The organism is Planotetraspora sp. A-T 1434 (assembly GCF_025420585.1).
Classification (GTDB): Bacteria; Actinomycetota; Actinomycetes; order Streptosporangiales; family Streptosporangiaceae; genus JAOEGB01.
The window spans coordinates 691,480-748,113 of sequence record NZ_JAOEGB010000001.1 but is presented as its reverse complement, the minus strand read 5'-3'; the positions used below and the strand labels follow the sequence as shown (position 1 = coordinate 748,113).

Genomic DNA, 56,634 nt, shown 5'->3' with positions numbered 1-56,634 from the left:
ATGCGCTCCTTCATCACGGCGAAGCGCCGACGCGGGTCCACCCCGTGATCGCGGGTCTCCGGCTCGTTCCAGCCCGCGCCCACGCCGAGCTCGAACCGGCCACCCGTGAGCCTGTCGATGCTGGCCACGGTCTTCGCGAGGTTGATCGGATCGTGCTGGGGGACCAGGCAGACGCCGGTCCCGACGCGCAGCCGCGTCGTGGCGAGGCCGGCCGCTGTGCACGCCACGAAGGTGTCATAGGTATGCCAGTACCTGCGCGGCACCACACGGCCCCGATCGTCCTTCAGCACCTCGCCGCCCGGCGGGATCGGGATGTGGGTGTGCTCGGTGAAGAGGAGGGCCTCGTGCCCGCGCTGCTCCACCAGCCGGGCGAGGTCCCCAGGGCTGACGGCGTCGTGCGTCGAGAAGTAGCCAAAACCAGAGTCCATGGGGTCAAAGTAACGGCAGTGACGGCTGAGCCCGAGCCGACACCCGGCTCCCCGACCGTAAAGCGGCGGCCATGCCGTACGGGAATGAGGGAGGGGCGGAGAGGCGCCGGAAACGTCCCGGAAAGCCCTGAGGGTCGGGTACGGTAGGCCACCGGTAAAGGCCTGCCCAAGTGTTTCGGCGACCGGCCCCTGGGTAGGCGTCGTAGCTTTAGCGTCGGTCCTTCAGCCGGCCCGTTGGAGTGTCATGAATCACGCACCTATCGTCCTGCCCCGGCTCACCGCTTTGATCAAGCAGGCGGTGCCGCGGCTCCTCGAAGGTGTGGTGGCTCCCCTCGCCGTCTTCTACACGACATTCGTGGTGCTCGGACAGAGGGGCGCGCTGCTGGCCGCGATGGCGTGGGTCTATTTCGGGCTGCTGTGGCGGCTCGTCCGCCGCCGTCCGATCCCCGGCACGATGGTGATCGCCGCTCTGGCGATCACCGTGCGTACCCTCGTCGGGCTGTGGACCGGCAGCATGGTGTTCTACTTCATCCAGCCCGAGCTCGGCACGATCTGCATCAGCATGGTCTTCCTCGCGTCGGTGCGGATGCGGCGCCCGCTGGTCCAGAAGCTGACGCTCGACTACATCCACCTGCCGTCGTTCGTGCTGAGGCACGAGCGAGTCCGCAGGTTCTTCGCCCGGATCACGCTACTGTGGGCGTTCGTCCTCCTGGCGAACTCCACGGTCAGCATCTGGCTGCTGCTCCACCAGTCGATCGGGAGTTACCTGCTGATCCGGACGACGGCTGTGGCGGTCATCAGCAGCCTGGCCTTCGTCGGCTCGGCGTGGGCCTTCCGCCGGGTGCTCCAGCGGCTCCACTCCGAGACCCGTGTGACCCCCGCCCTCACCCGCTGACCGCGCTGCGCCCGGTCCCCGTCTATCCGCCGGTCACGCTCATTCGCCGGCGGGAAGCCTGTGCGCCCACACGGTGTCGTCGCCGCGGCTGTGCCAGGCGTCGAACGTCATGGTGGTCACCTTCCAGCCCTCGGCCTGCCGCGCGAGCCGGAACCGGTAGACGCCCCACACCTCCCACATGCCGCCGCCCAGATCGGCGTCGAGCAGCATGTAGGTGTATGCCTTGGCGGTCATCCCGGCCTCGGCGCCGTCGACGTTGACGGCGTAGTTGCCGACCATGTGGAAGGTCTGCTTCCTGGCGTGGAGCACCGTCTTCCAGCCGTCCATGAGCTGCGCGGCGGTCAGCCGGGTGGGCTCGCCGCCGTTCAGTCTGGGGAAGGCGACGTTCACCTCGTCGTCGAACAACTCCTGGCAGACGGGCCAGTTCTTCGCGTCGGCCGTGTCGAAGACGGCGTTGGCGACGTCCACGATCTCGGCCCGATCCACAAGTGCGGCGATCTCATCCATGCCGATCACTATGCACCACGGCGGGCGGCCTCCGCGCGAGGCAGGCCGCTTCCACGCCCCCGCGCCGCGTGACAGAAGGGTCGAGCCGCGCACGCGCACGCCGGATCGGGCGACAGCGGATCGAGCCGGACGTGGTAGGACGAGGGCCATGAGAACAGCACTGGTCACCGGCGCCTCACGCGGTCTGGGCGCCGTCATCGCGGAGCGGCTCGCCATGGACGGCTGGCATGTCGCGGTCAACTACGCCCACGACACCGCCGGCGCCTCTGCCGTCGTCGAACGCGTCCTGGCCCGCGGCCACTCCGCGGCCCTCGCCCGGTTCGACGTCACCGACGAGGAGTCCGTACGGCAGGGCGTCGATGCCCTCGGGCACGTTGACGTGGTGGTGAACAACGCCACCGGCCCCCATCCGCTGATGCCGGTCGAGAAGCAGACCTGGGAGGATCACCTTGGCCAGCTGCGGTTCTTCGTCAAGGCTCCCCTGCTGATCCTTCAGGCCGTGCTGCCCGGCATGCGGGACGCCGGATCGGGCCGGATCGTCAACGTGGGCAGCGAGGTCACCGACCTCGGCAACCCGGGCTTCGGCCATTACATCTCCGCCAAGGCCGCCATGCACGGGCTGACCCGGTCGTGGGCGCGCGAGCTGGGACCGTACGGCATAACCGTGAACACGGTCGAGCCGGGCTGGATCCCTGTGGAGCGTCACGCGGACACCCCGGCGGCGGAGTTCGACTCCTACCTGCGCGGCGTGGCGCTCGGGCATCTCGGCGTGCCGCTCGACATCGCCGAGGCCGTCGCGTTCCTCGCCTCCCCCGGCTCCCGCTTCATCACCGGCCAGCGGCTGGCCGTCAACGGCGGCAACACCATGACCTGAGCTCCCGAATCGACCCTCTTTCGATAAAAATCGGTTAATGTCCGAGCATGTCCGGCGCATATTTTCCCCGAATCCAGACTGTCACGGGAGCCGTTCCCGTCGCCGAGATCGGCGGGCCGGTGCTCCCCAATGAGCGTCTGCGCACCGACACCCGCTGGGGAATCGGCGTGGACTCCGACCCGTATCGCTGGCTCGACGAGGAGAGGTACGTCGTCGACGAGCTCAGGCGGCTCTCGGCCGACCACGGGCTGAGCCTGGTGGTCGAGCACAGCGGCATCGGCATGGCCCGTGACCCGGCCTCCCTCGCCCGCATCGCCATGGGCGGCCGGGTCGCCGTGGTCGCCGCCACGGGCTTCGCCGCCGAGCCGTTCTCCGGCGCGCGGATCCAGAACTACGGCGTCGAGGACCTCACCGCCGATCTCCTTCACGAGATCGGCGCCGGGCTCGACGGCACGGGCTCACGACCCGGACTGATCGTGGCCACCGCCTGGGACGAGGAGCCGACCGCGGCAGAGGAGCGCGCGCTCGTCGCTGCCGCCCGCGCCTCCCTGCGGACCGACCTCCCCGTGGCCACGGAGGGTCTCGGGCTGCTGGAGCTTCTGCTCTCCCAGGGCGTGCCCGCCCGGCGGCTGAGCGCGCGCACGTCCGACGTTCCGGCCCAGCGGAAGGTGGCGGAGACCGGCGCCTATGTGAGCGTGTCGGATGCCGAGCACGTCCTCGCGCTGCTCGACGCCGGCCACGCCGACCGGGTGCTGCTCAGCAGCGGCGTCTCCCGGCAGGGACACCTCGCCGAGTACGGCGGGCACGGGTACGGCAGGCTGTTCCGCGATCTCGTCCCCGCCCTCCACGAGGCCGGAGTCGACGAGGAGACCGTACGGTTGATCACCCACGACAACCCCCTCCGCTGGCTCGCCGGCTAACCCCCGCCGTGATCATGCAGGGTTTCCCAGAAAGCTCGGGGACCCGGACGATCCCCCGCCGTGATCATGCGTCGATTCCGCCGCACACGGTCTGATCAGGGCCGACACTGTTCGTGATCATGCAGTGTCTGCCCGTCGAGCGTGGCCTCGTCATGCATGATCACGCTGCACAAAGCGCCAGGCAGGACCGCTCGTGCAGGAACATGTGCATGATCACGCTCCACAGAGCGCCAGGCAGGACGGCTCGCGCGGGAACATGTGCATGATCACGCGGCAGGGGGGCTCAGGAGTCGAAGCCGAGGCCCAGGGCGTCGAGGGTGCGGAGCCAGGCGTTGCGGCGGCCCTGGTGGGCGTCGGCTCGCGAGAGCGACCAGCGGGTGAGCTGGATGACGCCCGATCTGACCGGCTCGGGCGGGAACGGCACCGGCTTGCGCCTGACCATGCGGAGACGGGTGCGCTCGGTTTCCTCACCGCCCAGGAGGTCGAGCATCACGTTGGCCCCGAAGCGGGTGGCTCCCACGCCGAGCCCGGTGTAACCGGCGGCGTAGGCGAGGCGGGAGCCGTAGGCCGTGCCGAAGAAGGCGCTGAACCGGCTGCACGTGTCGATGACCCCGCCCCACCGGTGGGTGAACCGCACGTCGCCGAGCTGGGGGAACGTCTCGTAGAAGTGCCGCGCGAGCGTCACGAACGTCTCGTCCCGCTGGTCGTACTCCGGCTTGACGAGGCCGCCGTTGTGGTAGACGGCGTCGTAGCCGCCCCACAGAATCCGGTTGTCGTCGGTCAGCCGGTAGTAGTGGAACTGGTTGGCCGAGTCGCCGATGCCCTGCCGGTTGCGCCAGCCGATCTCGGCCAGCCGGGCCTCCGGAAGGGGCTCGGTCATCAGCGCGTAGTCGTAGACCGGCACGAGGAAGTGCCGCAGCCTGCGCAGCAGCGGGGAGAAGGCGCCAGTGCCCAGGGCCACCCGCCGGGCTTTGACAGCGCCCTGCGGCGTGGCCAGTTCCAGGAGGCCGCCGACGTCCCTGAGCGACCGGGCGGGGGTGTGCTCGAAGATCCGCACCCCGAGCCGGAGGCAGGCGTCCCGAAGGCCCCACGCCAGCCGGGCGGGGTCGACCATGGCCGCGCCGTCGCGGTCCCACAGAGCGCCCAGGTAGGTCGGCGAGTCGACCTCGGCCCGCACCTGGTCGCGGTCCAGACGGTCCACGCGCAGGCCGAGCGAGGAGGCGGCGGCCGCCTCCTCGTCGAGCCCGCGAAGCTGCCACTCCCCCGTCGCGACATGCATCTCGCCGGTCCGCTCGAACGAGCAGTCCACGCCGTGCCGGGCGAGGGACGCCTCGATCTGGTCGAGGTTCTCCCGCCCGAGCCGCTCCAGCGCGGCCATCTCCTCCGGCCAGCGTTCCAGGCCGTTGCCCAGGCCGTGGGTGAGGCTGGCGGCGCAGAAGCCGCCGTTGCGTCCCGACGCCGCCCAGCCGATCTCGCGGCCCTCCAGCAGGACCACGTCGAGCGCGGGGTCGCGCTCCTTGGCCATCAGCGCCGTCCACAGGCCGGAGAAACCGCCCCCGACGACGGCCAGATCGGCGGTGACCTCGCCCGTCAGCCGCGGCAGCGGCTCGGGCGCGATCGCGCGATCCAGCCAGTACGGCTTGCGCTCCGCGTCAGCGAGTGCCCTCAGCGGATCCACACATTTCACTTCCCCACGAGCTGTACGAGCTAGACGGCTATACGAGCTAGGCGCGGCGGCGTGCCAGGAGGGCGTTGCCCACCGCGATCAGCACGCCGACCGCGAAAATCAGCGTTCCCATGACGTTGACCTGCGGCGGGATGCCCACCCGGGTGGCGCCCCAGATCCACAGGGGAAACGTCACCGTGCCGCCGGAGTTGAAGTTGGTGATCACGAAGTCGTCGATCGACAGCGCGAACGCCAGCATCGATCCGGCCAGCACACCCGGGAAGATCATCGGCAGGGTCACGAGGCGGAAGGTGTCCCAGGTGCCCGCGCCGAGGTCGCGCGCCGCCTCTTCCAGCGACGCGTCCAGCGTCATGACCCGCGCCCGCACCGTGACGGCGACGAACGAGATCGAGAACATGACGTGTGAAATCACGATCGTCCAGAACCCGAGCGGCACGGCGAGCGTGACGAACAGCGAGAGCAGCGAGGCGCCCATCACGATCTCGGCGCAGGAGATCGCCGCGAACATGATCAGGTTGGTGACGCCGGCCCCGCGGAAGCGGTACCGGCCGAGCGCGAGGCCGATGAGCGACCCAAGCACTCCCGCGATCACCATCGTGAGCACGGCGATGACGATCGAGTTGACGAGGGCACTGGTCAGGTCGCCGATCTCGAACAGCTTGCCGTACCACTTGAGCGTGAAGCCCTGCCACGTGGTGTTGAACCGGCCGTGGGTGTCGTTGAACCCGAACAGGATCATGACGGCGATCGGCAGGACGAGCCATGCGATCACGAGCCAGGTGTAGATCTGAAGCCCGCGCCCCTTGAACAATCCCCGGTTCATCGGGCGGCCACCTCCAGCACGTCCTCGGTCCCGAGCGCCTTGGCGTAGACGAAGATGCCGATGAGCAGGAGCGCCATCAGCGTGAACGACAGGGCCGACGCGACCGGGTAGTCCTGGTTGACCAGGAACTGGTTCTGGATGACGTTGCCGATCATCGTGTTGCTCGTGCCGCCCAGGACCGACGCGTTCACGTAGTCCGACGTGGCCGGGACGAACGTCATGAGGACCCCCGCGAACACACCCGGCAGCGACAGCGGCAGCACGACCCGCAGGAACGTCTGCGTCTTGCTGGCGTACAGGTCCTGGGCCGCTTCGAGGACCCGGGGGTCGATGCGCTCCAGCGCGACGTACATCGGCAGCACCATGAAGGGCAGGAAGTTGTACGCCAGGCCGCCGATCACCGCGACGCTGGTGGCCAGGATGTGGAAGTCCTGCGGCACCAGCCCGGCGCTCTTCAGCGGGCCGAGGAGCAGCCCGTTGTCGGACAGGAAGAACTGCCACGAGATCGTCCGCAGCACGAACGACACGAGGAACGGCAGCAGGAGCAGGAAGAGATAGAGCGACTTGCGGCTGCCGCCCTTGAACGCGATCCAGTACGCCACGGGGAACCCGATGACGATCTGGATGATCGTCGCGGCCGCGCCGTACACCAGCGACCGGATGATCTGGTCGTGGTAGTTGCTCAGCCCGTCGGCGTAGCTGTGCCAGTTCCAGGTGAAGGCGAAACCGTTCACCACGTCGCCGGACTGGAGGGACAGCGACAGCATGACCACGGTCGGGATGACGAAGAAGATCGCCAGCCAGAGCCCGCCCGGGAAGATCAGCGCGTACGGCGTGAGCGCCGTCCTCAATCGGCTCATGACTCCTCCTCGCCTAGCGGCTCGAAGTCGCATTCGCGAAGGGCACTGCGCCCACTGATTCGCTCGCTCCGCTCGCTCATGACTCCTCCTCGCCTAGCGGCTCGAAGTCGCATTCGCGAAGGGCACTGCGCCCACTGATTCGCTCGCTCCGCTCGCTCATGACGTGGTGATGGACTGGAAGAGGTTCTCGTACTGCTTCTGCTCCGCCGTGGTCTTGAAGGACCGGTAGGTGCGCAGCTTGGCGTAGTCGGCGTCCGTCGGGAAGACCAGGGGGCTGGCGGCGACCGACTCGAGGAGCTTCTTGTCGTCGCCGGTGGCCTTGCTCGCGTCGGCGAGGACGACGTCCTTCGCGCCGGGGACCGGCGTGACGTAGTTGATGTACTCGGCGAGGTGGGCGGCGACCTGCGTGTCGTAGAAGAAGTTCATCAGCGTGATCGCGTCCACGGGGTTGGCCGCGGTCTTCGGGATCATCATGTTGTCGGTCCAGATGGTGGCGCCCTCCTCGGGGATCACGAACTTGAGGTCCGTGCCGTCGGAGACGTTCTTCTGGAAGATGTCGCCGGACCACGCCTGGCAGATCCAGATGTCGCCCTTGCTCAGCGGGTCAACGTACGATTGATCATAATATTTCCGCACAATTCCGGCGTCGCGCTGCTCCTTGAGCTTCGCCGCCGCCTTCTCCCAGTCGGCCGGGGTCGACTTCTCCGGGTCGACGCCGAGCAGGAACATCGCGAAGTTGCCGATCTCCTGGGAGTCGGACATCATGCCGACCTTGCCCTTGTACTTCGGGTCCCACAGGGCGGAGTAGCTGGTCGGCGGGGTGTCGATGTACTTCGGGTTGTACGCGATGCCGGTCATGCCCGATGTCCACGGGATGCTGTAGACGTTCCCCGGGTCGTACGACTCGTTCTTGTAGCGGGCCCCGGCGTTCGCGGTGAAGTTGGGGAGCTTGGAGTGATCCAGCGGGACCAGGTAGCCGAGCTCGACGAGCTGGGTGAACTGGATGCCGTTGGTGACGACCATCAGGTCGTAGTCGATCGTCTGCCCGGCCGCGAGCTGCGGCTGGATCTTGGCGAACCAGCCCGCGTTGTCCTGGATGACCTCCTTGTAGGTCACCGTGATCCCCGTCTGCTGGGTGAACTGCTGGAGTTCGGGGTGCTTGGGGTCCATGTAGAGGGGCCAGTTGGCGAAGTCGACGTGGCCGTTCTTCACCTTGCCGGACCAGTACTTGTCCACCTCGGACTGGGCCTGCGCCGAGGAGCTTGGCTTGGCCACGCCCTTGCCCTGCACACCGCAGGCGGCGAGGGCCAGCCCGGCGACGGAGAGCCCGGCCAGGCGCATGGCGTCGCGACGGCCGACGCGGCCCTGGGTCAGGCCACGGAGAAAGGCGGGGTCCTGCCTGAAGGAGTCTGTCATGGGGTTCGTGCTCCAGGAAGTCGTGCTGTGCGGTTCGCACTGCGGGGGTGCCGCTACGGTTTCCGCTTCGGGATTCGCTCGGGAGGGTTCGCTCGGGAGGGTTCGCTCGGGAGGGTTCGCTCGGGGGGATTCGCTTGGGGCTCCGCGTCTCCGGGGCTTCGCGGGCGAGGGCTCGGAACGCCCGGTCCGCTCGGGAGGGTTCGCGTGGGATGTTCACGCGTGGGAGGTTCCCGTGGGCCTTCGCGCGGGGGGTCGCGTCTACCGCAGCAGGTAGGAGTGCCGCGGCTGCCAGGACAGCCAGACCGTGTCGCCGCGCTCGGCCGTTGTCGTGCTGTCGTGCGCGTTCTGCTGGAAGACGGTGATCTCGGCGCCGTCGGCGAGCACCACCGCGTAGCTGTTGTAGGTCCCGAGGTAGACGACCTCCGAGACCATGCCCCGCACGACGCTGAGGTCGCCCTGGGGCTCCTCGGTCGAGATCGTGATCTTCTCGGGACGTACGGTGAGGTCCAGCCTGTCCCCAGCGGAGGCCGTGCCGTCGACGGGAGCGAGGATCCGGTCGCTCGGCCCGAGGTCGAGCACGGCGGTCCCGCCGTTGACCTGATGCACGGTGCCGCTCAGCAGGTTCGACGTGCCGATGAACCCGGCGACGAACTTGGTCGCGGGCCGCTCGTAGATCTCGCGGGGCCCGGCGAGCTGCTCCACGAGGCCGTCGTTCATGACGGCGATGCGGTCACTCATCGTGAGCGCCTCGCTCTGGTCGTGGGTCACGTAGACGAACGTGATGCCGACCTCGCGTTGGATGCGCTTGAGCTCGATCTGCATGTGCTGGCGGAGCTTCAGGTCGAGCGCGCCGAGCGGCTCGTCGAGGAGGAGCGCGCGCGGCCGGTTGACCAGGGCGCGGGCGAGGGCGACGCGCTGCTGCTGGCCGCCGGACATCTCCCTCGGGCGGCGCTTCTCGCGGCCGACGAGGTCGACCACCTCGAGGATCTCGCCCACGCGGCGCTTGATCTCGGCGTCGGCGACCTTCTTGCGCCTGAGCCCGAACGCCACGTTCTCCCACACGTCCATGTGCGGGAAGAGGGCGTAGGACTGGAAGACCATGTTGATGTCGCGCTTGTTCGGGGGGACGGCCGTGACGTCCTCTCCTTGGAGCCTGACCACTCCCTGAGTGGGCTCCTCGAACCCGGCGATCATCCGCATGCTGGTGGTCTTGCCGCAACCGGACGGGCCCAGGAGGGAGAAGAACTCCCCTTCGGCGATGGTCAGGCTGACGCCCTTGACCGCCTGTACGACCTCGCCGTGCGAGGTGTACTCCTTGACGACGTGGTCGAGCTCGATGGCGGGCACATCTTGTGAATCGGGGGCAGCCGCGACGGCTGCCCCCGGACCCGCCTGGATCTCTGTCATTCCAGGCTTATCCCTCTTAATTCGATAGGTCGTACGGCTCCGCCGCGAAACCTATTCGCCGATGTAGTGCATTACGTGCTTGACCCGGGTGTAGTCGTGCAGCCCGAAAACCGACAGATCCTTTCCGTAGCCGGAGTGCTTGAAGCCGCCGTGCGGCATCTCCGACACGAAGGGGATGTGGGTGTTGACCCATACGACGCCGAAGTCGAGCCTCTTCGACATCCGCATGGCCCGGCCGTGGTCGGAGGTCCACACCGAGCCGGACAGGCCGTACCGCACGCCGTTGGCCTTGGCCAGAGCGTCGGCCTCGTCGGTGAACGTCTGGATCGTGATGACCGGGCCGAAGATCTCGTCCTGCACCATCTCGTCGTCCTGCCGGAGGCCGTCGACGACCGTCGGGGCGAAGAAGTACCCCGTGTCGCCGACCCGGTGGCCGCCGGTGAGGACGGTCGCGTGGCCGGGGACGCGCTGGAAGAACGACTCGACGCGGGCGAGCTGGTTCGCGTTGTTGAGCGGGCCGAAGTACGCGTCCTCGTCGTCGAGGCCGCCCAGCTTCGTGTTGGCGGCGGCCTGAGCGAGCGCGGCGGCGAACTCGTCGTGGATGCTCTCGTGCACCAGCACGCGGCAGGCGGCGGTGCAGTCCTGGCCGGCGTTGTAGAGGCCCGCGCCCGCGATCGCCTCGGCGACGGCGTTGATGTCCTTGATGTCCTCGAAGACGACGACCGGGGCCTTGCCGCCGAGCTCCAGGTGGACGCGCTTGAGGTCGTCGGCGGCGGACCTGGCGACCGACATGCCCGCGCCGACCGAGCCGGTGATGGCCACCATGCTCGCGCTCGGGTGGCTCACGACCAGGGAGCCGGTCTCGCGGTCGCCGGTGACGACGTTGAACACGCCGGCGGGGAGGACGTCACCGATGATCTCGGCGAGCTTGACGGTCGAGACCGGGGTGGTGTCCGACGGCTTGAGCACGATGGTGTTGCCCGCCGCGAGGGCCGGGGCGATCTTCCAGACGGCCATCATCATCGGGTAGTTCCAGGGGGTGACCTGACCGATGACCCCGATCGGCTCATGCCGGATCATAGAGGTGTGATCGGCGAGAAACTCCCCCGCGGTCGGCCCCTCCAGCGTGCGGGCCGCTCCCGCGAAGAACCGGAAGTGGTCCGCGGCGATCGGCGTCTCGTCCTCGGCCATCCGGGCGCGGGGCTTGCCGGTGTTGCGGCACTCGGCCTCGTTGATCTCGTCGGCACGGGCGTCGATCGCGTCGGCGATCTTCAGCAGCAGCGTCGCGCGCTCGGCGGGCGTCGTCTGCCCCCACGTCTCGAAGGCGGCCGTCGCGGCGGCGTAGGCGGCGTCGACGTCCTCCTGGCCGGACACCGGTGCCTGCGCGTAGAGCTCACCGGTCGTGGGATCGACCACGTCGGAGAAGCGACCGCTGACGGCGTCGACGAACTTCCCGTTCACGAAGTTCTGGAGACGGGTGGTCACCGTTGACCTCCTGTTGAGGTGGCTGAGTTGTCGCGACTCTGACAGACGAAAGAACCCACGACAAGGGATTTCGTGGCTAAGATACCAAATTGCTACGGAATCGCTTGACACGAGCGATGCGGCTGACAACATGTCAGACCTGGACGGCAACATGTTAAAAACCGTCCCGTAACACGAGGGCGCTACAGGGCACGCCCGCCAAGAGAGGACACCCCCCAAGGATGACGACTCCGCCAAAGGTACGCGCGGCCGCCAAGGGTGGACCCGTCGTGCTCGACGAGATCTCCAAGCAGATCGTCGAGCAGCTTCAGATGGACGGGCGAAAGCCGTACGCCGCGATCGGCAAGGCGGTGGGGCTGTCGGAGGCGGCGGTGCGCCAGCGGGTGCAGCGGCTCCTGGACCTCGGCGTCATGCAGATCGTCGCGGTCACCGACCCGCTCACGCTCGGCTTCCCCCGGCAGGCGATGATCGGCATCAAGTGCGAGGGCGATCTGGAGACCGTCGCCGACGAGCTGTCGTCGATCGACGAGATCGATTACGTCGTGCTGACGGCGGGCTCGCTCGACATCATGGTCGAGGTGGTCTGCGAGGGCGACAGCCACCTGCTGGAGATCCTCGGCAAGATCCGGGCGATCCCCAGCGTGCGGGCGACCGAGACGTTCGTCTACCTCAAGCTGCACAAGCAGACCTACTCATGGGGAACCCGCTGATCGGGCTCCCCGGCGGCGGCACACCGGCGGTCAGGCCGCGCGTCCGGCTCCGAGCTGGAGCGCGAGCAGACTGACCAGGTCGTAGGCCACGTGCGACGCGGCGACCGAGGTGATCTCGGCGTGGTCGTACGCCGGAGAGACCTCCACGACGTCCGCGCCGATCAGGTCGCTTCCCGCCAGCCCGCGCAGGATCTCCAGCAGTTCCCGGCTCGTGAGGCCGCCCGCCTCCGGAGTGCCCGTGCCCGGCGCATGCGCCGGGTCGAGCACGTCGATGTCGATCGAGACGTACAGCGGCCGCCCGCCGATCCGCCGGCGCAGCGCGTCCGCGATCTCGTCCACGCCCCGGCGCATCACGTCTGCGCTGGTCACGATGCCGAAGCCCATCCGGCGGTCGTCCTCCAGGTCCTTCCTGCCGTAGAGCGGGCCACGGGTGCCGACGTGGCTGAGCGCCTCCGTGTCGAGGATGCCCTCCTCGACGGCCCGGCGGAACGGCGTGCCGTGGGTGTACTCGGCCCCGAAATAGGTGTCCCAGGTGTCCAGGTGGGCGTCGAAGTGCAGCAGCGCCACGGGACCGTGGACCTTGGCGGCGGCGCGCAGCAGGGGCAGTGCGATCGTGTGGTCGCCGCCGATCGTGACGAGGCGGGCGCCGTCGCGCATCAGCGCCGACGCGGCGTCCTCGATCGTCTCAACGGCCTCGTTGATGTCGAACGGGTTGCACGCGATGTCTCCGGCGTCCGCGACCTGCACCGCGTCGAACGGCGAGACGTCCAGCCCCGGGTTGTACGGCCGGAGCAGCCGGCTGGCCTCGCGGACCGCCGAAGGGCCGAACCGGGCACCCGGCCGGTAGGACACGCCGCTGTCGAACGGCACGCCGACGACGGCCACATCGGCGCGGGGCACCTCGTCCAGTCGCGGCAGGCGCGCGAAGGTCGCCGGGCCCGCGAAGCGCGGAACGCGGGAGGAGTCGACGGGCCCCCGAGGCTCGGTCATTCTGCTCAATCCTTTCGTCCAAGAGCCGGCGGCTCTACGGCTGGAATGCATGGGCCGGGCGGTCACCGCACCCGGGCGACCGCCCGCACCGGGGCGCCGTCCGCCGCGGCCAGCCGGATCGGCAGGAGGGAGACCTCGATCTCCCGGCCCGCCGCCTGGGCGTCGAGGACGGGGTCCAGGTTGCGCAGGTTCTCCGCGATGACGGCGTGGGCCCCGCAGAGGATGCGGTGCGCCGGGAACTCCTCCGCCGGCGTCGGGTCCACGCTGAGCGCGTCGATCCCCACCGTCCGGATGTCCGACTCGACGATCAGCGCCGCCGCTTCCGGGGTCAGCCAGGGATGGGCGAAGTAGTCGTCGCTCCCCCACCGGGACGCCCATCCGGTGGCGATCAGGAGGATGACTCCGGGCCGGAGCCGGGGCGCCACGGTCTCTGGGCCGATCGGCGAGCGGGGCGGCAGGCCACGCGCGTCGACGACCGCCGCCGGGCCGACGAACCGGTCCAGCGGCAGGTCGTCGAGCGTGGGGAGGGCGTCGTCGATGTGGTACGGCGCGTCCACGTGGGTGCCGGACTGCGACCCGAGATGGAGGCCGAGGACGTTGACGCCCTCCGCCGCCACCGTGAGCGCGCGGGAGACCTCCACCTCGGGGTCTCCCGGATAGACCGGCATCCCGCCCACGATCGGCACCGACAGGTCGATGATCACATTGCCCCCTGGCCGTACACGCCTATGCCTCCGCGAGGAGCTTGCCGGCGTCCACGATAGGCGGCACCGGCGTCTCGGCCGCGCGGGCCAGGCGCGGGCCGGCCGGGCCGTACACGGCGCGTGGTTCGGGGAAGGCGAACAGCAGGCCGAGGTAGAGGACGGCGGCCAGGACGAGGCCGAGCGGAAGCGAGATGTCCACGCCTCCGGCGAGCTCGCCAAACGGCCCCACGTACTGCCCCGGGATGTTGGTGAAGAGGATGGCGACGACGGCGGAGATCAGCCAGGCCGACATGCCGCGCCAGTTCCACCCGTGGGAGAACCAGTAACGCCCGCCGCGCTGGCGCCGGTTGAAGACCTGCAACGCGTCGGGGTCGTACCAGCCGCGCCGGGTGACGTAGCCCAGGATCATGATCACCATCCAAGGCGCCGTGCAGGTGATGATCAGCGTGGCGAACGTCGAGATGCTCGCGGTCAGGTTCGCGGCGAACCGGCCGACGAAGATGAAGACGATCGACAGCGTGCCGATGAACACCGTGGCCTGCACCCGGCTGAACCTCGGGAAGACGCTGGAGAAGTCGAGGCCCGTGCCGTACAGCGAGGTGGTGCCCGTGGACATGCCGCCGATCAGGGCGATGAGGCACACCGGCAGGAAATACCAGGCCGGGGCCACGGCCAGGAGGCCGCCGACGTAGTTGGGCGCGGCCGGGTCGAGGTACGGCGCGGCCTTGGCGGCGATGATCGACGCGGTCGCGAGGCCGAAGAAGAACGGCAGCACGGTCGCGATCTGGCTCAGGAACGCCGCCGCCATGACGCGCTTGCGGGAAACCGACTCCGGGATGTATCGGGACCAGTCACCCAGGAAGGCCCCGAACGACACCGGGTTCGAAAGCACGATCAGCGCGGCACCGATGAACGACGGCCAGAAGAGCGGGTCGGCCGTGGACTTGAACGTGCCGGAGTAGGACGGGTCGAAGTCCCCGGCGAACGCGAACAGGCCCAGCACGAACAGCACCGAGGCGGCCGCCACCGCGATCTTGTTGACGAACAGCATGAAGCGGAAGCCGTACACGCAGACCGTGAGAACCAGAGCGGCGAACAGGCCGTAGGCGACGGCGTAGGTCGCGTCGTTCTGGGGCACCCCGGCCAGACGGGCGGCCCCGCCCACCAGCGCGTCGCCGGACGACCACACCGAGATCGAGAAGAACGCGATCGCGGTGAGCAACGACAGGAACGAGCCGACGACCCGCCCGTGGACGCCGAGATGCGCCGAGGAGGAGACCGCGTTGTTCGTGCCGTTGGCGGGCCCGAAGACGGCGAGCGGCGCGAGCAGCAGCGCCCCGACGACCAGGCCGAGGAGCGTGGCCGCGAGTCCCTGCCAGAACGAGAGGCCGAACAGGATGGGGAACGAGCCCAGCAGGCACGTGGCGAACGTGTTCGCTCCGCCGAAGGCCACGCGGAACAGGTCAAGAGGACGGGCGGTGCGGTCGGCGTCGGGGATGCGCTCGACCCCGTACGTCTCGATCTCGGTTATCGGGGGTGCCTCGGCCACAGCCTCTCCTCAGGGGTTCGCGATATGGGTCAGTGCGCGGGGGGATGCGCTGGGGGTGTTGCGCGGGGTCGATGCGCGGGAGTCGTCGCGGGGGGCCGGTGCGTACGGCTGCGCACGGGATGGCGGCTCGCGGAGAAGTCCCTGCTCAGGGGATGCGTATGTCGAAATTTTCCGACCTACGGCCCATAAGCGGCAATTGGTGTATTCACGGAGAAATACGGTGTGTCTTGTGGGTGACAACAAGGTGACCGTGGAGGAGCTGGTCCGGTTTCCGGCGCTCCAGCTCCGGGTGATGGCGGGCGAGAACGGCCTCGGCAGGTCGGTTTCCTGGGCCCACGTGAGCGAGCTGGAGGACCCGACGCCCTGGCTGCTCGGGTCGGAGGTCATCATGACGACCGGGATCGGCGTGCCCCGGACCGCCGCCGCGCAGCGGGCCTACCTGGAGCGGCTCGACGACGCCGGGGTGGCCGCGCTCGCGCTCAGCGCGGGCCTTCACGTGCCGCCGCTGCACAAGGGCTTCCTCGACGCCGCCGAGAAGCGCGGCTTCCCGGTGCTGGAGGTCCCGCTCGCGGTGCCGTTCATCGCCATCGCGCAGGAGGTCGCGGCAGCCGTACAGGAGGACGCGCGGCAGCGGCTCGGCGCGCAGCTCCAGGTGTTCGGCGCACTGCGCTGGCTGGCGTCGGAAGGGCTCGACGCGGCCGGGGTGTTCAAGCGGCTGGAGCGGCTGTCGGGCTACGACGTCTACCTCAGCACGCCGCAGGGGCGGCCGCTGCTGCCGGGAGTGCCCGTTCCCCCGGACGGCGCCGCCCTGCCGTCGTCGCCCGACGCCCCGCCGACGATCCCGGGCGGCTTCGCCCTCCCGGTCCCCGCGCCCGGAGGGCCGGCCGGTTTCCTGGTGGCGTTCGAGCGCGAGGGCGCCCGCCCCGCCGGGCTGGCCGTCGTGCAGCACATCGCGACCGTCGCCGCGCTCCAGGTCGCCATGGTGCGGACCCAACGGGAGACGCTGCGGCGGCAGGGCGCGGAGACGCTGGCCGACCTGCTGCAGGACCTGCTCGACCCGGCGGCCGCCCGGCGCCGGCTCGTCCGGATGGGCCTGCCGCCGGAGGCCGACGTCGTGCTTCTCGTGGTGCGGAACGCGGCCGACGACGCGGTGGTCCGGGCCTTGGACGACCATCCGCACCTGATGCTCCGCCGCCACCAGGATCTGTACGTGCTGATGGCGCACCTCACGGCCGACGCGCCCGCCCACCCCGGCGGGGCTGCGGGGAGGGGCGAGGCCGGATTCGAGGTGGCGGCACTGCGGGAGATTCCGGGGATCGCGGTCGGCGTGAGCCGGCCCCTGCCGCCGGGCTCGTCCCTGAAGGTGGCCCAGCGGGAGGCGCTGTGGGCGGCGGCGCGGGCCGCCGAGTCGGGTCAGCCCCTGGTGCCGTACGGCGAGGACACCACCGGCCGATGGCTGCCCGACGACGCGGGCGTGCTGGCCGGCCTGGTCGAGCACGTGCTCGGCGAGGCGCTGCGCTACGACGCCGAGCACGGGTCCGGCCTGGTCGCATCGGTGCGGACGTGGATGGAACGCGACCGCAGGACCGAAGACGCGGCACGTGCGCTGCACATCCATCCCAACACGCTGGCCTACCGGCTCCGCCGCTTCGGCGCGCTCACCGGCCGCGATCTCGCCGCGACCGGTGACTTCGCCGAGGTGTGGCTGGCCATCCGGGCCGGACGCCAGCTCGGGAGGATCTCCTAGAGGGCCGGCTTGCCCGCGTGGTAGAGCCAGGCGTCGAAGAGGCCGTCGAGGTCCTGGCCGGACAGCTTCTCCGCCAGGTCCACGAAGTCCTGCGTGGTGACCGTGCCGTGCCTGTTCTCCTCGGCCCAGGCCGGGAGCAGCTTGAAGAACGTCTCGTCGCCGATCTTCTTGCGGAGCGCGTGCAGCGTCATCGCGCCTCGCGTGTAGATTGCGTCGCCGTTGAACAGCTCCGCCTTGCCGGGGTCACCGGTCTTGACCTTCCAGAAGCGGCCCTTCTGCTTGTAATCGCGGGCGAAGGTCTTCTGGGCCGAGGAGCCGCCGTGCTGCTCCTCGTACAGCCACTCGGCGTAGGTGGCGAAGCCCTCGTTGAGCCAGATGTCCTTCCAGCTCCGCACGCCCACGCTGTCGCCGAACCACTGGTGGGCCAGCTCGTGCACGATCACCAGGTCGTCGCCGGCCATTTCCGAACCGCCGTCGTAAACGGGCCTGCCCTGGGTCTCCAGCGAGTACGCGACGCCGAGCTTGTCGGCGATTCCACCGGTCGAGGAGAACGGGTAGGCGCCGAAGACCTTCGACTCCCACTTGATCGCCTTGGCGGTGGTCCGGTGGAGGTACTTGGCCTGTTTGGCGAGCGCCGGGTCGTAGGCCGTGATGTTGGGCACGCCGTTGACGACGCCCTCCGTGACCTTGAACTTGCCGATCGCGACCATGGCGAGGTACGTCGCCATCGGCTGGGTCATCTCCCACTTCACCGTGGTGTAGCCGTTGCGCACGCCCACGATGCCGGGGTTCTTCGGCTCGCCGTTGGCCAGGACGGTCACGTTGACCGGCGCGGTGACGTGGAAGGTGAAGGTGGCCTTGTCCCTGGGGGTGTCGTTGGCCGGGAACCAGCTCCGGGCGCCGTCCGGCTCGGACAGCACGACCGCGCCGTCCTTGGTGTTGATCCACCCTTCCAGGCCGAGCGCCTCGTCATTGATCGCCTTCGGCTTCCCGGCGTAGGACACCTCGACGGTGAACGTGGCCCCCGACGGCAAGCCGCTCTTGGGGGTGATGATCAACTCTTGACCCTTGCGGGTGTAGGCGGCCTTCCTGCCGTTCACCTCGACCTTGTGGATCTTGGGTCCGGAGAAGTCGAGGTCGAACCGCGAGAGGTCCTGCGTCGCCGCCGCCGTGATCGTCGCGGTCGCGCTCAGGCGCCGGCTCTTCGGGTCGAACCGCAGATTGAGGTCGTAATGCCCGACGTCGTAGCCGCCGTTGCCGGCCTTGGGGAAGTACGGGTCGCCCACCCCGGCGGATCCAGGGGTGAAGGTCGCCCTCGCCGACGCCGGCCCTGTGATCAGCGCTGTGGCCGGCCCAGTGGTCAGCCCAGTGGTCAGCGCTGTGGTCTGCCGGGTCGTCAGGGCGTCCGCGTCAGCGGCGGTGGGGATCACGGCGGCGGCGAGCAACGAGAAACCGGCGGCGGAAGCGAGCGCCGCGAGGGGGGATCGTCTGCGAAGCATGCGTCCTATCGTGCTGCATTGTCTCACTGAATGTTGCCCTGAGCGATGAATACGGCATACGCGTGCCGTTTTGCGGCTTTTGCGGCTTTTGCGGGGATGCGTGCCACGGAACGGCTACGCTCGGCGCTCCAGGATCCCGGCGATCTCCGCGAGGAAACCGTCCACCTCGCTGATCGCGTAGCCCGCGCGGAACATGACGGTGGCGAACGTGGCGTTCTTGACCTGCTCCGGCGTCACCGGCCGATCGGCCGTGCCGCGCAAGGTGGCGACCACCCGGTCGAGGAAGGCGTCGACCTCGGCTTCCTTGTAGCCCATGCCGAACCTGCCCGGCCGGAACGCCACCCGCTCCACCCTGGCGGCCTCCGTCTCCCACCGGCCCGGCGGGCTGTCGCCCTCGGCCGAGCCGCGCTCCCGGATTGGGGCCGGCTCCCCCGCTGGGCCGTGCTGCCTGGCTGGGCTCGGGTCGCCGGTGGCCCCTTCGGGGGCCAGGCCGGCCTGCCGTACGGCTTGCGCCTGCGGGGCGATCTCCAGCGTCTTCGCGAACCCGGTCTTCTCAAACTCGGTCTTCTCAGACTCGGTCTTCTCAGGCTCAGTCTTCCCAAACTCGGTCTTCGCGAGCTCAGGCACGGCGCCCTTCACCGGGAGGCCAGGCCCCGCAGGCCGTACGGCGTCCTCAGGCCGAGGATCCGCAGGCCGTACGGCGACGTCCCGAACGGGGCCACGGACCTCTTCAGGACCCTTGACCTGGTCCGCCACGGGGGCCTTATAGGCGTCGGCGCGATGGGGCGGGTGAGGTTCCGCCGCGCCGAGGGCGCCGGGGGTTTCGCCGGGAAGAGCGGGAAGGGCGGGAAGGGCGGATGGGGTCTCCGTCTGGGCGGCGCGGCTCTCCATGGCGACGATGAACGCGTCGAGCGCGAAGTCGACGGCGATCTCGTTGTAGCCGCCCAGTTTGACGCCGAACTTGGCGCCCCGGATGTCGTCGGCCGTAACCGGCGGACCTTCCGAAGGGGCACGGCGGAGTGTGCGCTCGATCCTCTGGATCAACTCGTCGACCTGCTGGGGGTCGTAGCCCAGCCGTACTCCCATGACTCGTGGGAAGCGATTCACGCACTCCTCCGGCCCGCCGCTCGGTAAAGCGACATCCATTGTGTCGGTACGGCGAAGGCAAAAGCGAGCCCTCGTGATCGGGCCACATAATGGCCCACGTAACCGGCCGCGCCAGGCTCGATGCAGGGGCATGAAATGACATATCCCGATACGCTGCGGGATCTATGCGCCTCTCTAACTTGTCCTTCCGTTACGGGCGGCGGGATCCGTGGGTGCTGTCCGGCGTGCGGCTGGCCTTCGACCCGGGAGACGTGGTCGAGGTGGTAGGGCCCAACGGCACGGGAAAATCCACTCTGCTGCGACTGTTGGCGGGGCTTCTGAGACCCGTCAAGGGAGCGATCGAGGAGCGCCCCGGCACGGTGGGATACGCCCCGGAACGCTTCCCGGCCGACCAGCCGTTCACGGTGGCCGCCTACCTGCGGCACATGGCCGACATCAGGCGCGTAAACCCCGCCCGGATCGGCGAGTGGACGGAACGGCTCGGCATGGACCATCTGCTGGGGCGGCGGCTCCCCGAACTCTCCAAGGGGAGCGCCCACAAGGTCGGCCTTGTCCAGGCGCTGGTCTGCGAGCCCGGCCTGCTCATCCTCGACGAGCCCTTCGCGGGCCTCGACGCCGCCACGCGGGCCGAGCTTCCTCGGATCATCGGCGAGGTCTCGGCCAGAGGCGGCATCGTGGTCGTCAGCGACCACCAGGGCGGTCTCCGCACCTTCCCGGCGATCCGGCGTCACGAGGTCCGGGACGGGTCGGTCAGGGACCTCCCCGCGGAGGCCGTCTCTGCCCACGCGCCGGTGTCTGGCGCCGCGACGCCGACGGACACCCCAACCCACGACGCACCGCCGGCCGAGGCCGCGACCCGCCACGCGCCGGCGGCGGAGGTCGCGGCCGGGAACGCACCGGCTGATGACGCCGGCGACTCCGCGCCCGTCACCGTGCTGGAGGTCGCCGTGGCCGCACCGAAGGCCGCCGAGCTGGCCGACCGCCTGCGCGCCGAGGGCCACGCCGTCCGTGTCACGCGGGAGGCGGCCAGATGATCGCGCTGAAAGCAGCAGTTCCCACGCTCGCCGAGGAGTCGCCGGGATGATCGCCCTCGTCCGGTTCAGAATCGCCGGATACGTGAGGTCGCACCGCGCCCTCCAGCCACTCATCGGGCTGCTGCCGCTGCTGGCGATTCTCTATGCCGCGCCGGTCCCGGCAGGCCAGGAGATCGGCGCCACGGCGGACTCCGCCGGCATCCTCATCCCGGTGTTCGCCTGGGCGGCTCGCGGCCTTCTCGACAGCGAGCCGGACGAGCAGCGGATGATCTCCATCACCGCCGCCGGTCGCAGGGAGATCATCAGCGGGATCCTCGCGGTCTACGCCTTCGACCTGGGCCTGGCCGCGATCGCCGAAGCGGCCTTGCTGGCCCGCCTTTCGTCCGGTCCGAGCCCGGTCGTGCTCCTCACGGGCGTGTGCCTGCACTTCCTGGCCGTCACCGCGGGCGTGGCGCTCGGGGCTCTGACCAGCCGCCCCATCCTGCCGTCTCCGGCCGTGTCCAGCCTCGTCCTGATCTTTGGCTATCTCGCGATGCTGCTCCTCAGCGCGTCCGGGGCGCGCTGGCTCACGGTTCCGGTCCTGACCTGGATGAAGGACGGCCACCACGGCGTGCTGCTGGACAACCTGCCGGGGCTCGCCGCCTGGTCGCTGCTCTGGCCCGTGGTCGGCCTCGCCGCCTATGCCTGGCTCCGCCGTACCCGTCCGTAGGGTCGCCGGCGACGCTCAGGAGCCGGGGGTGGCGGCGGCGAGCTGGCCGCAGGCGCCGTCGATCTCCCGGCCACGGGTGTCGCGCACGGTCACCGCCACGCCGTGGGACTCGAGACGGCGGACGAACGCGCGCTCGTCCTCGGGGCGCGACGCGGTCCACTTGGAGCCGGGCGTGGGGTTCAGCGGGATGAGGTTGACGTGGACGAGCTTGCCCTTCAGGAGGCGGCCGAGGAGATCCGCCCGCCACTCGTGGTCGTTGATGTCCTTGATCAGCGCGTACTCGATGGAGACGCGGCGCTTGGTCTTGGCCGCGTAGTTCCACGCCGCGTCGAGCACCTCGGCGACCTTCCAGCGGGTGTTGATCGGCACGAGCGTGTCGCGGAGCTCGTCGTCAGGGGCGTGCAGCGAGACGGCGAGCGTCACGGGGAGGCCCTCCCCGGCCAGCTTCTCGATCGCGGGCACCAGGCCCACGGTGGACACGGTGATCCCGCGCGCGGAGATGCCGAGCCCCTCGGGGGCCGGGTCGACGAGGCGGCGCACGGCGCCGATCACAGCCTTGTAGTTGGCCATCGGCTCGCCCATGCCCATGAAGACGACGTTGCTGACGCGGGCGGGGCCGCCGGGAACGTCCCCCCGGGCCAGCGAGCGGGCTCCGGCGACGACCTGCTCGACGATCTCGGCCGTGGACATGTTCCGGGTGAGGCCGGCCTGGCCGGTGGCGCAGAACGGGCAGTTCATGCCGCAGCCGGCCTGGGAGGAGACGCACATCGTGACGCGGTCCGGATAGCGCATCAGCACCGACTCGACGAGCGAGCCGTCGAAGAGCTTCCACAGCGTCTTGCGGGTCATCCCGTCGTCACAGGTGATCTCCCGGACGGGGCTCAGCAGCGACGGCATCAGCTCGGACACCAGCCGGTCGCGGCTGTCGCCGGGCAGGTCGGTCATCTGCTCGGCCGAGCCGGTGAGCTTGGCGAAGTAGTGCCGCGAGAGCTGGTCGGCGCGGAACGGCTTCTCCCCCAGCTCGGCGACGGCGGCCCGGCGCTCGGCCATCGTGAGGTCGGCCAGGTGGCGCTGCGGCTTCGCCCGGCGCGGCGCCACGAAGGTCAGCTGGCCGGTCTTTGGCTGCTCGCTCACGCAAAACCCTTCCGATCTCCTGCAGATGCGGTCTTAACGGCTGCGGCAAGCAGCTCTACATTCTCATCTGTGACGGTGTAGTCCCGGCGGTGATCCGGTGCTGCTCCGGTGGTGATCCCGCGGTGACCCGGAGGTGAGGCGTGGTCGGCACTGCCATCGTGCTCACCAGCCCCAATCCCTACGGAAGCCGCACTCTTACCATCGAGCACGACCGGGAGTCCTCCGTAGCTTACCTTCGGGATCCGAAGGGGGCGGTCCACGGAGCGGTCTGGCTGGCCAACCACGTGGCCGCTCCGGAGTCGATCGACCTGGGCCGCGCGAACGCGGGGCTGCCGCCGGTGATGCCCCTCGCCAACACCGCACACCCCGCCGGAACGCCGCCACTGGACCCGGCGACGCTGTCGGTGCTCTGGTTCGAGGAGGGCGACGGCGTCGCCCTGTACGAGAACCACGAGCTCCTGGCCGTCATTCCGGGCTGGGCCGACCTGGAGCGCGGAATGCCCGGGTACGCCAGGGACGCCGTTGGCGAGTCGCCGTTCGCGTGGTCGTTGAGCGAGGCGCTGGAGGGGCTCGCGCCCCGCGTGGCGAGGGCACGGTCCTACTGGCACTGGCGGGAGGCCGAGGGAAGCTGGGCCTCGTTCCAGCAGTTCGTCATGGGACACCTGGACGGCCGGCTCGGGCCGCCCGGACGGTTCTGGGACGTGAGCGGCGGCAGGCAGCCCATGGTGACGGTGAGCGAGCGGCCTGCCACCTTCGGGCGTGACTACACCGTCCTGTCCACGGTCGGCATGAGCTGCCAGCGGATGCCGAGGGCCGAGCTGTACGACACGGCCTGCCGGGTGGAGCTGGCCATCGCGACCCGGCAGGACCCGAGGGCCGCCGCGCGGCTGTTCCTCTGGCTGGGCCAGTATCCGTGGAAGTCGGTGACCTGGCTGGGGCACGGCCACACGGCCCGATGGTTCCAGGACCCCGGCACGTTCCCGCTGCAGGGCGGCCACCAGGGGGTCATCATGCTCGCGGACCCGCCCGGAATGCCAGATCTCAATGGGTTCGCGTTCGGCGGCGACGCGGTGCGCTGGCTGTGGCTCGTCCCGCTGACCGGCACCGAACTCCGCCTCGCCGCCGAGCGCGGGCATCAGGTGATCGCCGACCGCCTCGCCGTACAGACCAGGATCTAGGGCACGAAAGAGGGTGAGGAGTCAGCGCACGAAGAAGGTGAGCAGCAGCCAGACCGGGACGAGCGTGAAGAGCAGGGAGTCGAGCCGGTCCATGACGCCACCGTGGCCGGGCAGCAGCGTGCCCATGTCCTTGATGCCCAGGTCGCGCTTGATCACCGATTCGATGAGGTCGCCGAGGGTCGCGCAGACGACCACGACGGCGCCGACGACGGCGCCCTGCCAGTACGCGCCGTCGAGCAGGAAGTGCACAAGTAACGCCCCGCCGACGACGCACGCGAAGGCCGACCCGGCGAAGCCCTCCCAGGTCTTCTTCGGGCTGATGAGAGGCGACATGCGGTGCTTGCCGAAGAGAATGCCGGCGAAATATCCGCCAATATCGCTGCATACCGTCACGGCGACGAAGATGACCACCCGGTCTGCCCCGTCGTGGGGAGCCAGCAGGAGCGGGATGAAACCCGCGAGGAGCGACGGGTAGACGGCGATGGAGAGGGCGGCGGTCGCGTCCCTGACGTAGCCCTCCGCCCCCTGGAACATCCGCCAGGCGAGCAGCACCATCACGGTCACGGCGAAAGCGCCCAGGAGGAAGTTCGTCCCGCCCCACCAGGGGCCGACGACCATCGCGGCCATGCCCCCGAGCAGCGGGACGAGGGGAACGCGAATGCCCCGGACGGCGAACGCCTTCGACAGCTCGTGGACGCCCACGCCGACCGCCGCGAGGACCACGACCAGGAAGGCGGGCTTGAAGAGGTAGAGCGAGCCGATGACCACGGCGCCCAGCCCGGCTCCCACACCGATCGCGGCCGGGAGGTTCCGTCCCGTACGGCTCCCGCCTCCGGCCGCCGCGCCGGGGCCTTCCCCGGGGGCGCCGTCCGGCTGAGGAGCCGGCTCGCCGGACGCCTCCGGACCACGGCCGCCTGCCGGACCCGGCCCGGGCACGGCGTCAGGCTGGGATCCCGGCTCGCCGTCCGGCTCCGACGCGGGGCCACCGGCGGGTCCGGGGTCGTGCGGCAGACCGTCTCCGGAGCCGTTCATCGCGCGGCCCTGCGCGGCCGGTAGCGGGCCGGCTCCAGAGGGCCTGGCCGTACCCTCCGCGGAGTCACGGTCACCCGCGGCAGCCGTTCCGTCCAATGCGTCCTACTCCCTATGCACGTGATCCTTGTGCCGCGCTGGTCCCGCCGGACAGCGCGGCACAAGGATCACGGTTGTCCCAGTGCCCTCAGGTCGTGGTCTCAGACCTCGAGCAGCTCGGCTTCCTTGTGCTTCAGCAGCTCGTCGATCTTGGCGACGTGCTTCTGGGTGAGGTCGTCGAGCTCCTTGACCGCGCGGTGGACGTCGTCCTCGCCGACCTCGCCGTCCTTGACCAGCTTGTCGAGGATCTCCTTCGCGTGGCGGCGGATGTTCCGCACGGAGACCCGGCTGTTCTCCGCCTTGGTGCGGGCGACCTTGATGTACTCCTTGCGGCGCTCCTCCGAAAGCTCGGGGAAGACCACGCGGATCACCGTGCCGTCGTTGCCGGGGTTGACGCCCAGGTCGCTGTCGCGGATGGCCTTCTCGATCGCGGTCATCGCGCCCTTGTCGTAGGGCTGCAGGAGCACCATCCGAGCCTCGGGAACGTGGAAGGACGCGAGCTGCTGGATCGGGGTCGGCGATCCGTAGTAATCCACGTTGATCTTGTTGAACATCGAGGGCGTGACCCGGCCGGTGCGGATGCCGGCGAAGTCGTCCTTGGCGACCGTCACCGCCTTGTCCATCTTCTCCTCCGCCTCGAGGAGGGTTTCGTCGATCACTGTGGCTCCCTATTTCCCTGCCGGACTCACCAGCGTGCCGATCTTCTCACCGCGGACCGCCCGCAGGATGTTGCCCTCGCCCATCAGGTCGAAGACCACGATGGGCAGGCCGTTGTCCATGCACAGACTGATCGCGGTGGCGTCCATGACTCCGAGACCGCGCGTCAGCACCTCACCGTACTCAAGCTGGTCGAACCGGACCGCGTCGGGGTTTTTCCGCGGGTCCGAGTCGTAGACGCCGTCGACCTGGGTGCCCTTCAGCAGCGCCTCGGCCCCGATCTCCAGGGCGCGCTGCGCGGCGCAGGTGTCGGTCGAGAAGAACGGCGACCCGAGCCCGGCGCCGAAGATGACCACACGGCCCTTCTCCAGGTGCCGGATGGCCCGGCGCGGCAGGAACGGCTCGGCGACCTGCTGCATCGTGATGGCGGTCTGAACGCGGGTGTCGATGCCCCGCTTCTCCAGGAAGTCCTGCAGGGCGAGGCAGTTGATGACCGTCCCGAGCATCCCCATGTAGTCGGCCCGGGCGCGGTCGATGCCGCGCTCCGACAGGGCCGCGCCGCGGAACATGTTGCCGCCGCCGACGACCACGGCCACCTGCACGCCCTCACGGACCGCCTCGGCGATGGAGTCGGCGAGCTGGGCGACGACGAAGGGGTCGATCCCGAGAGGCTCGCCGCCCGCGAAGGCCTCGCCTGACAGCTTCAGCATCACGCGCTTCCAGCGCAGCGGCCCGTCGTACGACGAAGCCGCCGGCGTGGCGGGTTTGGTGTTCTCCTGCACGGCGGCGGCCTCCTCGGTTGTGACTTCGACTCAAACGGCTCCTGGCTGTAAGCCTAAGCCTGGCCGACCTTGAAGCGGGTGAAGGCCAGCACCTTTACGCCGGCCTCGTCCGCGACCTTGGCGATCGTCTTCTTGTTGTCCTTCACGAAAGCCTGCTCCAGCAGCGTGAAGTCCTTGTACCAGCCGTTGACGCGGCCATCGACGATCTTGGCGATGGCGGCCTCGGGCTTGCCCTCGTCGCGGGTCATCTGCTCGAAGAGCGACCGCTCCTTCTCGACGACGTCGGCGGGCACCTCGGCCGGGCTGAGGTACTTCGGCGCCATCGCGGCGGCGTGCTGCGCGATGTCCTTGGCGATCTCGGCGTTCGGCTTGTCGAGCTGGACGAGCACGCCCACGGCGGGCGGGAGCTGCGGGTCGGTCTTGTGCATGTAGGAGGTGATGAAACCACCCTCCAGCAGCGAGAACCGGCGGATCTCGATCTTCTCGCCGAGCGCCGCGTTGGCCTCGTCGAGCAACTCCTTGACCGTCTTGCCGCCGATCTGCGACTCGAGCAGGGCCGGCACGTCGGCCGGCTTCGACTCGACGATGTGCTCGACGATCTCGGCGGCGAGCTCCTGGAACCGCTCGTTCTTCGCGACGAAGTCGGTCTCGCAGTTGAGCTCCAGCAGCGCGGCGAGCGAGTCGCCCTCGTGCTTCACGGCGACGAGGCCGTTGGAGGCGGTGCGGGCCTCACGCTTGCCGACGTCCTTGGCGCCCTTCAGACGCAGGATGTCGATGGCCTTGTCGATGTCCCCCTCGGACTCCTCAAGGGCCTTCTTACAGTCCATCATGCCGGCGGCGGTCAGCTCACGGAGCCGCTTGACGTCGGCCATGTTCACGGAAGCCATTGTCCTATTTCCTCTTCGGGACCCAGGTGCGAATCAGTGGTGATCTCAGACGTCGGCATGAGATCAGATGTCTCGTGGAGCCGGGTGGGCGCTCTCGCCTGCGCGCGGGCGCCCACCCGGTGGAGCCTTGCGTTCCCCGTACGGGAACGGTGGAACTAGGCCTGCTCGGCGGCGTCGGCGGCGGGCGCCTCAGTCGTCTCGGCGGTCTCGCCCGTCTCCGCGGACTCGCTGGTCTCGCCGGTGTCGGCGGACTCGCCGGCCGGAGCGGCCTCGGCGGTCTCCGGAGCCTCGGCGGCGGCCTCACCGGCGGGGGCGCCCTCGAGCAGCTCCCGCTCCCACTCGGCCAGCGGCTCGGCGGCGGCGACACCGGCCGGCTTCTCGTCACCGCGACCGGCGCCCGCACGGGTCATCAGACCGTCGGCCACGGCGTCCGCGATCACGCGGGTGAGCAGGCTGACGGCGCGGATGGCGTCGTCGTTGCCCGGGATCGGGTAGTCCACCTCGTCCGGGTCGCAGTTGGTGTCGAGGATCGCGACGACCGGGATGCCAAGCTTCTTGGCCTCGTTGATCGCGATGTGCTCCTTCTTGGTGTCCACGATCCAGATGGCGCTGGGAACCCGGGCCATGTCGCGGATGCCGCCGAGGGTGCGCTCCAGCTTCTCCTTCTCGCGGCGGCGCATCAGGAGCTCCTTCTTGGTGAGCCCGGAGCCGGCCACGTTGTCGAAGTCGAGCTCCTCCAGCTCCTTCAGACGCTGGAGCCGCTTGTGCACGGTCGAGAAGTTGGTGAGCATGCCGCCCAGCCAGCGCTGGTTCACGTACGGCATGCCGACGCGCGACGCCTGCTCGGCGATGGACTCCTGGGCCTGCTTCTTCGTGCCGATGAACATGATGGAGCCGCCGTGCGCGACGGTCTCCTTCACGAAGTCGTAGGCGCGGTCGATGAACGACAGCGACTTCTGCAGGTCGATGATGTAGATGCCGTTGCGCTCAGTGAAGATGAAGCGCTTCATCTTCGGGTTCCACCGGCGAGTCTGGTGGCCGAAGTGGACGCCGCTCTCGAGCAGCTGTCGCATGGTGACGACAGGAGCCATGGTGATGGTCCTCCATGGTCGTGTGCCGTTTCCGGCACGGTCTCGGTTGTGTCCGTGGGCCCGTCTGCACCACGGCCTGACGCCCCGTGCCGCCCCTGCCGGACGGAATCCGGACCGAGAGGGCAACTCGTGAATGGGCGCGTGAATTTGGCCCACGTGGTTGTAGGCCGTCGAACAGTCTACCCGGATCCGCCCCGTCGGTTGACCGGCTCCGTTACCCGCCCCGCCGACCGCCCCCTGGTCCCGGGACGTTGGCCGCCGGGCCTCCGTCTGTGAGACCGCCGTGCCTCCGTCTGTGGGACCGCCGTCCCGCACGGTCGCCATCCACCTGCGGGGCCCTACACCCATGAGGCCGGATGCTCGCCCCGGCGGGGTGGCGGGCTCGCCCAGTGCGGCCGGGCGCCCTTGATGAGGCCCGGGGGCGTGACGTACGTGAGCATGCCGAACCGGCTGGCCATGGTGGCAAGCAGGCCGTCCGTAGAGGGCCCGGGGATGCCGTCGCCGCGGAGCCTGCCGAGCCCGTCCAGCCACATGGCGGTCCGCGCGAGCGAGACCTCGACCTGCCAGGAGCCTCCTTCGAGGGTACGGCGCAGCAGCCCGGCGATCGCGCCGAAGGCCGCCAGGAAGCCACTGGCGTGGTCGAGGGCCTGCGCCGGCAGCGGACGGGGCCGCGAGCCGTCGCCGTTCTCATGGGCGATGCCGCAGGCCATCTGGACCAGGCTGTCGAACCCCCTCCTGTCCGCCCACGGGCCGCGAGAGCCGTACGCGGAGATCTCCACGGACACGATCCCGGGCCGCAGCTCGGCGAGGTCCTCGGGCCCGAACCCCTTCTCGCGCAGCGCGCCGGGCCGGTAGGCCTGGATGACCACGTCGGCCCGCCGTACCAGCTCCCGAAGGACCTCCGGCTCGGAGCGGAGATCGATGTGACAGGAACGCTTACCGAATCCCGTCTCCGCGACCAGCCCCGGAACCTCGGGGAGATGGGCGGCCCCCACCCGCAGGACCTCCGCGCCATGGGCGGCGAGGGTCCGGGCGGCCACCGGCCCGGCGATCACCCTGGTCAGGTCGAGGACCCGCACCCCGCTGAGCGGCCGGTCTCCGGCAACCGTGCGGGCGCCCTCCCGTGATGACGTGGCCCGCGACGCGCCCTCATATGGCGTGGCGGGCTCAAGGAGCTCGGCGTGCCCAACTCGTCCTCGAAGGCCGGCATCGGGGCCGAGATGCCGTGCCCGCTCGCACTCCAGTGGCTTGGCGTGGCCGGGCCGTACCCGATTGGCGGGCTCCGGTAGCCGTGAGAGGCGGACCAGCGGCAGCCCGGCCACGGCGCGTCCCTGCGGATGCGCGAGCCATTCGGCCCGGGTCCGCATGGCGGCCGCGCAGCCGCCCGCACGGGTCACCGCCTCCTCGATCTCGATGGCGGTACGGCCGGCGCAGGCGCGGACGAGATCGTCCTTTCCGGCGTGGGTGGGCAGCCCCAGGCACCTGAGGGCGGCGTCCCTGTGATGGTCGAAGTTGCAATGCAGCCGCACCCAACCGTCCGAGGCGCGGTAGTCGCCCGACAGAGGCGCCCAAGGGTCGAGCGGTGTCCCATCGACCCGGAAATGCCGCTCACTCTGGAAGGCGACCGCCGCATGCCTGACATCGGCAACGACCTCGGGGCCAGCCCCCAGGGACTCGCCGGACTCCATGCCGGAAGCCGGCGACCCCGCCGGACCGGATCCGCGCGGCGGGGCAGCCTGGCGGCCGGAGCCGAGGGGCTCGTTCTTTCGCTGGTGCCAGTAGCCGGCCGCGGCTGCCGTGGCGGCGCCGATGCCCGCCGCGGCAGCCGTACCGATCATGAAGACGGACGGCAGCGCGGGCTCCTCACCGGTCACCTGAACCTCGGGGAGCACGACTCCGACGTCCTCTCCCAGCTGTTTGATCAGGCCCTCGATCACCGCGGTCCCTCCTTCGGCCAGCTCGTCCACAGTAGCGATCCACAATCCACCGGCTTATCCACAGAAACCTGTTCGGGTATCCGGCGCTGGGGCCTTCTCGGCGAATCTCGGCGGCCGGAGGTGGTTTCATGGCCGCGAAAGATCAGCTGGGCAGGCACGGCGAGCAGCTCGCCGCCGACTATCTGAATGCCCTCGGTGTGCGCGTCCTCGATCGCAACTGGCGCTGTCCCGAAGGTGAGATCGACATCGTGGCGCGTGACGGCCACGCCCTCGTCGTCGTGGAGGTCAAGACCCGCTCGGGCCGGAGCCACGGGACGGCGTTCGAGGCGGTGACCCGCGACAAGCTGCTCAGACTGCGCTCCCTGGCGGGCCGCTGGCTGGCGGCGCGGCCGGAGAGCTTCGACACGATCCGGGTCGACGTCATCGCGCTGGAGCGGTTCGCGGGCGACTTCGCCATCCGCCATGAGCGGGGGGTGATCTGACATGGCCGTGGCGCGGACGCGATGCGTGGCCCTGGTCGGCGTGAACGGGCACATCGTCGAGGTCGAGGCCGACGTGGGGCCCGGGGTGGTCGGCACGCATTTCATCGGACTGCTCGACATGGCCATCAGCGAGGCCCGGGGACGCGTCCGGTCGGCGCTGATCAACAGCCGGTTCGACTGGCCGGACGCCCGCGTCACGGTCAGCCTGTTCCCCGCGAGTCTGCCCAAGCGCGGGTCGATCTTCGACCTCGCCATCGCGATCGCCGTGCTGGCGGCCGCGAGGGCGGTCCCGGTCCAGCGGGTCGCCGAGCCGGTGTTCCTCGGCGAGCTGGGGCTGGACGGCCGGGTCCGGCCGGTCCGTGGTGTGCTGCCCGCGGCGCTCGCGGCGGCGGAGGCCGGTGCGCGCACCATCGTGGTGCCGTCGCTCAACGCGGCCGAGGCCGCCCTCGTACCGGGGCTCACCGTGGTCCCGGTCGTCAGCCTGGGCGAGCTGGTCGAATGGCTCCGCTCCGGCGACCTTCGCCGCCTGCCCGTCGTCGCCGACGCCGCCTCACTCAGCCCGGATGACGCGCCCGCCGCCGGGCCGGGCGGAACCGGCCTCGTAGCGGACAAGCCGCCCTCCGCCGGACCGTACGGCAGGCGTGAGCCGGACATGCGGGATGTCGTCGGCCAGCCGGTGGGTCGCAAGGCACTGGAGGTGTGCGCCGCGGGAGGGCACAACCTGTGGATGCTCGGCCCTCCGGGCACCGGCAAGACCATGCTCGCCGAGCGGCTGCCGACACTGCTGCCTCCTCTGGAGCCCGATCAGGCGCTGGAGGTCACCGCGATCCACTCGGTGGCGGGGACGCTGCCGCCCGGGCGTCCGCTGCTCACCCGTCCCCCTTTCACGGCGCCCCACCACACCGCGACCGTGGCCGCCGTCGTCGGGGGCGGAAGCGGCGGGCTCGTCCGTCCAGGCGCCGTGTCGCTCTCCCACCGGGGCGTGCTCTTCCTCGACGAGGCCCCCGAATTCCAGACCAGCGTGCTGGACTCGCTGCGGCAGCCGCTCGAATCCGGCAAGGTCACGATCGCACGCGCGATGGGCACGATCACCTTCCCCGCGCGGTTCGCTCTGGTGCTGGCGGCCAATCCCTGTCCCTGCGGCAATTCCGGCACGCCGGGGCATCCCTGTCGCTGCACCCCGACCGCCCGCCGTCGTTACCTGGCGCGGCTGTCGGGTCCCTTGATCGACCGGATCGACGTGAAGGTCAGGATCGGCCGCGCGACCCGGGCCGAGCTGCTGGCGGACCGGCATTTCACCGAGCCCAGCCAGGTCGTGGCCGACAGGGTGCTCATCGCGCGTGAGCGGGCCGCCAAGCGCCTCGCGGGAACGCCCTGGCGCAGCAACGCCGAAGTGGCCTCGGCGGCCCTGCACAACGACTTCCGGCTGTCCGCCGGCGCCCTGGCGCCGCTGCACCGGGGGCTCGACCTGGGCACGCTGAGCGCGCGCGGGCTCGACCGTGTTCTGCGCGTGGCCTGGACACTTTCGGATCTGAGCGGCAAGGACAGGCCGGGCGAGCCCGAGACGTCCGCGGCACTGGCGATGTGGTTGGGGGTGGAGTGACATGTCGATGTCGCTCGACTGCGGTGGACAGCCGCTGGAGGACGATCGGCTGGCCAGGGTCGCGCTCATGCGCGTCGCCGAGGCCGGCGACCCCGTCATGGGCCGGCTGATCGCCTGGTACGGCCCGCGAGGCGCGCTCGACCAGGCTCGGCGGGGAGCACTGGAGCCGGAGTTCGCGAGGAGGGAGAAAGAGCTCGCCGAGGCCTCCCGGCGACGGCTCAACCTCGAACAACTGGTCGCCGGCTGGGCGGCCCGCCAGGCCGACCCGGCCGCCGACCTCGCCCAGGGGCGGCAGCGCGGAGCCCGGCTGATCATCCCCGGTGATCCGGAATGGCCGACCCAGCTCGACGACCTCGGCGACTACCGGCCCTACGGGCTCTGGCTGGACGGCGAGGCCAACCTGCGCTTCTCCTGCCTACGCTCGGTCGCGATCGTCGGGTCGAGGGCGGCCACCGCCTACGGGGTCACGGTGGCGTCCGAGTTCGGCTCGAGGCTCGCCGACGAAGGGTGGTCGGTGATCAGCGGTGGAGCCTACGGGATCGACGGCGCCGCCCATCGCGGCGCGCTCGCGGGCGGCTCCCCGACGGTCGTCGTGCTCGCCTGCGGGACTGACGTCTGCTATCCCCGCGCCCACGAGGACCTGTTCCGCGCCGTCCGCTCCCAGGGCGTGGTGATCAGCGAGTGGCCTCCCGGCGTCCATCCCACACGGCCGCGCTTCCTGGTCAGGAACCGGGTCATCGCGGCGCTGTCGCGGGGCACGGTCGTCGTGCAGGCCGCGGTGCGTAGCGGAGCTCTCAACACCGCCACGCACGCGTCCACCCTCAACCGGCAGCTCATGGCCGTGCCGGGGCCGATCACCAGCGAGAACTCCGAGGGCTGCCACGTGCTGATCCGCCAGGGAAAGGCGGTCTGCGTGACCTCCGTCGAGGAGGTGATCGAGCTGGTCGGCTCGATCGGCGCGGACCTGGCACCGGAGCCCCGAGGACCGGTACGGCCACGCGACGGCCTGAACGACGAGACGAGACGAGTCCTGGAAGCGGTACCAGCCCGCGGCGGCGCCGGGCCGGCGACCATCGCCGTGGCGGCGGGCGTGGACATGACGACGGCACTGAGCTGCCTCGGCAGTCTCATGGCGGCCGGTTTCGTAGAGCCCGTCGCCCGAGGCTGGCGACTCCGCCCCGCCCGCCACCCCTAGTCCCGCAGGCGAGCGCCCGCCATGGCAAGGTCGCGCCGGCCCCCAGGTTGCGGGAGCCGCCCCTTGGGACACGAGGTGGAAACTCCACTTCGGGGCGGGCCACTCCCCCGGGACAGGAGCGACTCCCCTGGGACGCAGGCTGACACTTCGGGAGCCGGAGCCGCCGCGTGGGCGGTGGATAGCGCGGTGGATAGCATGGCGGCCATGACCGACGGCAGGGTCTCAGGCGTGAACGACACCGTCCTGGCGGCGTTCGAGCGGCATCTCCGGCTGGAACGGGACCTGTCACCGCACACCGTCCGGGCCTACCTCGGTGACATCACCTCGCTGCTGACGCACCTCGAAGCCGCCGGTCATGACAGCCTCGACGCGCTCGATATCACCGTTTTGCGTGATTGGCTCGGGGATCAGCATCAGGCCGGGCGCTCACGGGCGACACTCGCGCGGCGGACGGCCTGTGCCCGGGTATTCACGGCCTTCTGCCACCGGCGCGGCCTGCTCGCGACCGATCCCGGCCTCCTCCTGGGCACTGCCAAGTCGAGCCGCGCTCTTCCCGTGGTCCTGGACCAGGCCGAGGCGCAGGCCGTACTCGACCTGGACGGTTCCGGCGATCCTCGGGACCTGCGGGATCGGGCGATCATGGAGTTGCTGTATGCGACCGGAATGCGCGTGAGCGAGCTCTGCGGGCTCGACGTGGACGACGTCGATCGTGACCGCAACACCGTGAGAGTGATGGGCAAAGGACGCAAGGAGCGCACCGTGCCCTTCGGGCTGCCCGCGCTGCACGCTCTGGACGCCTGGTGCGTGCGTGGCAGGCCGCTGTGGATCCGCGAGGGAACCGGCCCGGCGCTATTCCTCGGGGTGCGTGGCGGCCGGATCGATCAGGGGACCGTACGCCGGGTCGTGCACGCCCGCCTGGCCGAGGCCGAGGCTCCCGACATGGGGCCGCATGGATTGCGCCACACCGCTGCCACGCATTTGCTGGAGGGCGGAGCCGACCTGCGCAGCGTTCAAGAGCTCCTCGGCCATGCCTCTCTGGCCACTACCCAGATCTACACGCACGTCTCGATCGATCGGCTCCGCGCCGCCTACCGCCAGGCCCACCCCCGCGCCTGACACCTGGTTGCCGCGTCCTGCGCCGGCTCGGCCCCCTCGCTGAGCCGAGAGCCATGAGCAGCCACAACGCTGAGGTTGTGCCCATGCCGGCCAGGACGGCGCTGACGGGCACCGCCGAGAGCCCGGGCCGCGCGGCGGGCGCGGAGGCCGCAGGCCCGGTGGAGTCCCTTCCCCGGGCATGCTCGGCTTTGGACGCCCCGGACACCGCCGAAAGCCGAGGCCGCGCGGCGGGCGTCGTGGCGGTTGGCACGTCCGACACCGACCCCGACCTCAAGCCCGGCCCCGGCTCCGGCCGCAGCGGGTTGGCGACATGCGGTGTCTCCGGATGGGACCACAACGGCAGCAGGCGGACCTGACCGACGCCGAGCAGCAGGAGCGGGTCGAGATATGAGTCCCCGCGCAACAGACCCCAGTGGAGGCACGTGACCATGCAGTGCCCCGGCGAGCTGACGACCATGCCGATGACATCGCCCACCCCGACGGCCTCGCCGGGCCGTACCAACGGCTGAACCGGCAGGTACGTCGTCCGCAGGCCGTCAGCGTGGACGATCGTGACCACTCCCCTCCCGCCGACCGGCCCGGCATGTCCGACCGTTCCCGGGCCCACGGCATGGACCTCCTGGCCGGGCGCGGCCGCGAGATCGACACCGCGATGGCCCGCCAGCCATCGCTGCGCCGGAGGATCGAAGCGCCTGATCACCGTCGGGTGACCGGCCAGCGGCCACCGCCAGCCGGACGCGGGCCGGGGCGAGGCCGGCGGCCCCGGCTCGGCGACCGCGGGCGCGACCAGCCAAAGGACCTGTGACGCGACCGGACACAGCACAAGCAGCACACGGGCAGACAAACGCACGGGAGCAACACTGCGACTTCCCGCACGAGCAAGAACCCGCCGAACACCGCTCTGTGCATAACCCCGAGACGCCGCCCGTGCAAAGCCCCCGCAGAGCCCAGAAGGCCCGGCCGCTGGTGGGCGGCCGGGCAGGACACTAGCTGGAGAAGCCTTCCTTGGGCATCTCGAGATCGGGCTTGGCCAGCTCTTCGACGTTGACGTCCTTGAAGGTCACCACCCGCACGTTCTTGACGAACCTGGCCGGGCGGTACATGTCCCAGACCCAGGCGTCCTGCATCTTCACGTCGAAGAAGACGTCGCCGTTCTCGGCCGTGCGGACGTCGAGGTCCACCGAGTTGGTGAGATAGAAGCGCCGCTCCGTCTCGACAACGTAGGTGAACAGCCCCACCACGTCGCGGTACTCCCGGTAGAGCTGCAGCTCCATCTCAGTCTCGTATTTTTCGAGATCTTCCGCGCTCATCCCGGTCCTCCTCTTGCGCTCCCCGTCGAGATCGCCCGTTCAGACGACACCGGCCCCTACCTCATTCTCCCGCATGTCCTCATCCTGCCCGGTCCACGGGCTCGCGTGCCGGATCTCGATCCCACGAGTCACTTTTGCCACAGTCACGAACGAGAACCGATGATGCGGGCTCGGTCCGTGAACCGCCAAAGCCCGCCGATGGCCGGGCGTCACATATCCCTTGTGTACGGCGAAGCCGTACTGGGGGTAAATCTCGTCCAGGCTGTGCATCATGCGGTCCCTGGTGACCTTGGCGACGATCGAGGCGGCCGCCATGCAGGCCGCGACCTGGTCGCCCTTCCACACCGCCAGCGACGGCGCCGGGAGCCCGGGGACGGGGAACCCGTCGACCAGGATGTAGCCGAGGTCGCTTCCCAGGCCTGCCACCGCGCGGCGCATCCCGGCGACGTTGCACTTGTGCAGGCCGCGCGCGTCGATGTCCTGGGGCGGGACCACGACCACGCTGACGGCCTTCGCCGTGGCGACTATCCGGTCGTACATGCGCTCACGGACGGCCTCGGTCAGCAGCTTGGAGTCGCTCAGCCCGTCGATCTCCCGGCCCAGCACCACCGCGGCCACGACGAGCGGCCCGGCGCAGGCGCCCCGACCGGCCTCGTCCACCCCGGCGACCGGCGTGAGCCCCCGCCGGGCGAGAGCTCGCTCGTAACCGTAGAGTCCGGAATCCCGCCGGACGACGCTGGGACGCGGGCGATACAGAGCTGTCATGACGACAAGCAGATTACGCCCCATTCAGCCCCCGTGGTACGGCAGGAGCGCACCCGGAGGACGTCGTCGCAGGCAGCTTCAGTGGACGGCCGAGAAAGTCTCGGGCCGGGACAGGAAGGACAGGCGTGACAGGGGCCAGTAGCGCACGAACGCCCGGCCGATCACGTCGTCCTCCGAGACCGTGCCGTAATGGCCGTCCTCCAGGAAATGCCGGGAGTCCTGCGAGTTGTTCCGGTGGTCACCCATGAGCCAGAGACGCCCAGCGGGGACCTTGACCTCGAACTGCCGGCCCGAAGGGTAGGCCCCGGGGTAAATGTATTTGCCCTCCTCGTCGAGCGGCGTCCCGTTGACCGTGATCCGGCGCTTGGCGTCGCAGCACTTGACGACGTCGCCGCCGACGCCGATCACCCGCTTGATCGTGTCCTCTCCGGTCCAGCCCTTGAAGACGACGATGTCGCCGCGCTTCACGTCGCCGAACCGGTAGGCGAGCTTGTTCACCACGACCCGGTCGTTGACCAGCAGCGTGTTCTCCATCGACTCGGACGGGATGTAGAACGACTGCAGGACGAAGGCGTGCACCAGGAGGGCCACCGCGATCCCGCCCAGCGTGAACATGAGAGTTTCACGCAGGCCCGAGCGCTTCTTGGTGGAGGAGTCCTTGTCTTCGGTCTCGGGCACCGCGTTACCGCCTGGCCAGACGGCGGCGCAGCGCCACGAGCGGGATGGCTCCGGCCAGCCCGAGGACCGCCGGGGCGGCTCCGGCCGCGGCCTGGAGGGCCGGCTGGGCGAACGTCTCGGGGATCGGCAGGATCTTGGCCCGGTTGAACGGCCAGACGATGACGAAGGCCCGCCCGATCACCTCGTTGGCGGGGATGGTGCCCCCGCCCGGATCACCCTGGTGCGACCGGGAGTCGAGCGAGACCGACCGGTGGTCGCCCATGACCCAGAGCCGGTCCTTCGGCACGGTGACCTCGAACTCCCGCGACGACGGGACGTCGCCCGGGTAGAGGTACGACTTCTCCTCGAGCGGCACGCCGTTCACCGTGATCCGGCCCTTGGCGTCGCAGCACTTGACCTTGTCGCCGGGCACGCCGATGACCCGCTTGATGTAGTCCTTCTCACCGGGGACGAACCCGAACGCGGTGCCGACCCAGCGGAAGAACCCGGCGATCGGATTCGACGGCTCCTCGAGCTTGACCTCGGGGTCCCAGGAGTCGACGCCGCTGAACACGACGATGTCGCCGCGCTCGATGTCGCGCACCCGGTAGACGAGCTTGTTGACCAGGACCCGGTCGTTCGTGAGGAGCGTGTCCTCCATCGACTCGGACGGGATGTAGAAAGCCTGGACCACGAAGGACTTGATGAGCAGCGCCAGAACGACGGCGACCACTATCAGGACGGGCAGCTCCCGCCAGAAGGAGCCCTTCTTCCCGCCGCCGCTCTTGGCGGCCTGCTGGGTGTCTTCCGCGACCACGTCCACCCCGTCCTCGGCAGGGCGGCGCCCGCCGGACCCCTGTCCCTCAATAGCCATCGCTGCTGAGCCTAGATGATGTCCACGACAGTCATGGTCGCGGACTCGGCCATCGGCGGCAAAAGAAAGTGGTCCGCGCCGTACGGCACGGACCACGATCATCGCTTCGCCTACTTGGACGCCGGGAGCGCCTCACGCTTCTCGCGGATGCGGGCGGCCTTGCCGCGCAGGTCACGCATGTAGTAGAGCTTCGCCCGGCGGACGTCACCGCGGGTCAGGACGTTGATCTTCTCGATCACCGGGCTGTGGACCGGGAAGGTCCGCTCGACGCCCACGCCGTAGCTGACCTTGCGGACGGTGAACGTCTCGCGGGCGCCACCGCCCTGGCGGCGCAGGACGAAGCCCTTGAACACCTGGATGCGGGACCGGTTGCCCTCGACGACGCGGACGTGGACCTCCAGCGTGTCACCCGGGCGGAACGCCGGTACGTCGCTGCGGAGGGCAGCCTTCTCGAGCTCCTGGATCTGCGTGTGCATGGCAGCGGTTCCTCATTGACATGAGCGCGCACGGAGGTCCACCCGGCCGGCCCGCGGGGCTCGGCGACGAGGGGGACACGCACGCTTGGCTTTTGATACGTCTGGCTTTTTGATGAGTCTGACTTTACGTCTGGGACCGGACCTTGCCCGGCCATGCCGCGACAACGAAAGTCGGCAGCAGCGATTCAGTTTGCCACATCTTCCGGCCCGGCGCGAAACGAGCCGCCGGAAGAGCCGCTGAACGGGTCACCGGAAGAGCCGCCGGATGGCCGGCCCTCGAACGCCTCAAGCACGCGCCTATCGTGCGCGTCGAGGCTGCCGGCGTCGAGCCTGGCGGCAAGCTCCGGCCTCTTCTCCAGCGTACGGCGGAGCGCCTCGTCCCGCCGCCAGCGAGCGATCTTCCCGTGGTGGCCCGACAGGAGGATCTCCGGCACCTCATGGCCGCGCCACACGGGCGGCTTGGTGTAAACGGGACCTTCGAGCAGGTTGGCCATCGCGCCGGGGGCGAAGGAGTCGTCGGCGACCGAGCACGCGTTGCCGAGCACCCCGGGCAGCAGCCGCCCGACCGCCTCGACGATCACTAATACGGCCGCCTCTCCCCCCGCGAGGACGTAGTCGCCGATGCTGACCTCGTCGACCCGCAGGCGGGAGCCGTACTCGGCCATGACGCGCGAGTCGATGCCCTCATAGCGGGCGGGGGCGAAGAGAAGCCACGGCTCCTTGGCGTACTCCAGGGCCACTTCCTGCGTGAACGGCCGGCCGCTCGGCGTGGGCACGATCATCCGGGGCAGCGCGGCCGGCACGCCGCCTTCCCCACCGCCCTGATGAGCCTGATGACCCTGCTGATCTCGCTGCCCCTGGGCGACGACGGCGTCGATGGCCTCGCCCCAGATCTCCGGTTTCATCACCATCCCGGGGCCACCGCCGTACGGCGTGTCGTCCACGGTCTTGTGGACGTCGCGGGTCCAGTCGCGGAGCTGGTGGAGGCGGATGTCGAGGATGCCGCGCTCCCGCGCCTTGCCCATCAGGGAGACGTCGAGCGGCGCGAAATACTCCGGGAAGATCGAGATGATGTCGGCGCGCATCCGTCCCCCTCTACTCGGCCCCGTCAACATCGGCCCCGTCAACATCGGCCCCGTCGACATCAGCTCTGTCGAGATCGAGCAGGCCGGGCGGGGCGTCCAGGACGAGCACGCCCTTCCCGAGGTCGATCTCGGGGACCAGCGCCTTGACGAACGGGACATAGACGTCGTCCCGGGACGGACGGCTGACTACCAGCAGGTCCTGGCCGTGGTGGAGGACATCGCTGACCTCTCCCACCTTCTCGCCCCTCGTCGTCACGACGGCGAGGCCGATGAGCTGGTAGTCGTGGAACTCGTCCGGATCATCGGACGGCGGGATCTCGGCGGAGTCGACGACCAGCGTCGTGCCGCGGAGCTCCTCGGCGGCGTCCCTGTCGTGCACGCCGGCCAGGGTCAGCAGCAGGATGCCGGAATGCCAGCGGGCCCGCTCGATGGTGAGCGGCCCGACATTCGCGGGATCGGTGGCGAGAGCCGTACCAGCGGCGAAGCGCAACTCGGGGTCGTCGGTGCGCACCTCGACGGTGACCTCACCCCGCACGCCGTGCGGTCGGCCGATCCTGCCCACGACAAGCTGCACTTCTCGCCTTCCCTCCAGACCCTCGGAATCCTCTGAACCGCCGTCGAAAATGCGTGAGGCCCCCGAAACCGAGCCGGGGGACCCCCGTACGAGGGTCCCCCGGACATGCGGTTCTGCTCAGCGGGCCTCGTCCAGGTCGACCAGGTCGACCCGCACGTACTTGCCGTCGGACAGGGCGTTGACGACGGTGCGCAACGCCTTGGCCGTACGGCCCCCGCGGCCGATGACCTTGCCGAGGTCCTCGGGGTGGACCCGGACCTCGAGAACGCGCCCGGTGCGGATGCGCCGAGCCCGGACCTGGACGTCGCCGGGATGCTCGACGATGCCCTTAACCAGGTGCTCGAGGGCCTCCTCGAGCACCTCAGGCCTCGCCTTCCGGCTTCTCCTCGGCGGCGGCGGCCGGGGTCTCGGCGGTCTCTTCGGCCTTGGCGGGCTTCCTGGCCTTCTTCTGCGTGGTGGCGGCGCCGCCGGTGTCACCCGAGAGCGACTCCTTGGCCGCGGCCTCGTAGGCGGCGTGCCGGTCCGGCTTCGCCTCGGCGACCAGGAGCGGAGCCGGAGCGGCCTCGCCCTTGAACTTCTGCCAGTCGCCGGTCAGCTTGAAGAGCTTGAGGACCGGGTCGGTCGGCTGCGCGCCGACACCCAGCCAGTACTGCGCCCGCTCGGAGTCGACCTCGATACGCGAGGGGTTCTCCTTCGGGTGGTACAGACCGATCTCCTCGATCGCCCGGCCGTCACGCTTGGTGCGGCTGTCGGCGACGACGATGCGGTACTGCGGGTTGCGGATCATCCCGAGCCGCTTGAGCTTGATCTTGACTGCCACGGGTGTGGTCTCTCCTGCATTAGAGCGTGGGTGAGCGGTGTCTCATCGAGTGGGGCACGATGGGAGCCCGCCCGAGGGACAGGCGCGACCGGCGGGGGTGAGAGGGCACCCGCGGCCACGATGTTCCAGCTTGACATTCTGCCAGATGATTCCGGGTGCTTGGCCAATCAAACCCCTAGGAACGGCGACGATGTCGCAACATCGGCACCCTCGGCCGAAGCGTCCACGCCCTCAGCCGGAAGCACCGCACGCACCCGCGGCGCCGGACCGGACGCCTCCGCGCCCCGCCGTCCGAGTTTCTCGCCGGACAGGCGCCGGACAAGGGGCCTGGCACGAGCCGGACACGGACCGGACACGGGCCGGACACGGGCCCGAATCGGCGTCGAACAAAACGGCGGGACCGCGCGTCTTAGGGGGCATGGAACGAATCAAGCGTACGGCCCGCCGCGTGGGCGCCTCGGCGGCCGCGGCCGGGCTGGTGCTGGCGGCGGCGGCATGCGGCTCCCCCGCTCTCTCAAGCACGCCCTCCAGCCGTGACATCAGCACGTCGGCGACCAAGGTCGCGAGCTCCGCGGCGCTGCGGACGGCCCCGGCCGGGCGATGCCGTACAACCGCCCTGAAGGCGCGGTTCGGAGAGGGCGACGCGGGGGCGGGGAACCACTACGCGCCTCTGATCCTCACGAACACGTCCTCGAAGACCTGCTGGGTCTACGGCTTCGTCGGACTGATCATGATTGACGGCCACGGCGACGCGCTGCGCACCAGGACGCGCAGGGAAAGCGTCCAGCCCCATCGCGTCACGCTGAAGCCCGGCGGCAGCGCCCACGCCCGGGTGCACTGGACCGTGGTGGAGACCGGCAACGAGACCCGGTGCCCGACCGCCAAGCGGCTCATGATCATTCCGCCGGACGAGGTCGCGCACCTGGAGATCCCGTTCACGGCCATGGTTTGCGGCGACGGCCGGCTCGACGTCACGCCGATGGCGCCGGGCACCCGCCTGTGACGAGCGCCCGGCGGCCACGAGACACGACTTAGTTCTGACCCGGGAGGTTGAGCTTCGAGGGGTCGAAACCGGGCGGGAGCTGGAGGTTGCCGAGCACTCCCTTGGGCGGCTGAACGGCTTCGGGTCCGGTCCCGGATCCCGGCTTGGCCTGGCCCGCCTTGCGAGGGTCGCCGCTCACTCGGCGGCCCTTCTTGGGCTTCTGCGCCTTCTGGGACTTGCGGCCGCCCGGCATGCCGGGAATGCCCATGCCCTGGGTCATCCGCTTCATCATCTTCTGGGCCTCGAAGAAGCGGACGACGAGGTTGCTCACCTCGGTGACGGTGACGCCGGAGCCGCCCGCGATACGGGCACGGCGGGAGCCGTTGATGATCTTTGGGTCCTGCCGCTCGCCAGGCGTCATCGAGCGGATGATCGCGGCGATGCGGTCGAGGTCGCGGTCGTCGACCTGGTTGAGCTGGTCGCGCATCTGCCCCATGCCGGGCATCATGCCGAGCAGGTTCTTGATGGGCCCCATCCGGCGGACCATCATCATCTGCTCGAGGAAGTCGTCGAGCGTGAAGCCGTCGCCGGAGACGAGCTTGCTCGCCATCTTGGCGGCTTCCTGCTCGTCAAAGGTCTTCTGGGCCTGCTCGATCAGGGTGAGGATGTCACCCATGTCGAGGATGCGGCCCGCCATGCGGTCCGGGTGGAAGGCGTCGAAGTCGGCCAGCTTCTCACCGGTGGACGCGAACATGATCGGGCGGCCGGTCACATGCCGGACCGACAGGGCCGCGCCGCCCCGGGCGTCGCCGTCGAGCTTTGTGAGGACGACCCCGTCGAAGCCGACCCCGTCCATGAACGCCTGCGCGGTGGTCACGGCGTCCTGGCCGATCATCGCGTCGACCACGAACAGGACCTCGTCAGGGCTGATCGCGTCGCGGATGTCGGCCGCCTGCCGCATCAGCTCCTGGTCGATGCCCAGGCGGCCGGCGGTGTCGACGATGACCACGTCGTACTGCTGGCGCCGCGCGTGGTCGATCGACTGCCTGGCCACCGCCACGGGGTCGCCGACGCCGTTGCCCGGCTCCGGCGCGTAGACGGCGACCTCGGCCCGCTCGGCCACGACCGAGAGCTGCTGGACGGCGTTGGGGCGCTGCAGGTCACAGGCCACGAGCAGCGGGGCGTGCCCCTGGTCGCGTAGCCACTTGGCGAGCTTGCCCGCGAGCGTGGTCTTACCCGAGCCCTGGAGACCCGCGAGCATGATCACGGTCGGCGGCGTCTTGGCGTAGCGCAGCCTGCGCGTCTCGCCGCCGAGGATCTCGATCAGCTCGTCATTGACGATCTTGACGACCTGCTGGGCGGGATTGAGGGCCTGGGAGACCTCGGCTCCGCGGGCCCTCTCCTTGACCCGTGCCACGAAGTCCTTGACGACGGGCAGCGCGACGTCCGCCTCGAGCAACGCGATGCGGATCTCGCGGCAGGTCGCGTCGATGTCGGCGTCGGAAAGCCTGCCTTTGGACCGTAGGGAGGAGAAGACCGAAGTCAGCCGGTCGGAAAGGGTCTCGAACACGTGATTGGCCAGCCTCGAAGCGAATGGACGGTCGATGGACGTATGGGTCGGGTGCCCCCAGCCTATCCGTCCACACGGCTTTCGCGCCCGAGCCGCCGCGTCGGGCGCGGCCCTGTCACCACCCGGGTGCCCCCACCCGGCTGGTCAGCGCGTGCTCGACGAGGGTGATGAGGGTGTTCTTGACCGACTCCCGGGACCGGGCGTCGGTGCGGACGATCGGGATGCCCGGAGAGATGGTGAGGGCCTCCCTGATCTCGTCCTCACCGTGGTTGAACTGGCCGTCGAAGCCGTTGACGCCGACGATGAACGGCAGCTCGGCCTCCTCGAAGTAGTCGACCGCCGGGAAGCTGTCGGCGAGCCGCCGCATGTCGACCAGCACCACCGCGCCGATCGCCCCGCGCACGAGGTCGTCCCACATGAACCAGAACCGATGCTGGCCCGGCGTGCCGAACAGGTACAGGATCAGGTCCCGGTCCAGGGACACGCGGCCGAAGTCCATGGCCACCGTGGTGGTGGTCTTGTTCGGGATGAGGCCGATGTCGTCGACGTCCTTGGCGGCGTCGGTCATCACCGCCTCGGTCGTCAACGGCACGATCTCGGAGACGGCTCCGACGAAGGTCGTCTTCCCCACACCGAAGCCGCCGGCAACGACGATCTTCGCGGAGGTGAGGCCGCGACTAGAGCCTTCTAAGTCCACTGAGCACCCTTTCCAGCAAGTTCACATCCGGCCTGCCGGCGTCCAGCTGCGGCTGGTGCACGTGCAGGTACCCTTCGGTGGTCATGTCGGCGATGAGGATCCGTACGACCCCGAGGGGGATGCGCAGCAGCGCCGACACCTCGGCGACCGACCGCACCTGACGGCAGAGCGCACTGATGGCGCGCCACTCGGGCGGCCGGTTGGTGAGGTCGCTGTTGGCGGTGGCACTGGACACCAGGGCTTCCAGCGCGAGCTGCATCCGAGGCGCGGTGCGTCCGCCCGTCACGGCGTACGGGCGGACGGGCGACGCGGGATCCCGCTGGTACGGCTGACCCCACTGATCCATGCTCATGTCCGCGGCTGGGACGCCTGGAGCTCGGCGCGGACCGCCGGGGTCAGCACCTGCCCCGCCCGGTCCACGAGCAGCGTCATCTGGTAGGCCACCAGGCCCATGTCCGAGTCCGCCGACGCGAGCACCGCCAGGCAGGACCCGTCGCTGATCGACATGATCAGCAGCAGGCCGCGCTGCATCTCGACCACGGTCTGGGTGACGGGGCCGCCCTCGAACACCCGGGACGCGCCCGCTGTGAGGCTGACCAGGCCGGCCGCCACGGCGGCGAGCTGGTCGGCGCGGTCCTTGGGGAAACCGTTCGAGTACGCCAGCGGAAGCCCGTCGGCGGACACCACGACGGCGTGCGCGACACCCGGCGCCGAGGAGACGAACTCGCTGACGAGCCAGTTGATGCCGCGTGCGGCCTGGCTGAACTCCTGCATTGCGGGTCCTCCGGTCACGACAGAAGGGGAAGAATCTTCGTCTGCGCCTCGACCGCCGCGTCCTGCGGGCTCTTCGCGCCGGAGAGCACCTGCTGCTCCATCGTCCAGACGGCCTCGGAGATCTGGGCGTACTTGGGGCCGTACAGGCCGCGGGGCCGGGCGTCGGGCATCTGGTCGGCGAACGCCTTCACCATGGGGTGCCAGACCCAGGCGGGGTCGTGCAGGGTGTCCTTGCGGTTGGGGATGCTGCCCAGGCCCTTGGAGACCTCGTCCTTGCTGTTGGCCGGGTTGGCGAGCCAGTCGGCCAGCTGCCAGACCGCGTCGAGGTTGGCGGCCTTCTTGCTGATCCCCCACACCTCGCCGCCGAGCGGGGAGGCCGTGCCGGCCACGCCCTTGGGCCATGGGGCCACACCCCAGGAGAACTTGCCCTTCTCGGCGGAGCCGAGCACCCAGGGGCCGTTGAACATCATCGCGCACACGCCCGAGCCGAACTGCTCGCCGATGTCGGACTGGCCCCACTGGAGGACGGACTTGGGAGCGCTCTTGTCCACGTTGACCAGGTCGTTGTAGTACGACAGGGCCTCTACGGTAGCCTGGCTGCCGATCTTCGAGACGTCGCCGCCCGCCTGCCAGAGCGCGGGAAGGAAGGTCCAGGTGCCTTCCTCTGTGGCCGCCGCCGAGAAACAGATGCCCGAGTGTTTGTCGTTGGTCAGTTTCTTGGCGTCGACACGCAGTTCCTGCCATGTCTGAGGCGGCGAACTGATGCCCGCTTCCTGGAACATGTCCTTGTTGTACCAGAGCGCTGTCGTATTGCTACGGAAAGGAACTCCGTAGTACTTCCCAGCGTACTGGACACTCTTAAGGACGAAATCCAGGTACTGCGTCTTCTGTGGCCAATCCGTCATCTTGGACGTCAGGTCCGCCAGGGCCCCCTGAGTGGCGAACACGGGGACGTCGCTGTTGTCGATGGCCGCGATGTCCGGGAAGTTGCCCGACGCCGCCGCCTGGATCAGCTTGGTCCGGAAGTCGCCGAAGCCGATGGCCGTCCGCTGAATGTCCACGTCAGGGTGGCTGTCCTCGTACTTCTTGATCAGCGAGTTGACCGCCTGGTCGGAGTCCGGTGAGTAGCCGAAGTAGTCCCACCAGGTGATCGTCGTCTTGCCGGAGGTGGGCTCCTTGGCGCCGTCTCCTCCACCCGTACACGCGGTGACGATCAGCGCGGTGACAGCAGCGGCGATCAACATCCCGGGCTGGCGGCTCATGTGCCTGTCTTCCCTTTGCTTAGGTGTGCCGAGAGGGGCGGTCCCCGCCCGAGCGAACCAGGAATGCCTACCTTCAAAAATGGGTAGATGTCAAGAAATGCCGGGCGTCGGCGGGCGTTGAACCGTTCCAAAAAGTCAGACGGTAATAAACGTCCATAAGGTGACGTGTAGGAATAAAACGCCATTCGCCGCACATGTAGCCTGCTGCACGTTGTCCTGATCGCTAATCTGTGCTCCCATAGCTCAGTCATGCTCGCAGGACCTCTGTGACAGAGGTCAACGATGTGGATCGTCTGCCCCTCGGAGGGCGACGAGAGGTAGCGGTGTCTGATGAGAACCGGAACGGCTCCCAGCCTCGACCGAGTGGGCGCATCTGAAGCCGCCACCCCCACCACGGCCTCGCCGCCGGAAGGTAAGGGCAAACGCGGTCGGCGCTTCACACTTCCCACCTGGCGCGTACGCCCGCGACTGGTCGCGCTCATCATCATCCCGACGGTGGCGGCGGTCCTGCTGGGCGGCATGCGCGTCACCACGGCGCTGCGGACCGCCGACGACTACCGCCGCCTGACGCAGCTCGCACTTCTCGTGCAGCAGCTCGGCAGCCTGAACCATGAGCTGGCGCTGGAGCGCGACCTCATGGTCTGGTACATCGCCCGTCCCGCGGGGCCGGGCCGGAAGGAGGCCGCCGCCGACCAGACGAAGATCTCCAACCGGATCGGCGAGCAGGTCGCGACCTCCATCGGGTCGCTCGACCCGGGACAGAAGCTCGACGTCGTCGACTCCGTCACCCGAGTCGAACGCTGGCTCAACGGCCTGGAGGGGCTGAGGGACATCGCGCTGAGCGCCAAGGGCCTGACGCCGATCGTCACCGTCCAGGCGTACTCCGCCATGATCGACGATATCCGCCGCGTCTACGAGGCGCTGAGCAACGAGGTCACCGACGCCGACCTGCGCCGCCAGGTGCTCGCGCTGACCAGCGTCTCCGAGGCCAAGGAGGAGATGTCGCGCCAGCGCGCCCTCCTGGTCGACGCGATCGTGACGGGCCGGGCGAACTCCGACACCCTCACCGGTGTCCTCGGCTCCGTCAGCGCCCAGCAGACCGCCATCACGAACTTCCAGGCCCGATCCTCGATCGAGGACCTGCACTTCTACGCCGGAACCGTCAGCGGCCCCGAGGTGACCAAGGCCGAGGCCATCAAGGCGCAGGCAGTCGCCCGGCTGCGCCAGGGCCTGCGGACCGGCGTGACGGATCCCCGCCAGTGGTTCAGCTCCGCGACCGCGACGATCGACCGGATGCGTACGGTGGAGCAGCGCCTGGAGGGCGAGGTCCTCGCCGGTAGCCGGCAGCAGCAGCAGAACGAGCGGCAGACGGCGATCACCCTCGCCGTGTCGATGCTCGTGCTCCTCCTCATCGTCTTCGCCGTAACCCTCATCGTGGTGCGCTCTCTCATCAGGCCCCTGCGCCAGCTCCGGAGAGAGGCCCTCTACATCGCCGGCCAGAGCCTTCCGCAGACCGTCCAGAAGGTCCGGGAGCTCGACGGAGGGGCCGCGGCCGGCGTCGAGGTCACCCCGATCAGGGTCTCCGCGAAGGACGAGATCGGTGAAGTGGCCCGGGCGTTCGACGAGGTCCACCGCGAGGCCGTACGGCTGGCGGCGCAGGAAGCCGCGCTGCGCACCAACGTCAACGCGATGTTCGTCAACCTCTCGCGGCGAAGCCAATCGCTGGTCGAACGGCAGCTCAGCCTCATCGACGGGCTGGAGCAGGGAGAAGAGGACGAGGAGCGGCTCGCGCACCTGTTCCGGCTCGACCATCTCGCGACCCGCATGCGCCGCAACAGCGAGAACCTGCTGGTCCTCGCCGGCCAGGAACCCGCACGGCGATGGAGCCAGCCGATCCCGGTGATCGACGTCGTCCGGGCCGCGCTGTCGGAGGTCGAAGGCTACGAGCGGGTGACCATGCAGATCATCTCCGACGTGTCGGTCGTGGGCGGCTCCGTGAACGACGGAATCCACCTGATCGCCGAGCTGGTGGAGAACGCCATCTCCTTCTCCCCGCCCCAGACGAAGGTCACGATCTCGACCAACCGGATCGACGGCGGTGGGCTGATGATCAGCATCAGCGACCGCGGCATCGGCATCACCGGCGACGAGCTGTCCATCGTGAACTACCGCCTGGCCAACCCGCCGGAGCCCGACGTCTCCGTGTCCCGGCGCATGGGCCTCTTCGTGGTCGCGCGCCTGGCCTATCGGCACGGCGTCCGTGTGCAACTCCGCCAGCAGGACGGCGGCGGCGTGACCGCCATGGTGCTGCTCCCCGAGAACCTCCTCGTGGGCGCGGGGGCCAATCAGCCGCAGTTCGGCCAACCTCAGTTCGGGCAGCAGCCCTTCGGCCAGCCCCAGTTCGGCCAGCAGCCGTTCGGTCAGCAGCAGCCCGTCCCGGCCCAGCAGCCGTTCGGGCAGCCGTCGGCGGCCGCGCAGCAGCCCTTCGGCCAGCCGCCCGTCGCCGCTCAGCCGTTCGGATCCCCGCCGGCTTTCGGGCAGCAGCCGTTCCCCTCGGATCCCTTCGCCCAGCCGATCCCCTCGGACCCGTTCTCGCAGCCGATCCCCTCGGACCCGTTCTCGCAGCCCTTCCCCTCGGACCCGTTCGCCCAGCCGGTCGCCTCGGATCCGTTCGCCCAGCCGGTCGCCTCGGATCCGTTCGCCCAGCCGCTGGGGCCGGACCACTCCGGTCCTCATGCCTGGGGCGAGCCGCAGCAGCCGGCGATGGCGTCACTCAGCCCCGCCTCGGCCCCTCCGGACAACTTCACCCATGTGCGGCGGTTCAACCGGAAGGCGCACGACGAGGACGCCACCGGTCCCCTGCCGCAGGTCGGGATCCCGTCCATGGACAACGAAGAGGAGTTCCTGCCGATCTTCTCGGCCGTCGAGTCCGACTGGTTCCGCAAGAGGCGCGGCGAGGACGTCCAGTGGGACCAGTCCCCCGCCGACCACGGATGGCAGGTCGCGGCCGCCACGTTCACCGAGCCCGCCCTGGGCGGTGTCACCACCTCGGGCCTGCCGAAGCGGCAGCCGAAGGCGAACCTGATCCCGGGCTCCGTCAACGCCGCTGCCGCCGCCGCGGCGCCGGCGCCCGAGCCGCCCCGCCCGCCGGCCTCCCCGGACGCGGTGCGGAACCGCCTGTCGAGCTTCCAGCGCGGCCTGCGCGAGGGACGGGCGGCCCTGCGGAACGAGGAACCCAAGCCGTCGGAGTGATCCCGTACGCGAAGTGAGGCCCGGCCGCCGGAGTGACCCGGCGACCGGGCCTTTTCGCCATCTTTCATGATCACGCACCCATCGCCGTGATCATGCAGGGCTTCCCGGGAAGCTCGCGGACGTGAAGGTTCCCGGATCGTGATCATGCAGGGCTTCCCGGGAAACTCGGGGACATGAAGGTTCCCGGATCGTGATCATGCAGGGATTCCGTCGCACGCGGTCCGACCAGTGCCGACAATGTTTGTGATCATGCAGTGTCTGCCCGTCGGGCGCACCCTCGTCGTGCATGATCACGCCGCACAAAGTGCCAGGTAGGAAGGTGCGTACGGGAACGTGTGCATGATCACGCAGCGCAAAGCGCCAGACAGGAAGGTGCGTGCGGGAACATGTGCATGATCACGCGGTGGGGGGGCTCGAAAGGGGGGCCACGCCTTTCCGTACTTGCCCGGCGCTCTAGCGCGCCCAGCCGCTGGCGGTGACCCGCATGGTCAGCGCGTGCTCGACAAGCCTGATAAGTGTGCTCTTGACCGAGTCGCGGTTGCGGGCGTCCGTGCGGACCACGGGGATGTGCGGTGACAGGGACAGCGCGTCCCGCACCTCATTCTCGGTGTGCGGGTAGCGCCCGTCGAAACCGTTGACGCCGACGACGAACGGCAGTTGGGCCTCCTCGAAGTAGTCAACCGCGGGAAAGCTGTCGGCGAGCCGCCGCGTGTCCACCAGCACGATCGCACCGATGGCCCCGCGGACCAGGTCGTCCCACATGAACCAGAACCGGTGCTGACCCGGCGTCCCGAACAGATACAGAATCAGGTCCCGATCAAGCGACACCCGTCCGAAGTCCATCGCCACGGTCGTCGTGGTCTTGTTCGGCGTCAGCCCCAAATCGTCGATCCCCGCCGACGCGTCGGTCATCACCGCCTCGGTCGTCAACGGCACGATCTCCGACACCGCCCCCACGAAGGTCGTCTTCCCCACGCCGAACCCCCCGGCCACCACGATCTTCGTCGAAGTCAGCCCACGGCTGGGAGCGGCGAAGTCCCTAGAGCCTGCGAAGTCCCTAGAGCCTGCGAAGTCCCTAGAGCCTGCGAAGTCCACTGAGCACCCTTTCCAGCAAGTTCAGATCCGGCTTACCCGCGTCCAGCTGCGGTTGGTGCACATGCACCAACCCCTCCGCCGCCATGTCGGCGATCACGATGCGCACCACGCCCAGCGGGATGCGCAGCAGCGCCGAGATCTCGGCGACCGACCGCACCTGGCGGCACAGCGAGCTGATCGCCTGACGCTCCGGCGTGAGGACGGACAGATCCTGGGAAACCGTGGCGGAGGACACCAGCGCCTCCATGGCCAACCGGACGCGCGGCGCCGTACGCCCACCCGTCACCGCGTACGGCCGCACCATGGAGCTCGGCTCAGCCGGACCGGGGACCGGGCCGGGGTCAGAGGCGGGGGCTGCGCCGCTGTAATACCGGTGGGCGTCGTCCACCGGCGGATATGGATCATTGCTCCAGCCGCCGCCTGCCACAACGTCCTCCTGACCTGATCGTGCCCGCACCCCTTTCGGGGACTCACCAACCTCCGGCCCCCGAGCCGTCCGTCACCGCGGCGGCGAGGCCTGAAGCTCGGCCCGGACCGCCGGTGTCAGCACCTGACCCGCGCGCTCCACGAGCAACGTCATCTGATAAGCCACCAGACCCATATCTGAATCCGCCGCGGCCAGCACCGCAAGACAGGACCCGTCACTGATCGACATGATCATGAGCAGCCCTCGCTGCATCTCGACCACCGTCTGCGTCACGGTCCCGCCCTCGAACACCCGCGAGGCGCCCTGCGTCAAACTGATCAACCCGGCCGACACCGCCGCCAACTGGTCCGCCCGATCCTTCGGAAACCCGTCGGAATACGCCAACGGCAACCCGTCCGCCGACACCACCACCGCGTGGGCAACTCCGGGCACGTTGTTCACGAAGTCAGTGATCAACCAGTTCACACCGCGAGCGGCCTGGCTCATTTCCCTCATGTGTCCTCCTTCTCAATGTCCCGAGCGCCGGCTTCGCCCATCTTCGAGGCCCCGGCATAGCCCTGCCGGTCGCCGTCCTCAGCCTGGGCGGCCACCGCCCGTCCCTTCCGGACGCCCCGCTGCAAGCCGGAGAGCCTCCTACGCACGCGCTCCGGGGAGAGCGGGAGCGACGGTCCGGCCGCCGGGGAGGCGGCGTGCTTCGCGGCCGACGGCGACGCCGAACCCGGCACCAGGTTGGCCTTGGGGATGCGCCTGGGCAGCCCCGAGGCGGTGACACCGCCCCGCGCGGGTTCACTCACCGCTTGGGCCGCCTGCCAGCCCGCGTCTGCCGGGGACGACCACGTCGTGGGCTCCACCGCCGGCTTGCCGCCGGAGCCGGCCTCCTCCGCGGGTGTCTCGGCCCTCCTGAACCAGCCGGACTCCACCGCCGCGAAGATCGGCAAGAACTCCTCCTCGGCCTCCAGCGGCGAGGTCCGCACCACGGGGAGCAGGCCGGCGTTGTCCATCCCGGCGTCGAACGGCCCCCACCCGGGACGGCCCGGCCAGCCGCCGCCGTCCTGGGGCGGCCCGGGCCATGCCGAGTTCCCCGGCGGGGGCAGACTCCCCGGCCACGGGGTGTCGATCGGAGCCTGGCAACGAGAGCCGAACGGATTGCGTGTGAACGAATCAGCGTCCCGCGCCGGGTTCTCACGAGCGGCACGGTTCTCACGAGCGGCAGGGTTCTCGTGCGGGCGCGAGGCCGGGTTCTCGTGCGCGAAGGTCTCGAACGGACCGCGCTCGAACGGACCGCGCTCGAACGGACCGCCACCCGCTGCGCCGGGCGGGGAACCCACACCGGGCGCGTCCGCGCCGAACACCGGGGTCCGCATCGCCTCGATGGGCGTGAGGCCGATAGGAGTCCGAGTGATAGTGGACGGGGCGTCGACCCCTGGAGCCGGCCCCAGCCTCTGTGCCTGGGCGGTCAGCTCGGGCTGTGGCATGCCGGGAACGCCGTCGAAGGCGCTACCCGGCTGGGCGAGCAGCGATTCGGGAAGGAGCACCATCGCCGTCAGGCCACCCGTGTCCTGCTGCCGCAACTGCACCCGGATCCCATGACGCAACGCCAACCGGCCCACCACGAACAGACCCATCCGCCGCGACACCGAAACATCCACCACCGGAGGATTCGCCAGCCGGAAATTCGCCTGATCCAACTCCTCCGCCGTCATGCCGATCCCCACATCACTCACAGAGATGATCACACCCCCACCTTCGACGCGGCTACTCGACACCGACACCTTCGTCTCCCGAGACGAAAACGAAATCGCGTTCTCCACCAACTCAGCCACCAGATGCACCACGTCATTCACCGACTGGCCCACCACAGCGGCCCCTGGCTGCACCTGAACAATCACCCGCTCATAATTCTCAACCTCCGACAACGCAGCCCGCACCACGTCCACAATCGGCACCGGCTGACCCCACCGCCGCGCAGGCTCCTGACCAGCAAGAACCAACAAGTTCTCGCTATTACGCCGCATACGCGTAGCCAAATGATCCAACCTGAACAGATTCCCCAGCCGCTGCTCGTCCTGCTCCCCCTGTTCCAACCCATCGATCAACGACAACTGCCGCTCCACCAACGTCTGCGTACGACGCGACAGATTCACAAACATCGAATTCACATTGCTACGCAGCCGCGCCTCATCACCCGCCAGCCGAACAGCCTCACGATGAACCTCGTCAAACGCCCGCGCGACCTGACCGATCTCGTCGCGGGAGACCACCCCGATCGGCGCGAGCACCGGGATCTCGCCGGACTCCCGGAGTCGCTGAACCGTGTCGGGCAGGCGGTACCCGGCGACCTCCAATGCCTCATCGCGCAGCCTCCGGAGCGGGCGGACCAGCGACTGGGCGACGCCGGTCGTGATGAGGAGCACCACGATCAGCAGCGCGGCGACCGCCGCGCCGACGAAGACGGCGCGTTGCCGCTCGTCGTCCTTGAGCATCTGGCTCCGGGCGACGATCGCGGAGGTGAGCCCCGCCTCCACCGTCCGCATGCGGCCAATGGGCTGTGTCATCGCGTCGAACCACTCGCCGGCGTCATCGGGGGCCGTGAGGTCGAGGCCCTTCAGCGAGAAGCCCGCGCTGGCCCGGTCGAGCACGAGGGTGCGGAGGAACTCCGCCCGGTCGACCGTGGTGCCGGAGACCGTCTGGTCGTAGTCCGCCCGCTCCTCCCTCGTCGCGTTCTTACGGAAGATCTTGAGCTCGGCCTCCTCCACGGACAGGGCGCCGAGGAAGTCCTTGAGCTGTGCCTGGTCGAACCGGCCGACGGGCAGCACGGTGGTGAGCAGGCCACGCTGCTGGGAGACGCTGTCCTTGGCCTTGGCCAGCGCGGAGAGAGCGACCGACATGCCGGTGAGCCGGTCGTCCCGCGTGCCCGTGGCGAGCTCGTCCTGCAACGCCAGGAGATCGTCGATGACGAGGGAATACTGCACCATGACGGCGCTCGGCAGCAGGTTGCCCCGAACGGCCTGGTCACGCAGCGGCCCGAGGCCGTCGAGCTTGCCGATGATGTGCTCGATCTCGTCCCCGGCGCGGCCACCGACCTCGGACCGGAGGCTGGTGGCCAGTTTCCGGACACGCTTCGCCGTTTCGTTCGCCGATCCGATCTCTGTGACCACCATGGCGGTGGTCTTCTGTGGCCTGCCGATGGTGGCGTTCCAGGCCGCCCCGTCCCGCTCGGCCTGCAACTCGTGGGTGAGCCCGGCCAGGCCGTCCACGAGTCGCGCCAGGTCGTTGACCCGTTGGTAGTCGGCTGCCGTGTTGACTGAGGTGAGCACTCGGAGACCCCCGAGCAGCAGCGCCGCCATCGTGGGGACGAGGATCAGCGCCACGAGGCGCGAGCGGACCCGCCAGTTGCGCAGGAGAAATCGGCTTCCCTCGACCGGCTCCCGCTCAGCCAAGGCCCCGCTGTCGCGGCTTTCATCGGTTCTAAGCTCTTTTGTCCTCACAGGCGTCGCAACCTCTCGCCGAACGTGCACGCAGGGGGATATGTCTCTTTTATTTGTGGCAGGCGGGACACGAGAGACTTCCTGCAGGCGAAGGTAATTGCAACACACCGAAACCGGTGAGGCCAGCCAAAGGCCCGTGCACAAATAACCCAGAAAGCCGCGCGAATGGGGTTAATTAGCGAGATATTCGGTCGACTTCATCACCAAATTATGCCCTGAAGGCAAGGGGCGCTGACAGAACGTGGGCGGCACCGGACCGGTGCCGCCCACGCCGAACAGGACGTCTCAGAAGGGGCGCCTGCGTCCAACACGGACCGTCAAGACATATTCCACCAAGCTGATGAGCGTGGATTTCACCGATTCTCGGTTGCGGGCGTCGGTGCGGACGATCGGGACCTGCGGTGAGAGCGTCAGCGCCTCGCGGACCTCGTCCTCCCCGTGGGAGTACTGTCCGCCCCAACCGTTGATCGCGACCACGAACGGGAGTTGGGCCTCCTCGAAGTAGTCAACCGCGGGAAAGCTGTCGGCGAGCCGCCGCGTGTCCACCAGCACGATCGCACCGATGGCCCCGCGGACCAGGTCGTCCCACATGAACCAGAACCGGTGCTGACCCGGCGTCCCGAACAGATACAGAATCAGGTCCCGATCAAGCGACACCCGTCCGAAGTCCATCGCCACGGTCGTCGTGGTCTTGTTCGGGGTCAGCCCCAGATCGTCGATCCCCGCCGACGCGTCGGTCATCACCGCCTCGGTCGTCAACGGCACGATCTCCGACACCGCCCCCACGAAGGTCGTCTTCCCCACGCCAAACCCCCCGGCCACCACGATCTTCGTCGAAGTCAGCCCACGGCTGGGAGCGGCGAAGTCCCTAGAGCCCGCGAAGTCCCTAGAGCCTGCGAAGTCCCTAGAGCCTGCGAAGTCCACTGAGCACCCTTTCCAGCAAGTTCAGATCCGGCTTACCCGCGTCCAACTGCGGTTGGTGCACATGCACCAACCCCTCCGCCGCCATGTCGGCGATCACGATGCGCACCACACCCAGCGGGATGCGCAGCAGCGCCGAGATCTCGGCGACCGACCGCACCTGGCGGCACAGCGAGCTGATCGCCTGACGCTCCGGCGTGAGGACGGACAGATCCTGGGAAACCGTAGCGGAGGACACCAGCGCCTCCATGGCCAACCGGACGCGCGGCGCCGTACGCCCACCCGTCACCGCGTACGGCCGCACCATGGAGCTCGGCTCAGCCGGGCCGGGGACCGGGCCGGGGTCAGAGGCGGGGGCTGCGCCGCCGTAATACCGGTGGGCGTCGTCCACCGGCGGATATGGATCATTGCTCCAGCCGCCGCCTGCCACAACGTCCTCCTGACCTGATCGTCCTCACTCGAGAACTCACCGACCGCCTGACCGCGTCGCGCTCAGGCCGTCTCTTCCGCCCTGTGCCCGACAGCTCCGGACCGTCTGTCACCTTGGATGCGACGCCTGGAGCTCGGCCCGGACCGCCGGCGTCAGCACCTGACCCGCGCGCTCCACCAGCAACGTCATCTGATAAGCCACCAGACCCATGTCCGAATCCGCCGCCGCGAGCACCGCAAGGCACGACCCGTCACTGATCGACATGATCATGAGCAGCCCTCGCTGCATCTCGACCACCGTCTGCGTCACGGTCCCGCCCTCGAACACCCGCGAGGCGCCCTGCGTCAAACTGATCAACCCGGCCGACACCGCCGCCAACTGGTCCGCCCGATCCTTCGGAAACCCGTCGGAATACGCCAACGGCAACCCGTCCGCCGACACCACCACCGTGTGCGCCACTCCGGGCACGTTGTTCACGAAGTCAGTGATCAACCAGTTCACACCGCGAGCGGCCTGGCTCATTTCCCTCATGTGTCCTCCTTCTCAATGTCCCGAGCAGCGGCGTCACCCAGTGGCACCGCCCCCGGATATCCCTGATCCTCATCGGCCTCGCCCCGGGCGACCGCCCGTCCCT

57 protein-coding genes and 1 pseudogene (2 of these 58 cut by a window edge) are annotated in these 56,634 nt (G+C 69.4%); 15 read left to right on the top strand and 43 right to left on the bottom strand.

Translation table 11 applies throughout. From position 1 onward, the window contains the following. Positions 1–428, bottom strand: partial view of a TIGR03619 family F420-dependent LLM class oxidoreductase gene (locus N5079_RS03300; RefSeq protein WP_261581815.1) — the 5' portion only. It extends 418 nt beyond the left edge of the window; only the first 428 of its 846 coding nucleotides appear in the window; the start codon lies at positions 426–428; its stop codon lies beyond the left edge, outside the window. 244 nt (positions 429–672) lie between these two features. Here N5079_RS03300 and N5079_RS03295 point away from each other — a divergent pair, with 244 nt between their 5' ends. Next, the gene (locus N5079_RS03295; RefSeq protein ID WP_261581814.1) at positions 673–1,323 is read left to right on the top strand and encodes a DUF3159 domain-containing protein; all 651 of its coding nucleotides are present in this window, start codon (positions 673–675) and stop codon (positions 1,321–1,323) included. Between the two features lie 39 nt (positions 1,324–1,362). On the opposite strand, the gene N5079_RS03290 is transcribed toward N5079_RS03295, so the two are convergent. Further along, entirely contained in the window at positions 1,363–1,830 is a 468-nt protein-coding gene (locus tag N5079_RS03290; protein ID WP_261581812.1) for a nuclear transport factor 2 family protein, read from the bottom strand. A gap of 148 nt (positions 1,831–1,978) precedes the next feature. Here N5079_RS03290 and N5079_RS03285 point away from each other — a divergent pair, with 148 nt between their 5' ends. Continuing rightward, on the top strand, positions 1,979–2,704 hold the full coding sequence (locus tag N5079_RS03285) for an SDR family oxidoreductase (protein ID WP_261581811.1): 726 nt from the start codon (positions 1,979–1,981) through the stop codon (positions 2,702–2,704). Positions 2,705–2,751: 47 nt separating this feature from the next. Next, positions 2,752–3,624 carry an aryldialkylphosphatase gene (locus tag N5079_RS03280; RefSeq protein WP_261581810.1) on the top strand — a complete coding sequence of 291 codons (873 nt, stop codon included), beginning with the start codon at positions 2,752–2,754 and terminating at the stop codon, positions 3,622–3,624. A 283-nt stretch (positions 3,625–3,907) separates the two neighbouring features. On the opposite strand, the gene N5079_RS03275 is transcribed toward N5079_RS03280, so the two are convergent. From N5079_RS03275 to N5079_RS03250, 6 genes are all read right to left on the bottom strand, one after another. Then, complete coding sequence (locus tag N5079_RS03275; protein WP_261581809.1) at positions 3,908–5,302, bottom strand: NAD(P)/FAD-dependent oxidoreductase; 1,395 nt, start codon at positions 5,300–5,302, stop codon at positions 3,908–3,910. Positions 5,303–5,348: 46 nt separating this feature from the next. Then, positions 5,349–6,134, bottom strand: coding sequence for an ABC transporter permease (locus tag N5079_RS03270; protein ID WP_261581808.1), 786 nt, complete (start codon positions 6,132–6,134; stop codon positions 5,349–5,351). Further along, positions 6,131–6,994, bottom strand: a complete 864-nt coding sequence (locus N5079_RS03265) for an ABC transporter permease (RefSeq protein ID WP_261581806.1) — start codon at positions 6,992–6,994, stop codon at positions 6,131–6,133. The genes N5079_RS03270 and N5079_RS03265 overlap by 4 nt, the downstream gene beginning before the upstream one ends. A gap of 156 nt (positions 6,995–7,150) precedes the next feature. Beyond that, positions 7,151–8,410, bottom strand: a complete 1,260-nt coding sequence (locus N5079_RS03260; RefSeq protein ID WP_261581805.1) for a spermidine/putrescine ABC transporter substrate-binding protein — start codon at positions 8,408–8,410, stop codon at positions 7,151–7,153. A gap of 258 nt (positions 8,411–8,668) precedes the next feature. Beyond that, a complete protein-coding gene (locus tag N5079_RS03255; RefSeq protein ID WP_261581804.1) occupies positions 8,669–9,817 on the bottom strand; it encodes an ABC transporter ATP-binding protein in 1,149 nt (382 codons plus the stop codon). A gap of 51 nt (positions 9,818–9,868) precedes the next feature. Then, positions 9,869–11,302: a gamma-aminobutyraldehyde dehydrogenase gene (locus tag N5079_RS03250; RefSeq protein ID WP_261581803.1), complete on the bottom strand. Its 1,434-nt coding sequence runs from the start codon at positions 11,300–11,302 to the stop codon at positions 9,869–9,871. Positions 11,303–11,523: 221 nt separating this feature from the next. Between N5079_RS03250 and N5079_RS03245 the strand changes: the two genes are divergently transcribed. After that, positions 11,524–12,012, top strand: a complete 489-nt coding sequence (locus tag N5079_RS03245; RefSeq protein WP_261581802.1) for an Lrp/AsnC family transcriptional regulator — start codon at positions 11,524–11,526, stop codon at positions 12,010–12,012. Positions 12,013–12,042: 30 nt separating this feature from the next. Here the strand turns inward: N5079_RS03245 and speB are convergent, their stop codons facing one another. The 3 genes from speB to N5079_RS03230 form a co-directional block, all read right to left on the bottom strand. Continuing rightward, positions 12,043–13,002, bottom strand: a complete 960-nt coding sequence (gene speB / locus N5079_RS03240; protein ID WP_261581800.1) for an agmatinase — start codon at positions 13,000–13,002, stop codon at positions 12,043–12,045. A 62-nt stretch (positions 13,003–13,064) separates the two neighbouring features. Beyond that, entirely contained in the window at positions 13,065–13,706 is a 642-nt protein-coding gene (locus N5079_RS03235; protein WP_261581799.1) for a cyclase family protein, read from the bottom strand. 22 nt (positions 13,707–13,728) lie between these two features. Beyond that, the gene (locus N5079_RS03230; RefSeq protein WP_261581798.1) at positions 13,729–15,255 is read right to left on the bottom strand and encodes a purine-cytosine permease family protein; all 1,527 of its coding nucleotides are present in this window, start codon (positions 15,253–15,255) and stop codon (positions 13,729–13,731) included. A 229-nt stretch (positions 15,256–15,484) separates the two neighbouring features. Here N5079_RS03230 and N5079_RS03225 point away from each other — a divergent pair, with 229 nt between their 5' ends. Next, positions 15,485–17,002, top strand: coding sequence for a PucR family transcriptional regulator (locus tag N5079_RS03225; protein ID WP_261581797.1), 1,518 nt, complete (start codon positions 15,485–15,487; stop codon positions 17,000–17,002). Here the strand turns inward: N5079_RS03225 and N5079_RS03220 are convergent. After that, the gene (locus tag N5079_RS03220; RefSeq protein ID WP_261581796.1) at positions 16,999–18,501 is read right to left on the bottom strand and encodes a M1 family metallopeptidase; all 1,503 of its coding nucleotides are present in this window, start codon (positions 18,499–18,501) and stop codon (positions 16,999–17,001) included. The two genes, N5079_RS03225 and N5079_RS03220, sit on opposite strands and share 4 nt — an antisense overlap. A 114-nt stretch (positions 18,502–18,615) precedes the next feature. Next, positions 18,616–19,608 carry a DivIVA domain-containing protein gene (locus tag N5079_RS03215; protein ID WP_261581795.1) on the bottom strand — a complete coding sequence of 331 codons (993 nt, stop codon included), beginning with the start codon at positions 19,606–19,608 and terminating at the stop codon, positions 18,616–18,618. Between the two features lie 164 nt (positions 19,609–19,772). On the opposite strand from N5079_RS03215, the gene N5079_RS03210 reads away from it, so the two are divergent. Both N5079_RS03210 and N5079_RS03205 read left to right on the top strand, forming a co-directional pair. After that, positions 19,773–20,642 carry an ATP-binding cassette domain-containing protein gene (locus N5079_RS03210; RefSeq protein WP_261581794.1) on the top strand — a complete coding sequence of 290 codons (870 nt, stop codon included), beginning with the start codon at positions 19,773–19,775 and terminating at the stop codon, positions 20,640–20,642. Positions 20,643–20,688: 46 nt separating this feature from the next. Continuing rightward, entirely contained in the window at positions 20,689–21,351 is a 663-nt protein-coding gene (locus tag N5079_RS03205; protein WP_261581793.1) for a hypothetical protein, read from the top strand. Between the two features lie 15 nt (positions 21,352–21,366). Here the strand turns inward: N5079_RS03205 and rlmN are convergent, their stop codons facing one another. After that, positions 21,367–22,485, bottom strand: coding sequence for a 23S rRNA (adenine(2503)-C(2))-methyltransferase RlmN (gene rlmN / locus N5079_RS03200; protein WP_261581791.1), 1,119 nt, complete (start codon positions 22,483–22,485; stop codon positions 21,367–21,369). A 140-nt stretch (positions 22,486–22,625) separates the two neighbouring features. Between rlmN and N5079_RS03195 the strand changes: the two genes are divergently transcribed. After that, positions 22,626–23,663, top strand: coding sequence for a suppressor of fused domain protein (locus N5079_RS03195; RefSeq protein WP_261581790.1), 1,038 nt, complete (start codon positions 22,626–22,628; stop codon positions 23,661–23,663). A 21-nt stretch (positions 23,664–23,684) separates the two neighbouring features. Here the strand turns inward: N5079_RS03195 and N5079_RS03190 are convergent, their stop codons facing one another. The 6 genes from N5079_RS03190 to N5079_RS03165 form a co-directional block, all read right to left on the bottom strand. Continuing rightward, positions 23,685–24,791: a phosphatidate cytidylyltransferase gene (locus N5079_RS03190; RefSeq protein ID WP_261581789.1), complete on the bottom strand. Its 1,107-nt coding sequence runs from the start codon at positions 24,789–24,791 to the stop codon at positions 23,685–23,687. Between the two features lie 101 nt (positions 24,792–24,892). Next, positions 24,893–25,450, bottom strand: a complete 558-nt coding sequence (frr, locus tag N5079_RS03185; protein WP_261581788.1) for a ribosome recycling factor — start codon at positions 25,448–25,450, stop codon at positions 24,893–24,895. Positions 25,451–25,459: 9 nt separating this feature from the next. Continuing rightward, complete coding sequence (gene pyrH, locus N5079_RS03180) at positions 25,460–26,158, bottom strand: UMP kinase (RefSeq protein ID WP_261581874.1); 699 nt, start codon at positions 26,156–26,158, stop codon at positions 25,460–25,462. A 125-nt stretch (positions 26,159–26,283) separates the two neighbouring features. Next, positions 26,284–27,117: a translation elongation factor Ts gene (gene tsf / locus N5079_RS03175; RefSeq protein WP_261581787.1), complete on the bottom strand. Its 834-nt coding sequence runs from the start codon at positions 27,115–27,117 to the stop codon at positions 26,284–26,286. A gap of 155 nt (positions 27,118–27,272) precedes the next feature. Beyond that, positions 27,273–28,208, bottom strand: a complete 936-nt coding sequence (gene rpsB, locus N5079_RS03170) for a 30S ribosomal protein S2 (RefSeq protein WP_261581785.1) — start codon at positions 28,206–28,208, stop codon at positions 27,273–27,275. Between the two features lie 338 nt (positions 28,209–28,546). Next, the gene (locus N5079_RS03165) at positions 28,547–30,175 is read right to left on the bottom strand and encodes a CoA transferase (RefSeq protein WP_261581784.1); all 1,629 of its coding nucleotides are present in this window, start codon (positions 30,173–30,175) and stop codon (positions 28,547–28,549) included. A 98-nt stretch (positions 30,176–30,273) separates the two neighbouring features. Here N5079_RS03165 and N5079_RS03160 point away from each other — a divergent pair, with 98 nt between their 5' ends. From N5079_RS03160 to N5079_RS03140, 5 genes are all read left to right on the top strand, one after another. Then, positions 30,274–30,627 carry a YraN family protein gene (locus N5079_RS03160; protein WP_261581783.1) on the top strand — a complete coding sequence of 118 codons (354 nt, stop codon included), beginning with the start codon at positions 30,274–30,276 and terminating at the stop codon, positions 30,625–30,627. A 1-nt stretch (position 30,628) separates the two neighbouring features. Then, positions 30,629–32,230, top strand: a complete 1,602-nt coding sequence (locus tag N5079_RS03155) for a YifB family Mg chelatase-like AAA ATPase (RefSeq protein WP_261581782.1) — start codon at positions 30,629–30,631, stop codon at positions 32,228–32,230. A 1-nt stretch (position 32,231) separates the two neighbouring features. Next, complete coding sequence (gene dprA, locus N5079_RS03150) at positions 32,232–33,425, top strand: DNA-processing protein DprA (RefSeq protein ID WP_261581781.1); 1,194 nt, start codon at positions 32,232–32,234, stop codon at positions 33,423–33,425. A gap of 204 nt (positions 33,426–33,629) precedes the next feature. Further along, complete coding sequence (locus N5079_RS03145) at positions 33,630–34,541, top strand: tyrosine recombinase XerC (protein WP_261581779.1); 912 nt, start codon at positions 33,630–33,632, stop codon at positions 34,539–34,541. Positions 34,542–34,624: 83 nt separating this feature from the next. Continuing rightward, positions 34,625–34,897 carry a hypothetical protein gene (locus N5079_RS03140; RefSeq protein WP_261581877.1) on the top strand — a complete coding sequence of 91 codons (273 nt, stop codon included), beginning with the start codon at positions 34,625–34,627 and terminating at the stop codon, positions 34,895–34,897. Between the two features lie 80 nt (positions 34,898–34,977). On the opposite strand, the pseudogene N5079_RS03135 reads toward N5079_RS03140, so the two are convergent. From N5079_RS03135 to rpsP, 10 genes and pseudogenes are all read right to left on the bottom strand, one after another. Next, positions 34,978–35,148: pseudogene (locus N5079_RS03135) on the bottom strand (M23 family peptidase); the annotation flags it as partial. Positions 35,149–35,527: 379 nt separating this feature from the next. Continuing rightward, entirely contained in the window at positions 35,528–35,851 is a 324-nt protein-coding gene (locus N5079_RS03130) for a DUF2469 domain-containing protein (RefSeq protein WP_030511723.1), read from the bottom strand. A gap of 39 nt (positions 35,852–35,890) precedes the next feature. Next, positions 35,891–36,616: a ribonuclease HII gene (locus N5079_RS03125; protein ID WP_261581777.1), complete on the bottom strand. Its 726-nt coding sequence runs from the start codon at positions 36,614–36,616 to the stop codon at positions 35,891–35,893. Between the two features lie 78 nt (positions 36,617–36,694). Beyond that, on the bottom strand, positions 36,695–37,294 hold the full coding sequence (gene lepB, locus N5079_RS03120; RefSeq protein WP_261581776.1) for a signal peptidase I: 600 nt from the start codon (positions 37,292–37,294) through the stop codon (positions 36,695–36,697). A gap of 4 nt (positions 37,295–37,298) precedes the next feature. Then, positions 37,299–38,147: a signal peptidase I gene (lepB, locus tag N5079_RS03115; RefSeq protein ID WP_261581775.1), complete on the bottom strand. Its 849-nt coding sequence runs from the start codon at positions 38,145–38,147 to the stop codon at positions 37,299–37,301. A gap of 110 nt (positions 38,148–38,257) precedes the next feature. Continuing rightward, positions 38,258–38,623 (bottom strand): 50S ribosomal protein L19, encoded by a 366-nt coding sequence (rplS, locus tag N5079_RS03110; RefSeq protein WP_261581774.1) that lies wholly within the window; start codon positions 38,621–38,623, stop codon positions 38,258–38,260. Between the two features lie 185 nt (positions 38,624–38,808). Beyond that, a complete protein-coding gene (gene trmD, locus N5079_RS03105; protein ID WP_261581773.1) occupies positions 38,809–39,708 on the bottom strand; it encodes a tRNA (guanosine(37)-N1)-methyltransferase TrmD in 900 nt (299 codons plus the stop codon). Positions 39,709–39,718: 10 nt separating this feature from the next. Next, on the bottom strand, positions 39,719–40,282 hold the full coding sequence (gene rimM, locus N5079_RS03100; RefSeq protein WP_261581772.1) for a ribosome maturation factor RimM: 564 nt from the start codon (positions 40,280–40,282) through the stop codon (positions 39,719–39,721). Positions 40,283–40,399: 117 nt separating this feature from the next. After that, the gene (locus tag N5079_RS03095; protein ID WP_261581771.1) at positions 40,400–40,642 is read right to left on the bottom strand and encodes an RNA-binding protein; all 243 of its coding nucleotides are present in this window, start codon (positions 40,640–40,642) and stop codon (positions 40,400–40,402) included. Position 40,643: 1 nt separating this feature from the next. Further along, positions 40,644–41,102 carry a 30S ribosomal protein S16 gene (gene rpsP / locus N5079_RS03090; protein WP_261581770.1) on the bottom strand — a complete coding sequence of 153 codons (459 nt, stop codon included), beginning with the start codon at positions 41,100–41,102 and terminating at the stop codon, positions 40,644–40,646. A 418-nt stretch (positions 41,103–41,520) separates the two neighbouring features. Here rpsP and N5079_RS03085 point away from each other — a divergent pair, with 418 nt between their 5' ends. Next, positions 41,521–42,105 (top strand): DUF4232 domain-containing protein, encoded by a 585-nt coding sequence (locus N5079_RS03085; protein ID WP_261581769.1) that lies wholly within the window; start codon positions 41,521–41,523, stop codon positions 42,103–42,105. A 28-nt stretch (positions 42,106–42,133) separates the two neighbouring features. On the opposite strand, the gene ffh is transcribed toward N5079_RS03085, so the two are convergent. From ffh to N5079_RS03060, 5 genes are all read right to left on the bottom strand, one after another. Next, positions 42,134–43,654 (bottom strand): signal recognition particle protein, encoded by a 1,521-nt coding sequence (gene ffh, locus N5079_RS03080; protein WP_261581767.1) that lies wholly within the window; start codon positions 43,652–43,654, stop codon positions 42,134–42,136. A gap of 115 nt (positions 43,655–43,769) precedes the next feature. Then, the gene (locus tag N5079_RS03075; protein WP_261581766.1) at positions 43,770–44,351 is read right to left on the bottom strand and encodes a GTP-binding protein; all 582 of its coding nucleotides are present in this window, start codon (positions 44,349–44,351) and stop codon (positions 43,770–43,772) included. Then, positions 44,332–44,703, bottom strand: coding sequence for a DUF742 domain-containing protein (locus N5079_RS03070; RefSeq protein ID WP_410007729.1), 372 nt, complete (start codon positions 44,701–44,703; stop codon positions 44,332–44,334). The genes N5079_RS03075 and N5079_RS03070 overlap by 20 nt, the downstream gene beginning before the upstream one ends. Continuing rightward, complete coding sequence (locus N5079_RS03065) at positions 44,700–45,125, bottom strand: roadblock/LC7 domain-containing protein (RefSeq protein WP_261581764.1); 426 nt, start codon at positions 45,123–45,125, stop codon at positions 44,700–44,702. The genes N5079_RS03070 and N5079_RS03065 overlap by 4 nt, the downstream gene beginning before the upstream one ends. Positions 45,126–45,139: 14 nt before the next feature. Continuing rightward, positions 45,140–46,387 carry an ABC transporter substrate-binding protein gene (locus N5079_RS03060; RefSeq protein ID WP_261581763.1) on the bottom strand — a complete coding sequence of 416 codons (1,248 nt, stop codon included), beginning with the start codon at positions 46,385–46,387 and terminating at the stop codon, positions 45,140–45,142. Between the two features lie 363 nt (positions 46,388–46,750). Between N5079_RS03060 and N5079_RS03055 the strand changes: the two genes are divergently transcribed. After that, entirely contained in the window at positions 46,751–49,639 is a 2,889-nt protein-coding gene (locus N5079_RS03055) for a nitrate- and nitrite sensing domain-containing protein (protein WP_261581762.1), read from the top strand. A 453-nt stretch (positions 49,640–50,092) separates the two neighbouring features. Here the strand turns inward: N5079_RS03055 and N5079_RS03050 are convergent, their stop codons facing one another. The 8 genes from N5079_RS03050 to N5079_RS03015 all read right to left on the bottom strand — a co-directional run. Further along, on the bottom strand, positions 50,093–50,653 hold the full coding sequence (locus N5079_RS03050; protein ID WP_261581873.1) for a GTP-binding protein: 561 nt from the start codon (positions 50,651–50,653) through the stop codon (positions 50,093–50,095). Positions 50,654–50,714: 61 nt separating this feature from the next. After that, positions 50,715–51,038, bottom strand: coding sequence for a DUF742 domain-containing protein (locus tag N5079_RS03045; protein WP_261581871.1), 324 nt, complete (start codon positions 51,036–51,038; stop codon positions 50,715–50,717). A gap of 195 nt (positions 51,039–51,233) precedes the next feature. After that, complete coding sequence (locus tag N5079_RS03040) at positions 51,234–51,656, bottom strand: roadblock/LC7 domain-containing protein (protein WP_261581761.1); 423 nt, start codon at positions 51,654–51,656, stop codon at positions 51,234–51,236. Continuing rightward, complete coding sequence (locus N5079_RS03035; RefSeq protein WP_261581760.1) at positions 51,653–54,601, bottom strand: nitrate- and nitrite sensing domain-containing protein; 2,949 nt, start codon at positions 54,599–54,601, stop codon at positions 51,653–51,655. The genes N5079_RS03040 and N5079_RS03035 overlap by 4 nt, the downstream gene beginning before the upstream one ends. Before the next feature lie 333 nt (positions 54,602–54,934). Further along, positions 54,935–55,492 carry a GTP-binding protein gene (locus N5079_RS03030; RefSeq protein WP_261581872.1) on the bottom strand — a complete coding sequence of 186 codons (558 nt, stop codon included), beginning with the start codon at positions 55,490–55,492 and terminating at the stop codon, positions 54,935–54,937. 61 nt (positions 55,493–55,553) lie between these two features. Further along, on the bottom strand, positions 55,554–56,000 hold the full coding sequence (locus N5079_RS03025) for a DUF742 domain-containing protein (RefSeq protein ID WP_410007728.1): 447 nt from the start codon (positions 55,998–56,000) through the stop codon (positions 55,554–55,556). Positions 56,001–56,108: 108 nt separating this feature from the next. After that, a complete protein-coding gene (locus N5079_RS03020; protein ID WP_315967774.1) occupies positions 56,109–56,522 on the bottom strand; it encodes a roadblock/LC7 domain-containing protein in 414 nt (137 codons plus the stop codon). Between the two features lie 5 nt (positions 56,523–56,527). Beyond that, on the bottom strand, positions 56,528–56,634 hold the 3' end of the coding sequence (locus tag N5079_RS03015; protein ID WP_261581758.1) for a hypothetical protein. Its footprint extends 259 nt past the window's final position; the window shows 107 of its 366 coding nt (coding positions 260–366); the start codon falls outside the window, past its right edge; it ends in the stop codon at positions 56,528–56,530.

Bases quoted from the DNA above. Each gene is read 5' to 3' on its own strand.
- N5079_RS03270 (WP_261581808.1), bottom strand. From the start codon at position 6,134: ATGAACCGGGGATTGTTCAAGGGGCGCGGGCTTCAGATCTACACCTGG.
- N5079_RS03255 (WP_261581804.1), bottom strand. From the start codon at position 9,817: ATGACAGAGATCCAGGCGGGTCCGGGGGCAGCCGTCGCGGCTGCCCCC.
- N5079_RS03060 (WP_261581763.1), bottom strand. From the start codon at position 46,387: ATGAGCCGCCAGCCCGGGATGTTGATCGCCGCTGCTGTCACCGCGCTG.
- N5079_RS03295 (WP_261581814.1), top strand. From the start codon at position 673: ATGAATCACGCACCTATCGTCCTGCCCCGGCTCACCGCTTTGATCAAG.
- N5079_RS03145 (WP_261581779.1), top strand. From the start codon at position 33,630: ATGACCGACGGCAGGGTCTCAGGCGTGAACGACACCGTCCTGGCGGCG.
- tsf (WP_261581787.1), bottom strand. From the start codon at position 27,117: ATGGCTTCCGTGAACATGGCCGACGTCAAGCGGCTCCGTGAGCTGACC.
- N5079_RS03220 (WP_261581796.1), bottom strand. From the start codon at position 18,501: ATGCTTCGCAGACGATCCCCCCTCGCGGCGCTCGCTTCCGCCGCCGGT.
- N5079_RS03020 (WP_315967774.1), bottom strand. From the start codon at position 56,522: ATGAGCCAGGCCGCTCGCGGTGTGAACTGGTTGATCACTGACTTCGTG.
- N5079_RS03285 (WP_261581811.1), top strand. From the start codon at position 1,979: ATGAGAACAGCACTGGTCACCGGCGCCTCACGCGGTCTGGGCGCCGTC.
- N5079_RS03160 (WP_261581783.1), top strand. From the start codon at position 30,274: ATGGCCGCGAAAGATCAGCTGGGCAGGCACGGCGAGCAGCTCGCCGCC.
- pyrH (WP_261581874.1), bottom strand. From the start codon at position 26,158: ATGCTGAAGCTGTCAGGCGAGGCCTTCGCGGGCGGCGAGCCTCTCGGG.
- N5079_RS03045 (WP_261581871.1), bottom strand. From the start codon at position 51,038: ATGGTGCGGCCGTACGCGGTGACGGGTGGGCGTACGGCGCCGCGCGTC.
- N5079_RS03205 (WP_261581793.1), top strand. From the start codon at position 20,689: ATGATCGCCCTCGTCCGGTTCAGAATCGCCGGATACGTGAGGTCGCAC.
- rplS (WP_261581774.1), bottom strand. From the start codon at position 38,623: ATGCACACGCAGATCCAGGAGCTCGAGAAGGCTGCCCTCCGCAGCGAC.
- N5079_RS03280 (WP_261581810.1), top strand. From the start codon at position 2,752: ATGTCCGGCGCATATTTTCCCCGAATCCAGACTGTCACGGGAGCCGTT.
- N5079_RS03245 (WP_261581802.1), top strand. From the start codon at position 11,524: ATGACGACTCCGCCAAAGGTACGCGCGGCCGCCAAGGGTGGACCCGTC.
- N5079_RS03065 (WP_261581764.1), bottom strand. From the start codon at position 45,125: ATGCAGGAGTTCAGCCAGGCCGCACGCGGCATCAACTGGCTCGTCAGC.
- rpsB (WP_261581785.1), bottom strand. From the start codon at position 28,208: ATGGCTCCTGTCGTCACCATGCGACAGCTGCTCGAGAGCGGCGTCCAC.
- N5079_RS03130 (WP_030511723.1), bottom strand. From the start codon at position 35,851: ATGAGCGCGGAAGATCTCGAAAAATACGAGACTGAGATGGAGCTGCAG.
- N5079_RS03155 (WP_261581782.1), top strand. From the start codon at position 30,629: ATGGCCGTGGCGCGGACGCGATGCGTGGCCCTGGTCGGCGTGAACGGG.
- N5079_RS03140 (WP_261581877.1), top strand. From the start codon at position 34,625: ATGCCGGCCAGGACGGCGCTGACGGGCACCGCCGAGAGCCCGGGCCGC.
- lepB (WP_261581775.1), bottom strand. From the start codon at position 38,147: ATGGCTATTGAGGGACAGGGGTCCGGCGGGCGCCGCCCTGCCGAGGAC.
- N5079_RS03125 (WP_261581777.1), bottom strand. From the start codon at position 36,616: ATGACAGCTCTGTATCGCCCGCGTCCCAGCGTCGTCCGGCGGGATTCC.
- dprA (WP_261581781.1), top strand. From the start codon at position 32,232: ATGTCGATGTCGCTCGACTGCGGTGGACAGCCGCTGGAGGACGATCGG.
- N5079_RS03070 (WP_410007729.1), bottom strand. From the start codon at position 44,703: ATGAGCATGGATCAGTGGGGTCAGCCGTACCAGCGGGATCCCGCGTCG.
- N5079_RS03210 (WP_261581794.1), top strand. From the start codon at position 19,773: ATGCGCCTCTCTAACTTGTCCTTCCGTTACGGGCGGCGGGATCCGTGG.
- N5079_RS03040 (WP_261581761.1), bottom strand. From the start codon at position 51,656: ATGAGGGAAATGAGCCAGGCCGCTCGCGGTGTGAACTGGTTGATCACT.
- N5079_RS03265 (WP_261581806.1), bottom strand. From the start codon at position 6,994: ATGAGCCGATTGAGGACGGCGCTCACGCCGTACGCGCTGATCTTCCCG.
- N5079_RS03085 (WP_261581769.1), top strand. From the start codon at position 41,521: ATGGAACGAATCAAGCGTACGGCCCGCCGCGTGGGCGCCTCGGCGGCC.
- N5079_RS03260 (WP_261581805.1), bottom strand. From the start codon at position 8,410: ATGACAGACTCCTTCAGGCAGGACCCCGCCTTTCTCCGTGGCCTGACC.
- trmD (WP_261581773.1), bottom strand. From the start codon at position 39,708: ATGCGCGCCGACATCATCTCGATCTTCCCGGAGTATTTCGCGCCGCTC.
- N5079_RS03290 (WP_261581812.1), bottom strand. From the start codon at position 1,830: ATGGATGAGATCGCCGCACTTGTGGATCGGGCCGAGATCGTGGACGTC.
- speB (WP_261581800.1), bottom strand. From the start codon at position 13,002: ATGACCGAGCCTCGGGGGCCCGTCGACTCCTCCCGCGTTCCGCGCTTC.